This window comes from Shinella sp. G-2 (assembly GCF_050172695.1).
Lineage (GTDB): Bacteria > Pseudomonadota > Alphaproteobacteria > Rhizobiales > Rhizobiaceae > Shinella.
This window is the reverse complement of record NZ_JBBEYH010000020.1, coordinates 1-57671: the sequence shown is the minus strand read 5'-3', so window position 1 is coordinate 57671 and position 57671 is coordinate 1. Positions and strand designations below refer to the sequence as shown.

Annotated in this window: 50 protein-coding genes, 8 pseudogenes and 1 other annotated feature (1 of these 59 running past the window's edge); of the genes and pseudogenes, 43 read left to right on the top strand and 15 right to left on the bottom strand. The window is 56.4% G+C overall.

Going from position 1 to position 57671, the window contains the following annotated elements:
* The 6 genes and pseudogenes from V8U06_RS22360 to V8U06_RS22335 all read left to right on the top strand — a co-directional run.
* Positions 1-997: the 3' portion of a sarcosine oxidase subunit alpha family protein gene (locus tag V8U06_RS22360; protein ID WP_427142561.1), read on the top strand. It extends 1967 nt beyond the left edge of the window; 997 of the gene's 2964 nt are visible here — the last part of the coding sequence; its start codon lies beyond the left edge, outside the window; the stop codon is at positions 995-997.
* A 16-nt stretch (positions 998-1013) separates the two neighbouring features.
* On the top strand, positions 1014-1541 hold the full coding sequence (locus tag V8U06_RS22355; RefSeq protein ID WP_243016894.1) for a sarcosine oxidase subunit gamma family protein: 528 nt from the start codon (positions 1014-1016) through the stop codon (positions 1539-1541).
* Positions 1542-1570: 29 nt separating this feature from the next.
* Positions 1571-2467 (top strand): bifunctional methylenetetrahydrofolate dehydrogenase/methenyltetrahydrofolate cyclohydrolase FolD, encoded by an 897-nt coding sequence (gene folD / locus V8U06_RS22350; protein ID WP_243016893.1) that lies wholly within the window; start codon positions 1571-1573, stop codon positions 2465-2467.
* A gap of 613 nt (positions 2468-3080) precedes the next feature.
* Entirely contained in the window at positions 3081-3539 is a 459-nt protein-coding gene (gene tnpA / locus V8U06_RS22345; RefSeq protein ID WP_243016892.1) for an IS66-like element accessory protein TnpA, read from the top strand.
* The gene (tnpB, locus tag V8U06_RS22340) at positions 3520-3804 is read left to right on the top strand and encodes an IS66 family insertion sequence element accessory protein TnpB (protein ID WP_243016891.1); all 285 of its coding nucleotides are present in this window, start codon (positions 3520-3522) and stop codon (positions 3802-3804) included. The genes tnpA (V8U06_RS22345) and tnpB (V8U06_RS22340) overlap by 20 nt, the downstream gene beginning before the upstream one ends.
* 123 nt (positions 3805-3927) lie before the next feature.
* Positions 3928-4773: pseudogene (locus V8U06_RS22335) on the top strand (transposase); the annotation flags it as partial.
* A 152-nt stretch (positions 4774-4925) separates the two neighbouring features.
* Here V8U06_RS22335 and V8U06_RS22330 read toward each other — a convergent pair.
* Positions 4926-5828, bottom strand: a complete 903-nt coding sequence (locus V8U06_RS22330) for a VOC family protein (protein ID WP_427142560.1) — start codon at positions 5826-5828, stop codon at positions 4926-4928.
* Between the two features lie 217 nt (positions 5829-6045).
* On the opposite strand from V8U06_RS22330, the gene V8U06_RS22325 reads away from it, so the two are divergent.
* Complete coding sequence (locus tag V8U06_RS22325) at positions 6046-6939, top strand: LysR family transcriptional regulator (RefSeq protein WP_427142559.1); 894 nt, start codon at positions 6046-6048, stop codon at positions 6937-6939.
* Between the two features lie 68 nt (positions 6940-7007).
* On the opposite strand, the gene V8U06_RS22320 is transcribed toward V8U06_RS22325, so the two are convergent.
* From V8U06_RS22320 to V8U06_RS22305, 4 genes are all read right to left on the bottom strand, one after another.
* On the bottom strand, positions 7008-7313 hold the full coding sequence (locus V8U06_RS22320) for a helix-turn-helix transcriptional regulator (RefSeq protein WP_427142558.1): 306 nt from the start codon (positions 7311-7313) through the stop codon (positions 7008-7010).
* Between the two features lie 17 nt (positions 7314-7330).
* Positions 7331-8384 (bottom strand): IS630 family transposase gene (locus V8U06_RS22315; RefSeq protein ID WP_427142557.1). Its coding sequence is split into 2 segments (ribosomal slippage): positions 7331-7892 and positions 7891-8384, totalling 1056 coding nucleotides; the frame shifts between segments, so codons are not numbered across the junction.
* A gap of 459 nt (positions 8385-8843) precedes the next feature.
* Positions 8844-9716 carry an XdhC family protein gene (locus tag V8U06_RS22310; RefSeq protein WP_243016886.1) on the bottom strand — a complete coding sequence of 291 codons (873 nt, stop codon included), beginning with the start codon at positions 9714-9716 and terminating at the stop codon, positions 8844-8846.
* A 712-nt stretch (positions 9717-10428) separates the two neighbouring features.
* Positions 10429-11343 carry a LysR family transcriptional regulator gene (locus V8U06_RS22305; protein WP_035209847.1) on the bottom strand — a complete coding sequence of 305 codons (915 nt, stop codon included), beginning with the start codon at positions 11341-11343 and terminating at the stop codon, positions 10429-10431.
* A 158-nt stretch (positions 11344-11501) separates the two neighbouring features.
* On the opposite strand from V8U06_RS22305, the pseudogene V8U06_RS22300 reads away from it, so the two are divergent.
* The 4 genes and pseudogenes from V8U06_RS22300 to V8U06_RS22285 all read left to right on the top strand — a co-directional run bounded on the left by V8U06_RS22300 (position 11502) and on the right by V8U06_RS22285 (position 14145).
* Positions 11502-12349, top strand: a pseudogene (locus V8U06_RS22300) (DODA-type extradiol aromatic ring-opening family dioxygenase).
* Positions 12346-12726, top strand: a complete 381-nt coding sequence (locus tag V8U06_RS22295; protein WP_024900007.1) for a glutathione S-transferase N-terminal domain-containing protein — start codon at positions 12346-12348, stop codon at positions 12724-12726. Before V8U06_RS22300 ends, V8U06_RS22295 begins: the two are co-directional and overlap by 4 nt.
* Positions 12727-12757: 31 nt before the next feature.
* Complete coding sequence (locus V8U06_RS22290; RefSeq protein ID WP_024900006.1) at positions 12758-13156, top strand: DoxX family protein; 399 nt, start codon at positions 12758-12760, stop codon at positions 13154-13156.
* Positions 13157-13242: 86 nt separating this feature from the next.
* Positions 13243-14145: an NADP-dependent oxidoreductase gene (locus V8U06_RS22285; RefSeq protein ID WP_064334260.1), complete on the top strand. Its 903-nt coding sequence runs from the start codon at positions 13243-13245 to the stop codon at positions 14143-14145.
* A 162-nt stretch (positions 14146-14307) separates the two neighbouring features.
* Here V8U06_RS22285 and V8U06_RS22280 read toward each other — a convergent pair whose 3' ends face one another.
* Entirely contained in the window at positions 14308-14976 is a 669-nt protein-coding gene (locus V8U06_RS22280) for a TetR/AcrR family transcriptional regulator (protein ID WP_427142556.1), read from the bottom strand.
* A gap of 283 nt (positions 14977-15259) precedes the next feature.
* Here V8U06_RS22280 and V8U06_RS22275 point away from each other — a divergent pair, with 283 nt between their 5' ends.
* From V8U06_RS22275 to V8U06_RS22265, 3 genes are all read left to right on the top strand, one after another.
* Positions 15260-15727 (top strand): (2Fe-2S)-binding protein, encoded by a 468-nt coding sequence (locus V8U06_RS22275; RefSeq protein WP_024900002.1) that lies wholly within the window; start codon positions 15260-15262, stop codon positions 15725-15727.
* Entirely contained in the window at positions 15724-17973 is a 2250-nt protein-coding gene (gene ndhA, locus V8U06_RS22270; RefSeq protein ID WP_084438676.1) for a nicotine dehydrogenase subunit alpha NdhA, read from the top strand. Before V8U06_RS22275 ends, ndhA begins: the two co-directional genes overlap by 4 nt.
* A gap of 80 nt (positions 17974-18053) precedes the next feature.
* Entirely contained in the window at positions 18054-18485 is a 432-nt protein-coding gene (locus V8U06_RS22265) for a pseudoazurin (RefSeq protein WP_427142584.1), read from the top strand.
* Positions 18486-18591: 106 nt separating this feature from the next.
* Here V8U06_RS22265 and V8U06_RS22260 read toward each other — a convergent pair whose 3' ends face one another.
* The 3 genes from V8U06_RS22260 to V8U06_RS22250 form a co-directional block, all read right to left on the bottom strand.
* The gene (locus V8U06_RS22260) at positions 18592-19905 is read right to left on the bottom strand and encodes a flavin monoamine oxidase family protein (RefSeq protein ID WP_064334256.1); all 1314 of its coding nucleotides are present in this window, start codon (positions 19903-19905) and stop codon (positions 18592-18594) included.
* 29 nt (positions 19906-19934) lie between these two features.
* Positions 19935-21332 carry an aldehyde dehydrogenase family protein gene (locus V8U06_RS22255; protein WP_427142555.1) on the bottom strand — a complete coding sequence of 466 codons (1398 nt, stop codon included), beginning with the start codon at positions 21330-21332 and terminating at the stop codon, positions 19935-19937.
* Between the two features lie 283 nt (positions 21333-21615).
* On the bottom strand, positions 21616-21990 hold the full coding sequence (locus tag V8U06_RS22250) for a Rid family hydrolase (RefSeq protein WP_427142554.1): 375 nt from the start codon (positions 21988-21990) through the stop codon (positions 21616-21618).
* Positions 21991-22609: 619 nt separating this feature from the next.
* On the opposite strand from V8U06_RS22250, the gene V8U06_RS22245 reads away from it, so the two are divergent.
* The 9 genes from V8U06_RS22245 (at position 22610) to V8U06_RS22205 (ending at position 30727) form a co-directional block, all read left to right on the top strand.
* Entirely contained in the window at positions 22610-23311 is a 702-nt protein-coding gene (locus V8U06_RS22245) for a maleate cis-trans isomerase family protein (RefSeq protein WP_145926120.1), read from the top strand.
* A 12-nt stretch (positions 23312-23323) separates the two neighbouring features.
* The gene (locus V8U06_RS22240; RefSeq protein WP_035209863.1) at positions 23324-24106 is read left to right on the top strand and encodes an alpha/beta fold hydrolase; all 783 of its coding nucleotides are present in this window, start codon (positions 23324-23326) and stop codon (positions 24104-24106) included.
* Positions 24107-24131: 25 nt separating this feature from the next.
* Entirely contained in the window at positions 24132-25160 is a 1029-nt protein-coding gene (locus tag V8U06_RS22235) for a leucyl aminopeptidase (protein ID WP_024899993.1), read from the top strand.
* Positions 25161-25221: 61 nt separating this feature from the next.
* The gene (locus V8U06_RS22230) at positions 25222-25854 is read left to right on the top strand and encodes an isochorismatase family protein (RefSeq protein ID WP_427142553.1); all 633 of its coding nucleotides are present in this window, start codon (positions 25222-25224) and stop codon (positions 25852-25854) included.
* 134 nt (positions 25855-25988) lie between these two features.
* Positions 25989-27104: an ABC transporter ATP-binding protein gene (locus V8U06_RS22225; protein WP_243016884.1), complete on the top strand. Its 1116-nt coding sequence runs from the start codon at positions 25989-25991 to the stop codon at positions 27102-27104.
* A 2-nt stretch (positions 27105-27106) separates the two neighbouring features.
* Positions 27107-28012 carry an ABC transporter permease gene (locus V8U06_RS22220; protein WP_024899990.1) on the top strand — a complete coding sequence of 302 codons (906 nt, stop codon included), beginning with the start codon at positions 27107-27109 and terminating at the stop codon, positions 28010-28012.
* Positions 28005-28805, top strand: a complete 801-nt coding sequence (locus V8U06_RS22215; protein ID WP_024899989.1) for an ABC transporter permease — start codon at positions 28005-28007, stop codon at positions 28803-28805. The genes V8U06_RS22220 and V8U06_RS22215 overlap by 8 nt, the downstream gene beginning before the upstream one ends.
* A 31-nt stretch (positions 28806-28836) precedes the next feature.
* Positions 28837-29871 carry an extracellular solute-binding protein gene (locus V8U06_RS22210; protein WP_064334254.1) on the top strand — a complete coding sequence of 345 codons (1035 nt, stop codon included), beginning with the start codon at positions 28837-28839 and terminating at the stop codon, positions 29869-29871.
* 160 nt (positions 29872-30031) lie between these two features.
* A complete protein-coding gene (locus tag V8U06_RS22205; RefSeq protein WP_427142552.1) occupies positions 30032-30727 on the top strand; it encodes a TetR/AcrR family transcriptional regulator in 696 nt (231 codons plus the stop codon).
* Between the two features lie 393 nt (positions 30728-31120).
* Here the strand turns inward: V8U06_RS22205 and V8U06_RS22200 are convergent, their stop codons facing one another.
* Positions 31121-32197, bottom strand: a complete 1077-nt coding sequence (locus tag V8U06_RS22200) for an IS630 family transposase (protein WP_427142551.1) — start codon at positions 32195-32197, stop codon at positions 31121-31123.
* Positions 32198-32489: 292 nt separating this feature from the next.
* Positions 32490-33688 (bottom strand): annotated as a pseudogene (locus tag V8U06_RS22195) (IS3 family transposase).
* Positions 33302-33404 (bottom strand) — a sequence feature (AL1L pseudoknot). It overlaps the preceding pseudogene by 103 nt.
* Positions 33689-34211: 523 nt before the next feature.
* Between V8U06_RS22195 and V8U06_RS22190 the strand changes: the two are divergent.
* From V8U06_RS22190 to V8U06_RS22155, 8 genes and pseudogenes are all read left to right on the top strand, one after another.
* Positions 34212-35246, top strand: a complete 1035-nt coding sequence (locus tag V8U06_RS22190) for an extracellular solute-binding protein (RefSeq protein WP_024899825.1) — start codon at positions 34212-34214, stop codon at positions 35244-35246.
* An 894-nt stretch (positions 35247-36140) separates the two neighbouring features.
* The gene (locus V8U06_RS22185) at positions 36141-38351 is read left to right on the top strand and encodes a methyl-accepting chemotaxis protein (RefSeq protein WP_427142550.1); all 2211 of its coding nucleotides are present in this window, start codon (positions 36141-36143) and stop codon (positions 38349-38351) included.
* A 248-nt stretch (positions 38352-38599) separates the two neighbouring features.
* Positions 38600-39312, top strand: a pseudogene (locus V8U06_RS22180) (transposase); the annotation flags it as partial.
* A gap of 77 nt (positions 39313-39389) precedes the next feature.
* Complete coding sequence (gene tnpA / locus V8U06_RS22175; protein ID WP_427142549.1) at positions 39390-39800, top strand: IS66-like element accessory protein TnpA; 411 nt, start codon at positions 39390-39392, stop codon at positions 39798-39800.
* Positions 39797-40144: an IS66 family insertion sequence element accessory protein TnpB gene (gene tnpB / locus V8U06_RS22170; RefSeq protein ID WP_427142548.1), complete on the top strand. Its 348-nt coding sequence runs from the start codon at positions 39797-39799 to the stop codon at positions 40142-40144. The genes tnpA (V8U06_RS22175) and tnpB (V8U06_RS22170) overlap by 4 nt, the downstream gene beginning before the upstream one ends.
* A 45-nt stretch (positions 40145-40189) precedes the next feature.
* Positions 40190-41845, top strand: coding sequence for an IS66 family transposase (tnpC, locus tag V8U06_RS22165; protein ID WP_427142547.1), 1656 nt, complete (start codon positions 40190-40192; stop codon positions 41843-41845).
* 33 nt (positions 41846-41878) lie between these two features.
* Positions 41879-42102, top strand: a pseudogene (locus tag V8U06_RS22160) (IS3-like element IS426 family transposase); the annotation flags it as partial.
* 317 nt (positions 42103-42419) lie between these two features.
* Positions 42420-43889 carry a purine-cytosine permease family protein gene (locus tag V8U06_RS22155; RefSeq protein WP_427142546.1) on the top strand — a complete coding sequence of 490 codons (1470 nt, stop codon included), beginning with the start codon at positions 42420-42422 and terminating at the stop codon, positions 43887-43889.
* A gap of 175 nt (positions 43890-44064) precedes the next feature.
* Here the strand turns inward: V8U06_RS22155 and V8U06_RS22150 are convergent, their stop codons facing one another.
* Positions 44065-44700: a helix-turn-helix domain-containing protein gene (locus tag V8U06_RS22150; protein WP_427142545.1), complete on the bottom strand. Its 636-nt coding sequence runs from the start codon at positions 44698-44700 to the stop codon at positions 44065-44067.
* Between the two features lie 432 nt (positions 44701-45132).
* On the opposite strand from V8U06_RS22150, the gene V8U06_RS22145 reads away from it, so the two are divergent.
* The 3 genes from V8U06_RS22145 (at position 45133) to V8U06_RS22135 (ending at position 46859) form a co-directional block, all read left to right on the top strand.
* Positions 45133-45444, top strand: a complete 312-nt coding sequence (locus tag V8U06_RS22145) for a hypothetical protein (RefSeq protein ID WP_427142544.1) — start codon at positions 45133-45135, stop codon at positions 45442-45444.
* Positions 45441-45602, top strand: coding sequence for a hypothetical protein (locus V8U06_RS22140; RefSeq protein WP_427142543.1), 162 nt, complete (start codon positions 45441-45443; stop codon positions 45600-45602). Before V8U06_RS22145 ends, V8U06_RS22140 begins: the two co-directional genes overlap by 4 nt.
* A 96-nt stretch (positions 45603-45698) precedes the next feature.
* A complete protein-coding gene (locus V8U06_RS22135) occupies positions 45699-46859 on the top strand; it encodes an alpha-hydroxy acid oxidase (protein ID WP_427142542.1) in 1161 nt (386 codons plus the stop codon).
* A gap of 69 nt (positions 46860-46928) precedes the next feature.
* Here the strand turns inward: V8U06_RS22135 and V8U06_RS22130 are convergent, their stop codons facing one another.
* Both V8U06_RS22130 and V8U06_RS22125 read right to left on the bottom strand, forming a co-directional pair.
* Positions 46929-47273, bottom strand: coding sequence for a hypothetical protein (locus V8U06_RS22130; protein ID WP_427142541.1), 345 nt, complete (start codon positions 47271-47273; stop codon positions 46929-46931).
* Positions 47270-48374, bottom strand: a pseudogene (locus V8U06_RS22125) (IS5 family transposase). Before V8U06_RS22125 ends, V8U06_RS22130 begins: the two are co-directional and overlap by 4 nt.
* A gap of 164 nt (positions 48375-48538) precedes the next feature.
* On the opposite strand from V8U06_RS22125, the pseudogene V8U06_RS22120 reads away from it, so the two are divergent.
* Both V8U06_RS22120 and V8U06_RS22115 read left to right on the top strand, forming a co-directional pair.
* Positions 48539-48703, top strand: a pseudogene (locus tag V8U06_RS22120) (helix-turn-helix domain-containing protein); the annotation flags it as partial.
* 7 nt (positions 48704-48710) lie between these two features.
* Positions 48711-48955, top strand: a pseudogene (locus V8U06_RS22115) (transposase); the annotation flags it as partial.
* Between the two features lie 260 nt (positions 48956-49215).
* On the opposite strand, the gene V8U06_RS22110 reads toward V8U06_RS22115, so the two are convergent.
* The gene (locus V8U06_RS22110) at positions 49216-50733 is read right to left on the bottom strand and encodes an aldehyde dehydrogenase family protein (protein ID WP_427142540.1); all 1518 of its coding nucleotides are present in this window, start codon (positions 50731-50733) and stop codon (positions 49216-49218) included.
* A 580-nt stretch (positions 50734-51313) separates the two neighbouring features.
* On the opposite strand from V8U06_RS22110, the gene V8U06_RS22105 reads away from it, so the two are divergent.
* The 7 genes from V8U06_RS22105 to V8U06_RS22075 form a co-directional block, all read left to right on the top strand.
* Positions 51314-52225, top strand: a complete 912-nt coding sequence (locus tag V8U06_RS22105) for a dihydrodipicolinate synthase family protein (protein ID WP_427142539.1) — start codon at positions 51314-51316, stop codon at positions 52223-52225.
* 80 nt (positions 52226-52305) lie between these two features.
* The gene (locus tag V8U06_RS22100) at positions 52306-53187 is read left to right on the top strand and encodes a transporter substrate-binding domain-containing protein (RefSeq protein WP_427142538.1); all 882 of its coding nucleotides are present in this window, start codon (positions 52306-52308) and stop codon (positions 53185-53187) included.
* Between the two features lie 63 nt (positions 53188-53250).
* The gene (locus tag V8U06_RS22095; RefSeq protein WP_427142537.1) at positions 53251-53976 is read left to right on the top strand and encodes an amino acid ABC transporter permease; all 726 of its coding nucleotides are present in this window, start codon (positions 53251-53253) and stop codon (positions 53974-53976) included.
* Complete coding sequence (locus V8U06_RS22090) at positions 53973-54731, top strand: amino acid ABC transporter ATP-binding protein (protein WP_427142536.1); 759 nt, start codon at positions 53973-53975, stop codon at positions 54729-54731. Before V8U06_RS22095 ends, V8U06_RS22090 begins: the two co-directional genes overlap by 4 nt.
* Positions 54732-54814: 83 nt before the next feature.
* Positions 54815-56185, top strand: coding sequence for an FAD-binding oxidoreductase (locus V8U06_RS22085; protein ID WP_427142535.1), 1371 nt, complete (start codon positions 54815-54817; stop codon positions 56183-56185).
* A 113-nt stretch (positions 56186-56298) separates the two neighbouring features.
* Positions 56299-57000 carry a GntR family transcriptional regulator gene (locus V8U06_RS22080; protein ID WP_427142534.1) on the top strand — a complete coding sequence of 234 codons (702 nt, stop codon included), beginning with the start codon at positions 56299-56301 and terminating at the stop codon, positions 56998-57000.
* 365 nt (positions 57001-57365) lie between these two features.
* On the top strand, positions 57366-57671 hold a 306-nt coding region (locus V8U06_RS22075), incomplete at its 3' end, for an electron transfer flavoprotein subunit beta/FixA family protein (RefSeq protein WP_427142533.1).

Genomic DNA, 57671 nt, shown 5'->3' with positions numbered 1-57671 from the left:
GATCGAGATCACCGGCAAGGATGCCGCTGAATTCCTCAACCGCGTCTATTGCAATGCCTTCCTCAAGCTGCCCGTCGGCAAGGCGCGTTATGGCCTCATGCTGCGCGAAGATGGCATGATCTATGACGACGGCACGACCAGCCGCCTGGAGGAAAACCGATACTTCATGACGACGACGACGGCCTATGCCGCCGGCGTGATGAACCATCTGGAGTTCTGTGCGCAGGCTCTCTGGCCCGATCTCGACGTGCGCCTCGCCTCCGTCACCGACCAGTGGGCGCAGATGGCCGTTGCCGGCCCGAAGTCGCGGCAGATCCTGCAGGCGATCGTCGATACGGATATTTCCAACGAGGCCTTCCCGTTCTTGGGCGCGGCCGAGGTTTCGCTTTTCGGCGGGCAGCTACGCGGACGGCTGTTCCGCATCTCCTTTTCCGGCGAGCTCGCCTATGAGCTGGCGGTGCCGGCGGGCTACGGCGACAGCGTTGCCGACGCCATTATGCAGGCAGGCGCCGCACACGGCATCCAGCCTTACGGCGTCGAGTCGCTCTCGGTGCTGCGCATCGAGAAGGGTCATGTCACCCACAACGAGATCAACGGCACGGTGGTGCCGAAGGACCTCGGCTTCGCGCGCATGGTCTCGGCCGCCAAGGCCGACTTCATCGGCAAGCGGATGCTGGAGCGGGAGGGCCTGCATGCGCCGGACCGGCCGCAGCTCGTCGGTATCGTGCCGCTCGATCCCGCGGCGGGCTTCCGCACTGGTTCCCACATCCTTGCCAAGAATGCCGCGCCCACGCTGGAAAACGACCAAGGCTATGTCACCTCGACCTGCTATTCACCGCATGTCGGTTCTACCATCGGCCTTGCGCTGGTGCGCCGCGGGCCGGAACGGCATGGCGAGGAAATTATGATCTGGAACGGCCTGCGCGGCGAGTTCACGCCCGGCCGGATCTGCGATCCGGTGTCCTTCGATGCCGCCAATGAAAAGCTTCACGCCTGATTGAGGGAGGATTTGGATGTCAGCCTATCGTGTCACGCAGCGCGCCGCCCTGGCCGATTGCAAGCCCGTTCTGCGCACCGGTGTCAGTCTGGAAGCCCTTCCCGAGGGCACGGTCCTGCATCTCCTCGCGCGTCCCGATACCGGCTCGCCGGAGATTATCGGCGATGCTTCACTCTCCGGCCTGTCGCTTCGCTCCGTCTCGGTCGGCCAATGGTTCGCCGTGGGTGCGACGGCTCTGCCTTATGCGGATCTCGATGCAATCGCGGAAAAGCTGAGGCCGGTGGCGGATGTCATCGACCAGAGCCATGGGCGCGTGCGCATCCTCGTGCGCGGGCCCCAGGCCGCCCATGTCCTCGCCAAGGGTACGGCCATCGATCTGTCGAACGCCGCGTTCCCCGTCGGGCAGTCGGCCACGGCGCTCATTGGCCATATCGCTGCCCATGTCACGCGAATGGAGGATGATGGTTTCGAGCTTCTCGTTCTGCGTGGTTTTGCAGAAAGTCTATGGGACGATCTCGTGCGCATGAGCCTCGAATTCAGCTAAGCGAGATGTCAGCGAAGGATATACATCGGATGCCAGTTATCGATGGGAAGCAGGTTGCCGCTTCCGTGATTGACGCTGTGAAGGCCGCGACGGTGACCCTGGAGAACGAGGCCGGCGTCAAGCCCGGTCTCGCCGTCGTCATCGTCGGCGATGATCCGGCAAGCCACGCCTATGTCGGCGCCAAGAGCCGCATGTCGAAGGAATGCGGTTTCAACTCCATCCAGCATACGCTGCCGGAACATACGACGCAGGAAGAGTTGGCCGCGCTCGTGGAGACGCTGAACACCGACGAGACCATCCACGGCATCCTCGTCCAGCTGCCGCTGCCCAGGCATTTGAATTCGGATCCGATCATTCAGTCGATCAAGCCGGAAAAGGATGTCGACGGCCTGCATGTCGTCAATGCCGGCAAGGTCGCGACCGGCGATCTCGATGGCGGTCTCGTCTCCTGCACGCCGGCCGGCGCGATGATCCTCGTGCGCCGCACCCATGGCGAGGACCTGTCCGGTCTCAATGCGGTGGTGATCGGCCGCTCCAACCTGTTCGGCAAGCCGATGTCGGCTCTGCTGCTTGCCGCCAATGCGACTGTCACGACCGCTCATTCGCGCACCAAGGACCTTGCCGGCGTCTGCCGCAATGCCGATATCCTGGTTGCCGCCGTCGGTCGCCCGGAAATGGTCAAGGCGGATTGGGTAAAGCCAGCAGCCACCGTCATCGATGTCGGCATCAACCGCATCCCGGCTTCGGAAAAGGGCGAGGGGAAGTCGCGCCTCGTCGGCGACGTCGCCTATGACGAGGTTGCCAAAGTTGCCGGCGTCATCACGCCGGTTCCGGGCGGCGTCGGACCGATGACCATTGCCATGCTGATGGCCAATACGGTCATCGCGGCCTGTCGCAAAGCCGGCCAGACGCCGCCGAAGTTCTGATTGCGTCTCACAGTGGACATGTCTCGTCGCGCAGCGACGATTGTCCTCGGTTCGGGTACGGGAACTGTCGGCAGCGGCAGCGTTTTCCCGGATTAGTCAAGGAGGCCACAGAAAAATCATGGAACGAGTGCTCGCAGCCGAATCGACTTGTGATTGCGGCGTTGCGTGGACTTTTCTCTGACGGCTCCGGGTTTGCGATCAATACCCTCCGGCATCCGTCAAACTTTGCGCGAAGCTTCTCCTGAACGAATGTCGATCGTCTCCTGTTTAGCTTGCAGCTCGACGATGCGGAGGCCCCGAGGTTCTGATCGAGCTTGGAAGGCGTGAGCTCGATCCGCGTTCCTTCGCTTAACAGCGTCGGCATCCGAATTGATCATTTCGCGGCTCAATGGCCGGCCTGCCGGTTTCCACTGTCAACGCTTCGACGCACACCTCGCGATGTGCCCCGCATGACTCGGGGTCAGAGTGATTCGCCACTTCTTCTCCGTATTGAACCTTCATCAACTATCTTTCATCGGCTTTGCAGCCGCACTAAGCGCTCATTTCCATGCGCCTTTTCTCGTTGATGCCTCTGCCGCATGAAGTGTCCATTAAAAATAGGTGGACACCAAATATGAGTGACGAAGAGCAGAAACTGCGTGTGCGGCATGTGGGGCGCGATGGTCGACGCCGCTACGATCCAGGATCAAAGGCGCGGCTTGTTGCGGCCTGCCTTGAACCTGGTGTGTCGATATCCGGCCTTGCGCTTACGCATGGGATCAATGCCAACCTACTGCGCAAGTGTGTCAAGGAGGCCAGGGAGTCTGGCTCCCTGGCTGTATCTCCACGCTCGGCGTTTATCCCGGTCGTGGCAGTAGACGGCAGCCTGCCTGTCGGGACCTGCTCGCTGGATATGTCGGTCACGTGTGATGAAGAACAACGAGCATCACTGGAGAAGACGGGCCATCCGTCAGGTTTATCCGAAATCAGCGCATTGCTGCCAAACGGCGTGAAGCTTTCGCTGGAATGCAGAGATGTGGATGGGTTGACGGCTGTCATTGGAGCATTGGGCCATGTTCAGACTGGACGCTGATCTCAAGGTCTACCTGCACCGCGAACCGATCGACTTCCGCGCCGGCATCAACAGCCTTGCGGTCCTAGTGCAGGAGACGATGGAGCTCGACCCGTTTGCGCCTGCGGTCTTTGCCTTTTGCAATCGCCGCCGTGACCGGCTGAAGCTCCTGTTCTTCGATCGGTCCGGTTTTGTGATGGTCCTGAAGCGATTGACCGAAGATCGGTTCAGATGGCCATGCCGGGAGACGGCGGTGGTGACGCTTTCGACTGAGCAGCTTCACTGAATTCTCGACGGCATCGATATCGACGCCATGGTGCGCAACCCTGTGCGGCAATATCAGATCGCCGGCTGACGACTCTGAACTTCTGCGGTTGACGCGGTGGTGCGGTTCAGATTCAAGAATCCGATGAATCGAACCGGCGAACCAAGCGTTGCAGAACTGATGGCGCAGTTGGCGGCAAATGCTGCCGAAATCGCCGCGCTGAAAGCTGAGGAAGAAGCGCTCAGCGCCCGCGTGGTCAAGCTCGAGGAAGAGTTGGAGCTGGCGCGGCTGCATCGTTTTGCGCCGAAGAGCGAAAAGCATGTTCTTCGATGAAGCCGAGCAGGTTGCCGATGAAGACGACGCCAGCGGAGAAGATGGCGAGGTCTCGACCTGCCGGAAACCGGTTTTGCGACGATCGAGAAACCGGAGGGCAAGAAGCGTGGCCGCAAGCCCCTGCCGGAACACCTGCCGCGCGAGCGTGTCGAGTATGACCTTGCCGACGACCAGAAGGCCTGCCCTTGCTGCCGTCATCAGATGCATCGCATGGGTGAGGCCGTCACCGAGCAGCTCCATATCGAGGTGAAGGCCAAGGTCCTGCAAAATGTGCGGTTCAAGTACGCCTGCCGCCATTGCGACCGGACCGGCATCAACACGCCTGTCGTTCTCGCGCCAATGCCCGCGCAGCCCTTGCCGGGCAGCATCGCCACGGCCTCGACGCTGGCATTTGCACTGGTCCACAAATATGTCGATGGCACACCGCCCTACCGTCTGGCGCAGGCCTTCGAGCGCGCCGGCGTTCCTGTCAGCCGTGGTGCTCTGGGTCACTGGGTGATCGGCTCGAGCGAGAGGCATCACTCTCGCATCTATGACGCGCTGAAACGGCGGCTCAGATCGCAACCGCTGATCCATGGTGACGAGACGACGGTCCAGGTGCTGAAGGAAAAGGACAGGGGGGCCACCAGCACATCCTTCATGTGTTGGGGTGGACGGCCCCGAACGGCATCGAAATGTGCCAGAGTGAGGTTGTTAAGATCTCAAACGAAGGGAGCCGCCCATGGACAAGACTAAACGCAACTATTTTAGAAGTTGTAGCGGTTCGGCTCGGCGGCCAATCCCCTCTATCCGTCGGCACCTTCGCGTTTTCAGCCTTCGACCACTTGGCATTGAGGCGCATCTGCTCCTTCCTTACTCTTCAGAACGATCGTAGTGTCCCAGGGATCGCGCAGCGAAAGAGTGCTCTCGTTCCATTCGACGTAGATTCCTGAGGCTTCTGCCCGCTCGGCGATCCGTGGGAGTTCTTGTTTGTGCCGCACAATGATCTCGAAGGTTTCCAGACCTGTCATTTTCTGACGATGCCCTGCAAAGGATTGCCCGCCCCAGTTGTTGCAGGCAACTTGATGGTGGTAGCCACCCCGCGCGAAGAAGGATGCTCCCTGGAGTTGCAATGACACTTCAAAGCCAAGAACCTTGCCGAAAAAATGCTCGGCTTTGCCTGTTTGATCCACCCGAAGATGGACATGGCCGATAACGCTGCCCGAAGGCAGCCCCTGCCAGGAAGTCAGATTGGCTGCAGCCAATAGATCATTGATGTCGAGAGGAGTACTGGTCGTCAGGATCGTGCCATCCTGCGCCTGCCAATGCGCCATCGGGCGGTCAGCATAAATTTCAATGCCATTGCCCTCCGGGTCGGCAAGATAGATCGCCTCGTGCGTGTGGTGGTCCGAGGTGCCCTGCAGCGGCACCCGCTTTTCAATCGCATGAAGAAGCCATCGTGCAAGATCCCTGCTGCTCGGCAGAGCGAAAGCGACATGGTAAAGACGGGCGTTTCGTTGATCATGGGGAGCAAGGCTAGGGTCACCGGAAAGCCTGAGGAGTGCGAAGCCGTCCACGCCTAGGAGGGCTTGGCCCGGTCCGGTCGACAACACTTCAAGCCCGAGTGCCTCCTGATAGAAGGTTGAGACGAGTGGTAGATTTCGCACTTTAAGTGTAACCAGACCTATTTGAATGGGAGCAGTGTTGTGATCGAAGTAGTCGGTGCTGGCCATAGTTGCTACTGTCTCCTTTTTCCCGGGGCCGCCTGCATGGCCCCGCGCTTACGATCGTATTGGCGAGACTTCTGGCGCGGCGCGTGCAGCTTTGGGAAACGACATATAACTGTGAATACCCTTCAAAAAAATGAGTTAAATTTCGAGCATCTAGTTCAAAAAATTGGAATGACATGCACAAAAATAGCTTCACCACTCGGCGAGAGGGATAGTCACCATGGACGCCCTGACGATCGATCAATTCACGGTCTTCGTGACAGTTGTCGAGAAAGGCAGTTTCGCCGCCGCCGCACGACAGTTGTCCCGGGCGCAATCGGCGATCACCTACGCTATACAGAAGCTTGAGGAGCAAAGCGGGCTTGCACTCTTTGACCGGTCAACATACCGCCCAACGTTGACTGAGGCCGGAATTGCTTTGCTCCCCAGAGCTAGGCGCATCCTGCACGACATTGCGGACTGGCGCCAGCATGCCCACGGTATCGCTCAGGGGTTGGAGGCAGAAATCTCGCTCGTCATGGTACCTTACGCGACGGAGGTTCCTGTCGGCCGGATCCTTGGTGCGTTCAACACGCGCTTCCCGCGCGTTTGCGTCCATCTATCGACGGTCTCCTTTTCCGTTGCCATCGAAGCTCTATGCCAAGGTAGCGCCGATATCGGACTACTGACTGAGCATGAACCACTATCGAAGGAGTTGCAGCGGCATCAATGCGGATGGGTCGACCTTATTGCGGTTGCAGCACCCGGCCATCCACTAGGCAAGATCAGAGGAAAGTTGAATGCGGCGATGTTGCTTGACTGCACACAACTGGTATTGGGCACCGCGCTTGGAACGGATAAGGGGCGCGACTACGGGGTTCACGCGGTCAATCACTGGCGCGTTAGCGATGTTCAAACGAAGCACAGACTGATCTTGGAAGGGGTCGGATGGGGATCTATGCCGAAGTCTGTTGTCGTAGACGATATTGCCGCAGGTCGACTAGTGGAATTGGAACTTGACCGTTGGGAGGGATCCGCCAGAATGCCTGGCTTTCCCCTCGTCATTGCACATCAGAATGGCCGTGCACTCGGACCGGCGGGTCGGTGGCTCATTGAGCAGTTCTCCGCCCAATAGTGCAGCAAACCACTGTTGCGGCCCTGCGCGTTGCCGCGTTTGCACACTTCTCGCTAAGATGAAGCGGTTCAGTGATTCATTCCGTGAGCTCGTTTATAGGTTTCTGAGGGTAGTTCGCCATATCGGCTGCGATATTCGGCTGCCATGCGTCCCATGTGGAGGAACCCCCACCTTAAGCCAACCTCCTTCAGTTCCATGCCGGGTTGACCACCTTTGAGATCCTGATGCATGGCCTCAAGCCTCAGATATCGCAGATAGGCCATCGGCGTCGTCATTTTAAATTGCCGAAAGCCCATCTGAAGGGCCCTCTCACTCACTCCGCTTACGGCGGCAATTTTATCAAGCGTCAAAGGCTCCGCAATGTTGGCGATCATGAACTCGATCGCTCTCTTCACGTGCCGTGGCATGGCCGGTGTGATACGTCCAAGCCACGGTGAAAAGCGATGCGGCAGCGCCAGGCATCGCAGCAGTGATCGACGATGTCGTCGTATGATTTGAACACGCGGTTTGATAGCCAGTTGTCGCGCATGAAATGCCAGAGGTTTTCGACCGGGTTCAGCTCCGGCGATTTCGGCGGCAAAGGCAGAATGGTGATGTTTTCGGGCACGACGAGATTGTTGGACATGTGCCAGCCTGCCTGATCCATGATGAGGATCGCGTGCGCGTCGTCATCGACGTGACGGGCGATTTCGGCCAGATGCTGGGTCATTGCGTAGGTGTCGCACCATGGCATGACCAGCGCCGCCGCCTTGCCGAGCTTCGGGCAGATTGCGCCGAAGATGTAGGCCGACCTTGTGCGCTGATCGTGCGGTGCTGAAGGCCGTGTTCCACGCTTGGCCCAACGGCGCTCGATCTTGTTCTTCTGCCCGATACGGGCCTCATCCTCGAACCAAATCTCTATGCGTTTTCCTCGGGCCGCTCCAGCGGCAATCTCTGCCACTGCGGCAGGGAACTTTTTTAAAATCCTCAATGGCTTGAGGGTTTTGAGCGTGATGCTTGGGCCGGACAGCCAGCTTGCGATAGCCCATGGTCAGGACTTCACGGCTCAGCGTTTGCTCGCTCACCGAAACACGAAACTCTTCCCAAAGCCATTGCGCCAGATCGCACAGACGCCAGCGAACAACGCCGTCGAGATAGGGTGTTGGCCCACGCTCGATGGCCTGCGCCAAGGCCGCACGCTGCTGATCGTTCAACCGCGACTGCTGACCAGGAGCTTTGCCATTGATCAGGCCTTGGGGGCCGCGCTCGTTGAAGCGCATGACCCAGTCCCGGACAATCTGGAGCGTCACATTGCCGAGGCGGGCGGCATCGGAACGCGAGCCTCCATCGTAGATCAAGGCCAGTGCCAACAAACGTCGTGCCTGAGCTGCGTCCTTCGTCTGCCGCGCCAGTCGCTGCAGGTCGGCCCCAGCAAAATCCGCCCGTAACGAAATCCCTGATCGCATCGCAGACCTCCGGTTTGCACCAGAGATTCAGATTCACCGCGCTTTGGGAAGGCCAAAGAGTCGAGGTCAGCGAGGCGGCGTATTACTTCCTGATTGCAGGTCCTTTACTGCAACCGCCGCCGATAATGTAGGCGGTGCATACGAAGTTCCAGGGCATGAGGGCTTCGTTTTCGGATGCTGGCCAGACTTGAGCAATACAGGTCAGGGTCTGGGAGAGACGTCTACAAACCTGTTCTGCCGCCAAACCGGGCGGGGTGAGAATGGAAAGGCGAAACCGAGCGCGTATGGCACTGATCCCCCTTTGAAAACCAAAGCCACCTGAATCTTCAAAATCAACCAATTCGAGTCAGAACCAAATTTGCACGCCGGAGCACATTAAGGCAGGCGGTCCGATGCACTGACATAATCGGGCCACCTCAGAACAACGGGATATCTCGACGTCGAAACAGCGAAAGGTAGCTATTTATCCGCAATTATTTGTCTAGCCGCTATGTCTGCAAGGATGGAAAGAGCCAGTGAGTTTGCCTCTCTTGCTGGCCCAAACATTCCAATCGGTGCCCTGATGCGCTCGAGCTCGGAGTCTTCCACCCCGTCATCTCGCAGTCGTTCCAGACGTTTCTGGTGTGTACGGGCACTCCCTAGAGCACCGATATAAAATGCGCTAGATCTTAAAGCAACGCGGAGGATTGGACGTTCACGCTCGAGATCATGGTGAAGCAAGACAACGGCGGTGAAGTTGTCAAGCAAGCCTTCTAAGTCGCGGCCGGCATCAACAATGGAAACGACATCATAAGAGCATGCTGCTGCAATCCGAGAAAGTGTTTCAGCTTCGATCCCGTTTCCAGACAGGGCGATCCGGCGCGACGGGACGTACTTAACTAGAAAACTTTCTCCGTCCCACCCAGATATGGCCGGCGGATCGGCAACCGTGAGGGTCTGGGAGCCCGGAGAGTAACTGAGTGCTGTCGGAACCCTTTTTGTGAGGCGCTCCAGAGTGCATTGTATCTCGCCCATTCCTCGCAGGAGGTGAATCGCAACTTTGATGCCGCCACCGCACGGTAGTACGATGTCAAAGTAGGGCGAACCTTCGCCAAGCGTTATCATACGGTCCCGACCTTGTGATATAGCCAGCATTGCTTCAAAAGCGACCGCTGCTTCCACACAACCGCCCGATATGTAGCCGCAAAAGCGGCCGTCTGAGGCAACGGCGATCTGGGACCCTAGCGACCGGGCGGAACCACCGCGGATTTCGATAAGCGTTGCTAGAGCAACGTCTCCTTCTCGCAGCCAAGAAGCCGCCAATGAGAGGATTTCGGCTGGATCGTCGGTCATGACTGCTCTAGTCGGTGACGTTAAGGGCAATTCATTCGAAGTCGTGAGCATAATGGTCCCTTACAAAACCAAACAATTTAGGTTCGCGAATCGAGTGTGTGCGACCTGGCGCAGCGTCGAGGAAGTGGCAGCCGCTCCCCTTATCGCTACCGTCTTGCGAGCGAGCGGACGGCGTACTTCTGTTAGCGCCGCAAGTGCTTATCGTGGCAATCTACCGGCGGGAACCGAGAAGCCTGATGAATGACGGGCGCTCTTCTGCATTTATGACTGTTAGTTTCGGTAGTTGCATCCGCGTCAGGCCTGGCAATCGATTGCGCAGTCGGACATGCAGTCTACCACACGCCTATATTCTCGTTCGCTTGATGTCTCGCACGCTCAATGAGGGGACAATACACGTCCCAGCGTCCCGTTGAAACAAAATTAATCACAATAGGAATTGTTAATTCGATAGGACGCGCCGCAGCTTCGTGATGTGGAATTTTCAAGCAGAAAGGTGGGTGATCTACCAAAACGGTGATAACGAGCCACACAAATCGATCTTGACGCATCGATATTCGATGCCAGTCGTAGGTGTAGGTGCGCACTCGCGCTTGTGGCGTCGGTAGCAACCGAGGGAGAATCTAAGTGGCGATTAAGGATCGTCGGAAACTGCGTTAAGCGATTATGGGGGGCAAAATTCGGCGATTTCTGTATTTCTGTGAATTCGGATAGGCTAACTGCGTAAGGGTGTTTTTTCTAGTCCCTGCAAGTTCGCCGTCATAAAGTCGATGAAGGTGCGGACCTTTGCTGAAAGGTATTTTCGGCTTGGGTAGACGGCGTGAAGCGTGCTGCTGAAGCCAAGCGCAAATGGAAGCACCGTCTCCAGCCGGCCGGCGACAATATCCTCGTCCACCATCCATTTCGGCAGGAACACCAGACCCATTCCCCGAAGGGCCGCGAGGTACAGGACGGTCTCGTTGTCGCTCAGCATCACATTGCGGAACGTGACGTTCTGCCGGCCTTCGGGCCCTTCCAGCGACATGCTCTCGCCCAGGTTGACGCCGCTGTAGCGAAGCATCGCGTGGCCATTGAGTTCGGCGATACTTCGCGGCCGTCCCGTTCGCTTCAGGTAATCAGGCGAGGCCAGCAGGATGAACTCGACATCGGCCAGCGGGCGGGCGACGAGGCCGGGATCCAGCCGATCGCGCGTGGTTGCCCGCAAGGCTAGGTCGAAGCCTTCGTCCACCAGATTGACGATCCGGCCGCTTAGATCCACGTCCAGGCAGACGTCGGGATAACGCCGTTTATATTCTGCCAGCATATCGGCAAAGTAGGCGCTTGCCGTCCATACCGGCGCGCTCAGCTTGAGTGTGCCCCGGGGCGCCACCATGACATTGCCGATGGCCGCCTCCACCTCGTCCAACCCTTCGAGCATCTGCCTGGTCTGATTGAAGTAGAGCCGTCCAGTTTCCGTCAGGCTGACACGGCGGCTAGTTCGGTTGAGCAGGCGCGTCCCCAGCCGGCTTTCGAGCTGTATCACATGTTTGCTCGCCATAGCCGGCGAGATGCCGAGGCGAGTGGCGGAAGAAGTAAAGCTTTTCAGTTCCGCAACGGTGCAGAACACCCGCAGGCTCGTCAACGTATCCATCGATCATCAACATCCAGGAAATAGTTCTTCAATAAATGTCACATTGATCAACGACTGAGAAAAAATCAAACTCTTCCTCAACAGGCGTCGTCGGAGGCTCGCTTTTCCAACGGCGCCACGAGCCGCGGCATTCACGGTATGTTGTGAAGGATAATCCGGTGACCGATTCTCGACTCCCGACTTATTTCATCAGCCATGGCGGCGGTCCCTGGCCATACATGACAGGCGAGTTCCGCCGTATGTTCGACGTGCTGGAGAAGTCGCTAATCGACATGCGCGCCGAACTCGGCGACAAGCCGAAGGCGATCCTGGTAGTTTCGGGCCACTGGGAGCAAAAGGGCTTTGCCATTCCTCGGGCGTGGAGCCCGGCATGGTCTACGACTACCACGGCTTTCCGGAGCACCTCTATCACATCACCTACAAAGCCCCGGGCTCGCCGGACCTCGCCAATCGCGTACAGCGGTTGCTGCGCGCAAGGGCTATCGAAGCGGCGCTTGATCCGACGCGCGGCTACGATCACGGCACCTTCAGCATCATGAAGCCACTCTATCCGGACGAGGATGTTCCGGTGGTCCAGCTTTCGCTGGATGCGGGCTACGATCCGGCACTGCACATCAATGTCGGCCGGGCGCTCGCTCCCCTTCGTGATGAAGGCGTCCTGATTATCGGTAGCGGTCTCAGCTATCACAACCTGTCGGCCATGCGCGGCACCTGGGGATACGAACCGTCCCGCCGTTTCGACGCCTGGCTCCAGGAGACGCTGGTCAATTCGCCATCCGACAAGCGCACCGAGCGGCTGATCGAATGGGAGTTGGCGCCCGCTGCCCGCGCGGCTCATCCGCGCGAGGACCACCTCATCCCGCTGATGGTGGTGGTCGGCGCCGCCGAGGACGAACCGGGCGCCACCACCTATCACCAGAAAGACTTCGGAGGCGGGCTCACCGCATCGAGCTTCCGCTTCGGACACGCCCCCTCAGCCCCGCAATCAAATGGAGACGCGCAATGACCAGCGAAACCTTCAAACCGGTCATCTACCTCAAGGAAAACTGCCCCTTCTGCCTCAAGGTCCGCCTGTTCCTTCTGGAAACGGGACTGGCCTCGGAAGTCGAAAGCCGCAATTTCGTGCCCGGCACGGAGCAGGAGGAAACGATCCGGGCGGAGCTTCAATCGCATCTCGACAAGGTGAGCTTTCCCGCCGCCCAGCTTGAGCCCGGCCGCTACATCGCAGAATCCGACGACATCATTGAATTTTTTGCCGCCAAGACGGGCCGCGATCCGGCCGGCATGACGGTCTACCGGAACTACGTCGATGGCGTGTTCGCAATTTCGATGAGGCTCTGGAAGGAAAACATGGAGCTCAAGAAGGCGGCTTCCGCCGCCTAATCGCTGACAAAAACTTCTTTGGAGAACCTCAATGACCAATATCAGCAAATGGGCGCCTTACGCCCTCACGGCCCTGCGCATCATGGCGGCCCTTCTGTTCCTCGAGCACGCAACGATGAAGTTGCTTCAGTTTCCGGGTCCTGTACAGGGCGTATCCTATCCGCTTCCGACCATCATGATCATCGCCGGTGTCATCGAGGTGATCACCTCGATCCTGATGATCGTCGGCTATCAGACCCGCATCGCGGCATTCATTGCTTCGGGCACAATGGCCATCGCCTACTTCATGGTCCACACGCCCTATGGCTTCTGGCCGTCCCTGAATATGGGCGAGCCGGCGATCCTGTACTGTTTTATCTTCCTCTTCATCGCCGCGAATGGCGGTGGCGCGTGGACGCTCGACAGCGCTCGTCGTTCCGCCATGGCCTGAGACGGCCGCCATCCGGAAACGCAGGGGCTTGGCTGCCGTCGGGCGGCGGGTCCCTCGCGCACACGAAACGATAGATGGAGCCACAAATGAAAGCCGCACTTCTCAAATCCTACGGTGATGTCGATCAGTTCGAAATCGGGGATATTCCGACACCGGCCCCCGGACCCGGCGAAGTCCTGATCAAGATCGAGGCATCCGCCGTCAATCCGTTCGACCTTATTCTCCGCCAGGGCTACATGGCCCAATTCATTCCGCTTCAACTGCCGGCAGTGCTCGGCGGCGACGCCGCCGGCACCATCGCCGAACTTGGCGAAGGCGTGACCGGCTTCGTGGTCGGAGAGCGGGTTGTCGCCGACTTCGCGGCAAACGGCAAAGGGGCGCATGCAGAATTCGGAGTGGTTCCGGCCACATCCGTGGCGAAACTGCCGGCAGGCCTGAGTTTCGAGCAGGGTGCCTCGTTGGTGAAGGCAGGCCTTACCGGCCGGCAGACCGTCGAGGCGATCGACGTTAAGGCTGGAGACCGGGTCCTCGTTTCAGGCGGCCTTGGCACGGTCGGACGTTCCGCCATCCAATATCTCCAGGAGATCGGCGCAATGCCGGTTGCCGGCGTCAGGCCAGAACGGCTGCACGAAGGTCAGGAACTGGCTGGCGAGGTGCTCGATATCACGGTTCCCACCGCACGCCCGAGCTTCGACTATGCGATCAGCACCGCTGGCCCGGTGGCCGACCACCTCATCGGCAATGTTCGCGACGGCGGCAAGGTTGCGAGCATCGTTCCAGTACCCGAAGGCGCCAATGCCGGCAACAGGGTTACGATCTTTGAAATTTACCACCGCACCGACGCGGCCATGCTCGACACAGTGCTGGTCGCCGCCGTCAGCGGATCGCTGGTGATCCCGATTTCCAAGACCCTGACCTTGGATCAGATCGGTGCGGCCCATAACGCGGTGGCGGCAGGGGCTCGCGGAAAAGTCGTTCTCAGACACTGAGAAAGACCGACGCGGCTCCGCCTTGAATGCTCCCTCGATCCGCCAATTCTGGGCGGGTCGTTGGCGGGGGTGCCAGATCAACCTCTCGAAATGGGCCAGCCAGCCTATGCGGAGTGGCTAAGCACCCGCGTCAGTCCTCGATTGTAGCCTACGCCAATCAACTTAGCTGGCCGGCGCCCGTAACCCCGCAGAGAGGAAGGCGACGAGGTTCTCGAGCATAGCCTCCTTACTGAGCGATGAGACCTTTCCTTCTGTCAGGTCGCCGATACGGCCTAGGTCGTTCAGCATGAACATGTAGGTGCCTACTAGGAACGCCATGCGTACGCTCAAAAGATCACGCGGTATGCCAGGCATCGCGGTTTGGAGAGCGTCAATGTATCGTCGAACAGAGGCGTCATAAACCTCACGGCGTAGGCGGAGAGCGTGCTCCTCTTGCTCGGCATGCAGACGGGCTTGCAGGCGTACAAAAGAAGCGCCGTTCTCGTTGCTGTACTTCATGTCCCACTGGGGCTGCAGATAGGCCTTTACGATTGCCTCGACAGCTGGGCGCTCAGCCTCTTCCAGCAATTTGTCGAGCAGAACATGTCGGGTACCTGACAATATACCCCCGCGCCGCCGGAAAACTTCATCGAAAAGCGATTCCTTGTCTCCAAAATAATAGCGGATAAGCGCTTGATTTACCCCAGCATTCGCCGCTATTTCGCGCGTCTTCGCCCCAGAGTATCCCCGCTCCGCAAAAGCAATCTCGGCGTGGTCCAGGATAGTCTCTTTAAGGTCACCATCATGCGAGGGGCGGCCAGGCCGGCGGCGCTGGTGGGGTTGTTTGCGCATGCACATTCCGTGTTTTTAAAAGCCTGATTCCGTTTCATGGAAACACACATGACCACAGGCTTACGCACTTAATTTAGGCGAGTGTGGAATTATCCGGAATCGTTAATCCCGTCAATGTAGGGCCAAATGTCGAATTTTCGATGCCTATCTTCTTCACCATTCTATTCGTATCCGTCGCGCGTTTAGAGAGGAACCAAATGTATTTACTATTGTGAATAATTTTGGCAAACTGCCACAAAAGACGATCTGCGACAAACGGGACCACACTCCGGAGGTGAAAAAAATGAAAGTCGATTTTACTGTTAATGGCAGCGCGCGTTCGGTCGATGTCGATCCGGCTACGCCACTGCTTTGGGTCGTTCGCGACTACCTCAAGCTTAAGGGCACGAAGTTCGGCTGCGGCGTCGGCGAGTGCGGTGCATGCACCGTTCATCTCAACGGCGAGGCCGTAAGAAGCTGCATAACTACCGTCGAAAGTGTTGCGGGGGGATCGGTGACTTCGATCGAAGGATTGAGCGCTGATCATTCCCATCCGGTTCAACAGGCATGGATCAAGCATGCCGTGCCGCAATGCGGCTATTGCCAGTCCGGCATGATCATGGCCGTATCCGATATTTTGGCCAAGAACCCCTCGCCGACAGACGAGGACATCGATAGGGAGCTCACCAATATCTGTCGGTGTGGCACTTATCCTCGCATCCGCGCGGCCATTCATGCCGCTGCAGCTATGCTGAAAGGAGCAGCTCAATGAGCGTCTCTGTCAATCGTCGCGCATTTCTACTTGGCACGGGAGCACTTGCAGGGGCGGTGCTCTTCCCGATTACCCGCTCAGGCGCGCAGTCAAGTACCGCGCCAGCAACCGAAGGGGTGGAAATACTATCCTGGATCGTCATCAACCCGGACAACACAGTGACCTACACGGTTCCGCAAACCGAAGTAGGGCAAGGCGTAACGACGACAATTCCGCAGATGCTTGCCGAAGAGTTGGATGCAGACTGGGAAAAGATGTCTGTGGCATTTTACGATCCCGCCATTAGCAAGGCTCGCGGCACGCCCTACGTCTGGACCACGACACTTGGAAGTTTGTCCGCACATTATCTCTTTGCACCCTCGCGGCTCGCGGCAGCGCAAGTGCGGGCCATGCTCCTTGAAGCGGCCGCAGAACGCCTTTCGGTCCCGACGGAAGAGCTGACGACTGGTGGGAATCAAGTGCACCATGGCAAGAGCGGCCGCAGCGTAAATTATGCCGACGTTGCCGCAGCAGCGGTTAAGCTGACCCCTCCGTTAGCTGAGAAGGTCGTATACAAATCGGTTGCCGATCGACGCTTCATTGGCAAGCCGATATCCCCCTTAAGTACTGTGCCTGCAACACGCGGAGAGATTGTTTACGGCATTGATATTGATTTGCCAGGTATGCGCTACGCCGCCGTGCAGCAATCCCCTGTCTTTGGCGGTAAGTTGGTGCGGGTCGACGACGAGGCACTGAAGGACTTGCCTGGTAATCCTCAGATCGTCCAAATTAAAGGCGGATTTGTCGGCTACAATTCGCCTGTACCGGATGGAGAGGACCCCGATCTCTGGGCGGCGGCGGTAAATATTGATGATACGGTCGCCGTTGTCGCTGATAGCTGGTGGGAAGCCAAATCCGCGCTGGAGTCATTGGAGATTGAGTGGGATGGCGGATCCCATGCTGGTTTGACGTCAGATAAGTTGAAGACAGCGCTTTCCACGCAGGCAAGTGGTGAGTTGCCTGTCTTGGTTGAGACGGGTGACGTCGGCAAAAGGATCAAAGAAGCTAAGCTATCACTGAAAGCTGAATATGTTTTTCCTTTCATGGATCCCGCGCCCTTAGAGCCGCTTAACTGCACAGTACTAATTGAGAAATCCAAAGCGACCGTGTGGGCCGGGAGCCAATATGCCGACGATGCGCATCGAATTGCGACTGAACTGACGGGCTTGGCGCCGGAGAACGTAAAGTTCAACCTGATGCAGTGCGGCGGCGGTTTTGGCCGACGTGTCCAGAACGACTTCGTTTATCAGGCAGTTCAGATCGGCAAAGCAATGTCAGGAACGCCGGTGAAAGTGCTTTGGAGTCGAGAGGAATGCATCAAGCACAGCACTTATACACCGCTTACAGTCGTGAAATTCGCAGGTGCGCTCGACGAAGATGGAAACATCGACACCTGGTCGTGCCGGATCGCTAGCGCACAGGCGGCGTTACAGTCCTATGGTGGAACGCATTTTCCGTTCTTCTTCCCTAACATGCATATTGCCTACCAACGCGACAAGACTACACCCATTCCGTTCGGATGGATGAGGGGGGTGGGGTTGACGCAGCACTTGTGGATGAACTTCGGCTTTCTCAACGAACTGGCGGTATTGGCACATAAGGACTCCGTTGATTTGTATAGGGCGTTGCTCGACCCATCCCTCATCCCGAAGGACCTTGAGCAGTACGACATCGCAGTCGCACGCTCAAAGACTCTGCGTCGGGTCCTCGATGCGGCTGCCGAGAAAGCTGGCTGGGGTGGGCGCGCAAAGAATGGCTCGGGCCGAGGCATAGCGGTGAGCGACACCGCTTATTACCTTGGCTACGAGTCGTCCTCGAAGGCGGCGGTGGTGGACGTAACGATCAAGGACGCCTCCGTCCGTGTAGATAAGGTCGCGATTACCATCGACGCTGGCACTATCATCAATCCGGATATTGTAAGGCAGCAGCTTGAAGGATGCATCTCGTACGCCTTGACGAACGCCTTCTATAGCGAGATCACCTTGGAGAACGGCCAGGTGCAGCAGAACAATTTTTATGATTACCCGATCCTTCGCATCGCTCAGGTGCCGGAGATCGAAATAAATCTGCTGCCAAGCGAGGGCTCGCCGCAGAGCGTTGGGGAGGATGCCGTTCCAATCACGATTGCCGCCTTGGTTAACGCCATCGCTGACGCTGGCGGACCGAGGATTAGGTCCCTACCGATCAAGGAACTGTCGTTAGTATAGAAACTCGGCGCGCCGACAGTTAAGAGCCGTTGCCCAGCGGCTCTTACAATCATAAGGAAGAACTCTTGAATTTTCACACCATAGTATTTTCTGCAGCGTCTGCACTCCTGCTTCCTACTGTATTGTGGGCTGCAGATCACCAAGTGGAAATGACAAACAAAGCGGCCGACGGAACAGTCATGGCGTTTGAACCAAGGGTTCTACACGTCCAGCCCGGCGACACAGTCACATTTATCCTGAAAGATAAGGGGCACAACAGCGCCTCTATCAAGAATGCCATTCCTGATGGGGCAATGCCATGGAATGGCAAGATCAACAATCAGATTTCAGTTAAGATTGATGTCCCTGGCGTGTACGTCTACCAGTGCACCCCGCACTTTGCGATGGGCATGATCGGCGCGATCGTTGCCGGAGAGCCAGCAAATTTGGAAGAAGTTAAGTCGCTAAAGTTCAATGGTAAGGCAAAGAAAATCGTGGAGCAAATTATTGCCTCGATCGAGGCAGACAAATAAAGTTGCTTTGCAGAATGTGACACGTTAACGCAAGATGAAATAGGGACCTTCTAGAGTGGGGCCCTTATGCCTGGGCTCCGTCAAGCACGGAGCCCAGGCATAAATATTAAGCGGTCGCCTTCATAAAGTGCCGAATTTCCCGGCCGACTCGGATTCCGCTCTCTATCGCACCGTCAATATACTCATGCCATCCGTCCGCAGTGGCAGAGCCAGCAAAGAATAGACGGTTCTCCGGTTTTGCCATGTCCTTGTATCTAGAGAACCAACCTTTCCTCATGGCGGGGTAGCTCGTGCGGGCGTACTCATCCATTGCCCAATTATATGGTAGCGCTTCAAGTACCTCGACGTCGCCGTGGATTTTGCGTATTTCGGCAGCAATCGCGTCAAAATTCTCGAGGTTAATCAACGATTGCCGGCCAATCGTGATCTTGAGGATCGTCCCAAGTTCATCATCATATGCGTAAGTTTGCACAGCGTTGAATGGGTTAGGGTCATCACAGAAAGTGAATGTGTTACCAAGGTTCTGGCGTACATGGACGTAAAGCTCCGCACCGTCAGCCATCTCGGCGTGTTCGATAAATGCGCGCTTTTCGGGTGGTAGTGGTGGTTCGAAACGAACATCTGCGTAAACTTTGGTCGGTAAGGTAAGCACGCATGTGAGCGCGCGAAACACCCTCTTATCCGCAAGAGTCACCGTGACACCGTTGTCCGTCTGCGCGACAGCTTCCACAGGCACACCAAACTCAGAGTCTGCGCGGCAGTCATCGAAAATCGCTTGGCAAAGTGCATTTGTGCCGCCTTGCACGTGGTATCGCTTTTCTGAGTCAGTGAAGGTTATCGTGTCCCAAGAGGCAAGCGCGTGGAACTTAACAAAACTCGGGTAACTAAGTTCAGTGGTTGGGGCGCCGCCATAAAGCGTTAACTCCGCATTCATGGAGGCTAGCTGCAACTCGTTCAACCCAAGGGATTCGAGATGATCACGGGCAGACACGCCGTCAAGATTGGAGACCTCGTGATTGTCCAAAGGCGAATACGGCCGCGGGAACAACTCTCGTGAGCGGCTGCAGAACTTCTCGAACGCGGTGGTATACTCCTCGTCAAAAGTTGCAGGCGGCACATCGATTTTTTGGCCGTCCGCGAATACCATGTAAGCCTTATCCAGGTCCGCTAAGGGAGCTTCTTTAAATCCGAAGCCGTAGCGCTGCATCTCAGCGAAAACGTGCGGTTGGCACCAATGCACGCCGGCACCGCCTATCTCGACGGGACGACCCAGGAAATTTACGACGTGCGTTCTGCCGCCAAGTCTGTGACGGGCTTCGATAATCAGCACCGACCTGCCCTGTGCCGACAGTTCCCGTGCCGCAACTAGACCGGAAAACCCGGCACCTACGACGATTGCATCATATATCTTTTCTGTCATGTGCTTTCTCCTGCGTCGACTTTTATGAGTTAAGCTGCGTTGAGGATTTGTACGCGTGTGAATTCGTGAAAACCCTCCGGCCCGGCTTCCAGTCCAATTCCGGACTCCTTAGCTCCGGGAAAGGGAATATCCGGAGCGAGTGCCTGGTGTTGGTTGATCCAAACATTTCCCGATTCTAATCTCATGGCGAGTGCGCGCGCGCGCGTAAGATTGCTGGTCCAAATCGACGCACCGAGACCAAATGGACTCGCGTTGGCGCGGCTGATGGCGTCGTCATCATCGGTGAAGGAAATCAGCGGCGCCACTGGTCCGAATTGCTCCTCGTCCACCAGCCGCGAGCCGTCCGTAATGTCGCGAACGACCGTCGGCTCAATGAAGTATCCTGGTCTGTTGGCTACCCGTCCGCCAGCGATGATGATGCCATCTTTTTCCGCAATGGTGAGATACTCTTTGACTTTCTCGAACTGCTCGAGGTTCTGGAGAGGGCCAAGGTTGACGTCCTCGTCCAGGCCGCAGCCAAGTTTCAGCTTTTGCACAGCGATTGCGTACTTCGCGGCAAATTCATCATAAATCGAGCCTGCAACATATATGCGCTTGGCCGCGACGCAGACTTGGCCGGCATTAAGAAATGCCGCGGAGACCAACCCGGGGATGACTTGATCAATGTCTACATCGTCCAGGACAATTGCTGCATCGTTCCCACCGAGTTCGAGTGTTACCCGTTTTAGCGTGCCGGCAGCGCTAGCCATCACCTTTTTGCCCGTTGCTGTAGAGCCTGTGAACGAGATCTTTGCAACATCCGGGTGGTCGGTGAGTCTTGCGCCGAGATCGTTTCGATCGGAGATTACGTTGAAGACGCCGGGCGGAAAAATACCTTCGGCAAGTCGCCCCAGCTCTAGCGAGGTTAGCGGCGTCGTCGGCGCAGGTTTCAAAATCACGGTGTTTCCGGTGATCAGGGCGGCACCGAACTTATTGCTGGCGAGAAGCATCGGAAAATTCCACGGCGTAACGCAAGCGATCACACCCAACGGAACGCGGTGCAGTTCATATTTGCCCCGCGTATGGCTGCGTATTTCCGGTGAGGTCTCGTACGTTGCGAAATAGCGGATGCCGCGGATCGTCGCGCCGACCTCATACGTCGCCTCCGCCAGAGGTTTACCTTGCTCACGCGTAAGAAGCCGCGCAAAGTAGTCGACCTCCTGCTCTAGCCTGTCCGCCAGTAGAAGTAAGCAGGCGCGGCGGGTCTCTAACGATGTTGCGGCCCAATCAGGAAAGGCGTTCCTTGCTGATCTCACAGCCTCTTCGAGTTGTGTGGTGCTGGCGTAGGGTGCTGTCGCAAACATTTCGGCAGTGGACGGGTCGATGACCGGCATTTCTCCGGTACCCGGCACTAGACGGCCGTTTATTAGCATGTTGAAGTTTGTCACCTTTCTTTCCTCCTATTGGACTTTTTGGCGGGCTTATAGATGGGCAGGCGTACCGATCAGCTGGAGCAAGCCCGTTTTGACGAGACTGCATCTCGAAAGACTTTGATCTATTGGCAGCCCTTTGCAGGTACGCACCAAAATGGAGCTGAATTAGTCGCCGCTAACTTGGACGACACTGGCGGCTCGTGATCTTGTTTCTAGCGGACTGCGGCCAGAGCATTGACAAAACTGATCGCTGGCGTCCGATGGGCCGGGCGCTCCTCGGGGCTAACGCGCTGCTAGTTCATGGCTCGCGCGACCGTGGCAGGTATGCGACGGCTGTGGTCTCCACACGAATTGCTGGGCTTATAAAACCGACCACCTGCATGCCAACAACCGAGGGGCCTTGTTGCCCATAGAATGCTTGCCGATGGGGAAAGAGCTGTTCAGTATATTCTTTCGCGCCAACATTGTAAAATATTACTTCACTTACGATATCCTGAGGCGTCCCACCAAATTCTCGCAGCACTTCTCCGAGTATCTCATATATACGTTTCATCTGAGAACCGGCGTCCTCGGCAAATAGTTCATTCCCTGCGTTATCGGTGGCTGTCAAACCGCCGATGAATACATAGTCGCCCGCCCTTACGGCAAGGGACATGCTATAACCGTTCTCCATCTCGGGTATTCTGTGGAAAATTGCGGCTTCATATTTCTGACCTCCTCTTGGCTCTCACGCACAACGCGCGTATTTCACGCTCTTCGCCGACATGAAAGACAGCGCCCCCTCCAAATCTCGGCTCCGAACTGTGCGCCTAACACTTCCTCCAGTGCAAAAAAGGATCACCGTCCATGCAAATGGGCGTTCGGATTGGAGAATAGCCTCTCGGATGCCGCTTAAGCAGCCACTCTCGCGCCGCCACTCCCCAACAAGGTGGGTTCGAACGTAATTATTCAAGGGTATATTAAGTTGAAATGCGTGGCAAGTGTCATCAAGGTACCGCGGCTTTCTGTGGCCCGAGTGGCGACTCCATGCCGCGGCTCTATCACCCGCGGCGAAATCACATATCCAGACAAAAATTAGGTGAAAACAATACGTTACGTGAGAAGAGCGGTAAACTAGAGCTTAAGGCGCAGGCAGTGGGTTTGGTAAGCGTCGAGTCCCTCATGGGCCCAAACCACTTTTGACTTGTAATTCTTTCTTTGAATAATTAATGTGGTGAAACCTACTCGAAACAAGGGGCCTGCAAATGAAGCGCTTTCGTATTGGTCAGATCGTTCCAAGCTCCAACATTACGATGGAAACCGAGATACCCGCGTTGTTGCGAGCCAGAGAGCTCGTATCGCCAGAGCGTTTCACGTTCCACTCGTCTCGCATGCGGATGAAGCATGTAACCGCCGAGGAATTGAAGGCCATGGACAGGGACAGCGACCGGTGTGCGCTCGAACTGTCGGATGCGCGCGTCGACGTGATGGGTTATGCCTGTCTGGTAGCAATCATGGCAATGGGGCATGGCTATCATCGCCAGTCGCAGGAGCGCCTGCACAAGGCAACGGTCGACAACGGCAATCCGGCGCCGGTGGTGACGTCGGCCGGAGCGCTGGTCGAGGGCATCAAGGCGATTGGCGCGAAGAAGATCGCGCTCGTCGCGCCTTACATGAAGCCGCTCACTGAGCTCGTTGTGGACTACATCCGCAACGAAGGCATCGAGGTCAGCGTATGGCGCGCGCTCGAAATTTCCGACAACCTCGCGGTGGCCGCACACGATCCGATGAAGCTGCCCGGCATTGTCCGTTCGATGGACACGAGCGATGTCGATGCCATCGTGCTGTCCGCCTGCGTTCAGATGCCCTCGCTTGCGGCTGTTTCCGAAGCGGAAGCGGTGACTCGTAAACCGGTCTTGACGGCGGCGATCGCCACCACGTGGTCGCTGTTGAAGGCGCTCGACCTCGAGACGCGCATTCCGGGTGGCGGCACGCTGCTTTCCGGTGCCTATTAAGGGGAGGGCGCATTGGCTCGGGGATACAACGTTAATGCAAACGGCATTCGCCAGCACTTGCTCCACTATGAGGGGCCGGGACCGCAGGTGCTGCTCATTCCTGGCATCACGTCGCCGGCCATCACTTGGGGCTTTGTGGCCGAACGGCTGGCCGCAAGGTTCGACGTGCATGTGCTTGACGTGCGTGGGCGTGGCTTGTCACAAGGCGGTGCGCTCGACTTCTCGCTCGATGCCATGGCAGAGGACGCCGTTCGGGTCGCTGAAGCGGCGAGCCTCGACCGACCGATCCTGCTCGGGCATTCGATGGGCGCGCGAACCGGGATACGTGCCGCTCGCATGTGTCCGTCGGGCTTCTCGGGGCTGGTTCTGGTCGATCCACCCGTCAGTGGGCCAGGCCGACGGGGTTATCCGGCATCATGGAGCTGGTACGAGGACTCGATCCTGCTCGCCCAGCGCGGCTGCTCGCCGGAGGAGATGAAACATTTCTGTCCGAGCTGGAGCGAAGAACAGCTCGCCCTTCGTGCCGAGTGGCTGCACACCTGCCAACTGGACGCGATCCGCACCGCCTTCGACGGGTTTCACTCCGATGACATCCACGCCGATCTGCCTGCGCTCCGCCTACCGATGCGCCTGGTGGTAGCAGGCGGTGCAGCGGTTATAGAGCCGGCCGATGTCGAGGAGATCAAGCGCCTCGTACCGGCAGTCGAGGTGCGAACGGTCGAGCGCGCGGGGCACATGATCCCGTGGGACGACCTGGAGGGCTTTCTCGCCGCAGTCATGGACTTTGCAGCATAGTTTTCAAAAAAAGGGATTCTGAGCAATGGACCACACGAGTTTCACCGAAATCTGCCTCCACCAGTTGAAGATGTCCGGCGTGCGCGACGGCGAGCGCCTTGTCGTGCTCACGCAGGGCAATGAACGACTGGACTATGCAAATGCGTTTCTTGCCGCTGGCCAACGTCTTGGCGCGAACATGTACCACATGCGCCTGCCGGCGCCCTTGCCGACGGGTGGCTGGAATGTTGGCGTCACCGGTCTTGCCGCGATGCCAGATGCCGTTGAGGCCCTCAAGAACTGCGACATGTTGATCGACTGCATCTTCCTGCTGTTCTCACCGGAGCAGATGGCGATCCAGGCCGCCGGTACGCGCGTGTTGACAGCGGTTGAGCCGCCTGAACTTCTGGCTCGCATGCTTCCTTACAAGGAACTGCGGGAGAAGGTGGAAATTGGTGGCGAGATCCTCTCGAGAGCCAAGGTTATGCGGATCACGTCGCAGCACGGGACCGACGTTACATACAAGCTGAACACCTATCCCACGATCACGGAGTACGCGTGCACGGACCAACCAGGCCGGTGGGACCACTGGCCGTCTGGCTTTGTCTTCACCGGCGGCGACGACGATGGCGTCGACGGCCAGATCGTAGTCGCGCCGGGCGATATCTTATTGCCGCAAAACACCTATGTGCGTGAGCCCATCATTTACACAATCGAGAAGGGCTGGATCACCGACATCCGTGGCGGCCTCGATGCCGAAATCGTCAAGTCTTACATGCAGTCTTTCGCGGATCCGAAAGGTTACGGCATGAGCCATGTCGGCTGGGGCATGAACCCCCAGGCAAAATGGCATAACTTCGTGCCGGGCGCCTTTCCAGGCGGCATGGGCATGGAGCCGCGTTCGTTCTACGGAAACGTTATGTTCTCGACCGGCCCTAATAACGAGCTTGGCGGTCCAAACGACACACACTGCCACCTCGACATCCCGATGCGCAACTGCTCGCTCTTCCTTGATGACGCACCGATCGTCATCGATGGGGATATCGTCGTGCCGGACATGAAAATGGAACGATAAAGATCAAGTCCGAGATGCACCTCAAAATGCGGTGCATCTCGGACACAGTAGGAGACGCGCGATGTCGCAGGAAGAAGTATACGAAGCGGCTGGTTTCGGCCGACCAGTGGAGCGGGGTTCGCGTCCCGCGATTGTGATTGTCGATTTCACGTACGGGTTCACCGATAAACAGTACCCAACTGCGGCTGATATGAGCACCGAGATCGCGATGACGCGCCGTATAGCGGATGTTGCGCGCGACGCTGGATATCTCGTGATTTTTACTACAATCTCATATCATCCAAGTGAGGTGGGTAACGTTGCCTGGCTCAGGAAGGCGTCGGGTATGTCGGCGTTGCTTGAGGGCAGCCGTCTGGTCGAGATCGATGAAACTACCGGGGTTCGACCGGAAGATCTGATCTTAACTAAGAAAGGTGCCTCGGCATTTCACGGCACTTCACTTGCCTCGCTACTGACGGCTGCATGTGTCGATACCGTCGTAGTAACGGGGGCAACGACGTCAGGATGCGTGCGGGCAACGGTCGTTGACGCTGTACAATCCGGCTTCAACGTTCTGGTGCCGCGCGACTGTTGCGCCGATCGGGCGCAGTCACCGCATGATGCAAGTCTGTACGATATTCAGCAAAAATACGCCGATGTGACCGATGCTGTCGACGTCATGAATTGGCTGGGCTCTCTACGAGCGCATCGCTAGATCGCCGCACCCGCTATGCAATGAATGTGCGCCGTACAAAACACCTATTAGGGCTGAAATGATCTGAAATGGCGCGATAGGGTGTATGCTTAAACGCTAAAATGAGAGGTGTTACACGCACTGTGGACGCCTTGATGACAAAAAACGTTCCGGGAACGCAGCAAATTGGGTGGAATATGATCGAAATCAAAGATGTGAGCAAGGTCTACGGGGTGGGGGCAGGCGCCTACACAGCGTTGGATAGTGTATCCCTGACGATCCGAAAAAACGAATTTTTCACACTTCTTGGACCGTCTGGCTGTGGGAAAACGACGCTACTTCGTATGATCGCCGGCTTTGACTTCGCTACGAGCGGTACATTGACGCTCGACGGGGAGAATCTGATCAACAAACCCCCGTATCTACGACCTGTAAACACTGTATTCCAATCCTATGCCCTCTTCCCGCACATGACCTGCGCGCAGAACATTGCTTTCGGACTGCGAATGCTGCGTAAGCCAAAGGATGAGATTGCTAGAACTGTCGCGGAAATGTTGGAACTTGTGCAGATGACCCGCATGGCCGACAGGTTGACTAACCAGTTATCTGGCGGGCAGCAGCAGCGCATCGCTCTGGCCCGTGCCCTGGCTCCCCACCCGAAGGTTCTGCTTTTGGACGAGCCCTTATCCGCGCTGGACTTCAAGCTACGCAAGGAAATGCAGATCGAACTCAAGCGCCTGCAAACGCAAACCGGCATTACGTTCGTTTTCGTCACCCATGACCAGGAAGAGGCGCTGACGATGTCGGACCGTATTGCGGTTATGAGTGCCGGTAAGGTCCGGCAGATCGGCCTGCCACGAGAAATATATGATCAACCGGCAGATCGCTTCGTTGCCGATTTCATAGGCGAAACCAACTTCCTTCCAGTCAATTTATCTTCTGTTGACGGTAGGGACGCCTGTATCGAATTCGAACCAGGTATACGATTGCGAGCGCGAGCACCGAAGGATGGGTCGCGCGCTGGCCCGGTAACGCTGGCGGTGCGGCCAGAACATGCTGAGATCGTCCCGGCTGGGGCTGGTCATCTCGACGGCGAGTTGATGAACATTGTCTATTTTGGCACTGGTACCGCATATCACGTCCGCGTGCGCGAAGGCGGAGTTTTTGTCACGCGAACGCAAAATGCAGACTCGTCGACCGAAGCTATTTCTGTTGGCGATCGCGTCGGCATCCGCTTGCGTGACGGCGCGGCCCAGATTCTGGGAGACTAACCATGCATCCCTCCGTGAAACGACCGACCATATCAAAGGCGCAAGCGCTTCTGATTACACCTGCATTGTTGATTCTTCTCCTAGCCGCAATCATCCCCGTCGTATTGATAACTATCTATTCCTTCCTCACTCCCGGGGAATACGGAGGGATCGACTGGACGTTCTCAACCGAGAGCTGGGTGAATGTCGTCCTAAAGCGAGATTTCTTCACTAACGAAGTCAATTGGGCGACGGAACACCTGGTGGTATTTTGGCGGTCAATAAAACTTTCGATTATGACTGCGCTCCTAACTTTTCTGTTTGGTTTTCCTGCCGCCTACTTCATCGCGACTCGCCCACCGCATCGCCGCGATTTCTGGTTGACGTTGATAATGTTGCCGTTCTGGACAAACATGCTCATTCGGACCTTCGCAATGATGCAACTGATCCGGAACGAGGGCGTATTCAATAACGTGCTCGTCGGCTTGGGAATAATCAGTTCGCCAGTCCAAATACTCTATACCGAGACCGCGATCATGCTCGGTATGACATATGTTTACCTGCCGCTTATGGTGCTTCCTATCTACTCATCAATGGAGCGATTCGACTTTCGTTTAGTGGAGGCAGGATACGATTTGTATGCCCGGCCATTTCAGATTATGCGCGAAATAATCTTGCCTGTTGTTAAGCCTGGTGTCGTCGCCGGCGTGGTTCTGGTTCTCATCCCTTGTCTCGGCGACTATGTCATAACGACAGTTCTTGGCGGAGGAAAACAACTGTTGTTGGGCAACCTCATTGGGATGCAGTTCAGTGCACTCCGCAACTGGCCGCTCGGCTCGGCACTTTCGCTGACCCTCTTAATAATCGTCGGAATTGCGATGATCGTCTTCGTGCGTGCCACGGAAAAGGAGGAGGGCGTCAATGGCTAAAACGTTCAACGTTCGTCATATGCCGGGCATTAACCTAGTCGCGATGCTATGCTTCCTGATACTATATATGCCCATCGTGCTATTGATCATGTACTCTTTTAATGCGGGCGAGGCTCTTTCCATCTGGGAGGGATTCTCGTTCCGCTGGTACGCATCGGCATGGCAGAACGCGGCAGTAAAGGAGGCGGCTGCTCGTTCTCTGACACTCGCAGCTGTCGCCGCAACCGTCGCTACGGCAAGTGGGGTTCTTTTCGCCCTAGCGACTACGCGAACGCGTCCGTGGAAAGGACAAGGATTGGCACTTGCTGTGGTCAATCAGCCGCTAATGGTCCCGGAAATAGTGACCGCGGTCGGGCTGCTGAGCTTCTTTTCGGTGCTAAAAGTGACCACTGGTTACACGGGCATGCTCTATCTTGTCGTCGCACATTCAGCATTCTGCATTCCGTTCGCCTACATGCCGGTTAGAGCGCGGCTTAAGGGGATGGACTTGAGTTTGGAGCAGGCCGGTGCAGATCTCTACGCCCGGCCAGTGGAAGTCTTTCGACACATCACACTGCCACAGCTTTGGCCGGGCCTCCTTTCTGGCTGGATGCTCGCCTTCGTCATTTCGCTCGACAACGTAGTCATTACAGAGTTCGTGAAATCCGCCGGGCAAGAAACTCTACCCACATATATGCTCGGCCAGCTCCGGCGAAGAGTAACACCTGAAATCAACGCAATCTCCACGGCGCTAATACTTGTATCTATATTATTCGTCGTGGCGACTTATTTACTTGGGCGACAGCGCAAGTAATAAAATGAACATAAACAGAAAGGGAACAGACATGAATAGAATGGCAGTCTCAATCGCCGCAGGTGTGGTGCTACTCACATCAATTCCGGCTTCCGCAGAAGGTATCTTGAACATCTACAGCTGGGGAGATCTTTGGAGCCCTGAGATGATCAAGAAATTCGAGGAACAATACGACGTCAAGGTGACATTTTCGGAGTACGATAGTAGCGATACGGCGCTGGCAAAGCTGAAGGCCGGTGGAAACGACTTCGACATGATCGTCGCAGCATCCACATATATCCCAATCTTCATCCAAGAGGGCTTGTTGTTGAAGTCCGAACCTAACAAGCTCGAGAATTTCAAGAACGTTAATAAGCGCTGGATTGATGTCAGTTTCGATCGCGGCCGCGAGTATAGTATCCCTTGGGAGTGGGCAACGGTCGGCCTTAGCGTAAATACCTCAATTTATAAGGGCGACATCAACACGGCGGCGCTGCTATTTGATCCTCCCGCCGAACTACAGGGCAAGATCAACATTATTCCCGAGATGATGGACGTTATGGGCCTGGCGATCCACTACCTTGGAGGCGACAAGATTTGCACCGACGACAAAGCCCTTCTGCAAAAGGTCCGTGATAAACTGCTGGAAGCAAAAAAGCATTGGATTTCCATGGATTACAATACTATCGATCCGATGGTAAAGGGTGACTTTGCGGTGACGAGTGACTGGGGTGGGCCGGCCTTTATCAAAAGGCAGCGCAATCCCGACATTGCATATGGCTATCCCCAAACCGGCTATGGATTGGCCATGGATAACCTTGCTATTCTCGCTGATGCGAAAAATATCGACAACGCCAAGCTATTTATGAATTTCATGATGGATCCACAAAACGCGGCGATGTTGTCAAACTATATCAAGTACCCCAATGGCATCGACGGCTCAGAGCAGTACATGGATAAGGAAATGACCACGTCACCTGAATTCGTGGTGCCGGAGAATTTGGCTGGTCTTTCATACTGGAATGAGACCTGTTCTCCCGAAATTCAACAAATCTATGGCAGGATTTGGACAGAGTTGAAAATGTAGCCCGCGGAAACTTGAGTCGGCAGGCCGCTTCGTGCGGTCTGCCGATAAATCAGTTGCTCGTTGGGTAACAGCTGATCTGCCAACTACCCATTGTCTTAGGCGAGTTCCCCCGTTAATTAATTATCCGCATCCTTAATTCACTAATATTTTGGTGCATCGAATGGGCGGAGAAGTGATGCTACAACAAGCGAAAGCCTCCAAGGGAAGGCGCAAACCTGGGCGGCCGAAGCCTGGGATTGATTATAGAGATCTAATTTTAGATGCTGCCGAACTGATCTTCGCAGACGATGGGTTCGCTGGCTCGAAAATGCGCGATATTGCCAACAGAGCTGGTGTCAACCAAGCTCTTATCCGGTACTACTTTGGCAGCAAAGAGGACCTGTTCGACGAGGTTTATCGTCGGCGCGGGGCATTGCTATCGGGGAGGCGACATGTACTGCTTGACGAGGTGCTCGCCCGTCCGACGAGCTTGCGCGTCGAGGACATCGTGCTCGCTTATCTCGCTCCTCAATGGGAGATGAAACACAGCGGCCCTGCGGGTGCCGCGTTCGTCAGATTGCAGGCGCGTCTTCACGCTGAACCGGCTGAGCATTCCTTTCGCCTCCGCCGCGAAGTCTACGACTCATCCGTTAAGCGATTTGTCAACGAGATAGCTCTCCTCACCCCTGATATACCGAAGGACATTATCAGCCTACGCATGGCGTTCTTGGTTGGCACTTATCTGTTCATGTTGAATGATCTTGGTCGGTTGAACGATCTAACTGACGGTCAACTAGGTGTAGTCGGCAAAGACGAGATGCTTAAGCACCTAACGGCGTTCTTGACCGCCGGCCTCAGAGCGCCTGTGCCGGATTAAACTGGCGTTGGAAGTGATCTTGGCCCCAAGCTTTGTCCAGTTTTGGGTTCTCAATGCGCTCCTAAGTCCACTCTTAAGAGCGCAGACTCACGGGAGACGCGGAACCTCGCAAGGCGGTTCACGCCGGAGGGATACCATCTTGCAGAATTCTTATTATCTCCGGGCAAGGCCGAGATCACCTCGAAAGCTTAATGCCGATCATCGGTGCCGGAACATACTCGCTATGCTTTGAACAGCTTGATCAGTCAATGGGTAACCTGATCAAGCAGATTGATAAAAATTAGACGAAGCTGGCGAAGGTTGGTCGTTCAGCTCCGGTCCCAAGTCGGCTGTTCTAGGTTCCAGGTGTCGGCCCAATCACATCTTCGGTCGTCGCCGTGACTATTCCGGACGCTAGTGGATTGATTCCAACACTTGGTGCCCCCGTTTGACGGCGGCAATGATTTCCTCGGGATCTGCCTTCCATTCGAAAGGGCGCGGTTCTTGGTTGTGCTCTTTGATGAACCGGTTGATGGCCGCCTGCAGGTCGACGACGGAGTGGAAGACGCCGTGCGTCAACCGTCGGCGTGTCAGTTTTGCGAAGAAGCCCTCGACGGCGTTCAGCCATGAACATGATGTTGGAACGAAGTGGAAGGTCCATCGCGGATGCCTTGCCAGCCAGGCGCGGACCTTCGGCTGTTTGTGGGTCGCGTAGTTGTCGAGAATGACGTGGACGGCCTTATCCTTCGGCAGTTCCGCCTCAATCGCGTTGAGGAAACGGATGAACTCCTGATGCCGGTGACGCTGCATGTTGCGGCCGATCACCGAGCCGTCGAGAACATTGAGGGCAGCAAACAAGGTGGTGGTGCCATGGCTCTTGTAATCATGGGTCATCGTGCCGCCCCGACCCTTCTTCAATGGAAGGCCCGGCTGCGTCCGGTCGAGCGCCTGGATCTGACTTTTTTCATCAACGGAAAGGACAATGGCATGGGCCGGCGGCGAGACGTAGAGCCCGACGACATCGTGCAGTTTCTCGGCAAAAGCCTTGTCATTTGACAGTTTGAAGCGGCGCCAGCGGTGCGGCGCAAGACCATGCTCGTGCCAGATCTTGACGACGGAAGAGGCCGCGATCCCAACGGCCTTTGCCATCGCGCGATTCCAGTGCGTGGCCTCCTGCCTGGGCGGTTCCAACGTCAGCGCGACCACCTGCTCGACCAGTGCCGGATCGAGTGGAGCGATGCCGGGCGGGCGGCTCTTGTCGCGCAAAAGGCCATCCACACCTTCGGCCATGAACCGCTCCTGCCATCGCCAGACGCAGGTCTTCGATTTGCCGGTCGCCGCCATAATGGCCACCGTTCCCAAGCCGTCGTCGCTCATCAGGATGATCTTCGCTCGCCACGCATGCTTCTGCGGCGAACCGCGGTTGGCAACGATGGCTTCGAGCCGGGCCCTGTCGGCGGCGGTGACGTCAAATGCAATACCGGAGCGCATGCTGGACCGTCGCACATTCGACAACCGATGGGAATCCAAAATCGGACTCTTTTGTCGCGATCAATCCACTAGGATGTTTCGCTCGGACCCAGAATTCGCTGCATGACCTAGCCTGACCCTGCGTTAAAACTCCAGCGGTGGTACCACTCGATTGAGAGGGATTAAGAGACAGGGAGACGCAAAGCGGGTGGACACCTAGGGGCGGGCAGTTCGATGAGAGTGCGATTGTAGACGATGCCTTCTCTCTGGCCTTTGAACCGCGCCGGCTTTGCCGGAGACCGTTTGGTTTAAGTTATGCGGCCATAGCCGGTGCGTCCAGCATGGCATAGTATCGTTCTTCCGCCTCGGCCGGCGGAATGTTTCCGATTGGCTCGAGAAGGCGGCGGTTATTGAATCAATCGACCCATTCGAGCGTGGCGAACTCCACGGCTTCGAAGTTGCGCCACGGTCCCCGTCAATGGATGACCTCGGCCTTGTAAAGGCCGTTGATCGTTTCGGCGAGAGCGTTGTCATAACTGTCGCCAACACTTCCGACGGAAGGCTCGATGCCCGCTAACCGCTCGGAATAGCGAATGGACACGTATTGCGAGCCGCGATCGGAATGGTGAACCAGTCCGCCGCGATGGACGGGCCGCCGATCATGAAGTGCCTGGTCGAGGGCATCGAGGACAAAGGCCGCATGGACCGTTCGGCTTGCCCGCCACCCGACGATGCGGCGGGCGAAGGCATCAATGACGAAGGCCACGTAAACGAAGCCCTGCCAGGTCGCGACATAAGTGAAATCGGATAACCACAGCATGTTCGGCGCTGGAGCGAAGAACTGTCGGTTCACCCGGTCGAGTGGGCATGGAGCGGACTTGTCCGACACGGTGGTTTTGACTGGCTTGCCGCGAATGATGCCTTGAAGTCCCATCATTCTCATGAGCCGTGCGACGGTGCAGCGAGCGACATCGAAGCCTTCTCGCTGCAACTGTCGCCAGACTTTCCGCACGCCATAGACCTGGAAGACCTCGTTGAACACCCGGCGTATCTCGATCTTCATGGCCATGTCGCTCCGGGCGCCCCGGAAGACCGGCGGCAACGCTAAACTGGGGAAGATTCAAACGGCACTTCTGGGGAGTATTGATCCGGTATCGACACGGTGTTCGTCGATGAAGGAAATCATCGCTTCAGTGGGCGGTCGAGCTCCGCCTGGGCAAAATACGCCGAGGCTTTGCGTAAAATCTCATTCGCCTGACGAAGCTCGCGGTTCTCCCGCTCCAGAGCCTTCATCTTCTCGGCAACGTCACTCGGCAAACCTGCACGCTTGCCGCTGTCTACCTCGGCCTTCTTCACCCATTCATTGAGCGTATGTGCCGAGCAGCCGATCTTGGCGGCAATGGAAGACACAGTCGCCCATCGCGAAGGATGCTCCGCTTCATGCTCGACCACCATTCGAACAGCGCGGGCGCGGACTTCAGGAGAAAATTTGTTCGTCGTCTTGCTTGTCATAGACCCTACTTCTCACGAGTTGGGGTCTCCAGCAAAGCCGGGGCGCTTCACTTCGCCGATAGCGGCGTCTTCATCCGGTCGGAAAGCACTTCCACCAACGGCCTCTCTAAAGCCGCGATGTGGCAGTGCAACACAGTCGAAAGGTTCTTTTGCAAGACGAAGCACCCACCTTATCATCCACCTTGAGGAATGACGTGGCAGTAGATCGTTAAACTGAGGTTCGGCGCAAACACGGCTCTGGTTGCGGGCCATCCGGCAGAGGTCTGCGCTTCGGTCTACCAAGTGCGTCATCCCACTGCGGGTAGCAGGCATCGGCTTCCGCGCAAGAGGCTCGTTATCCTCCGACGCGAGTTCAAACTGCTTGATCTTCAGATTAAGATGCCGCGCCGGCTGGCATCAGACTTTCGGCAGACGCGTCCAATGCGAGACCCGGGCCGACCAAAAAATTCCTATTTGGATTAATTAATTTTTCTTAGCCCTGTGATCGGTGTAAGGTGACATCCGCCAATAGGGAGGAAATATCATGATAACCAAAACCGCCTTGATCGCTGCCTTGACGACAGTCCTCGCAAGTGAAGTTGCCTACGCGGATGGAGAACTCAACATTTATACGTATGGTGGCTACACAAGCGCAGAAATGATCAAAAAATTCGAGAGTGAATACAACGTAAAGGTTACAATCTCGGAGTACGATACAAACGATACCGCCTTGGCAAAATTAAAGGCTGGTGGACATGGGTTCGATCTTTTTGTTGGAGCATCTACATACACCCCGATTTTCATTAGGGAGGGGTTACTTTTTAGGTCAAATCCAAATGAAATGGCAAACTTTCGAAACGTGAATAAGCAATGGGTGGATGTGCCTTTTGATCCGGGTCGGGCATATACAGCACCATGGCTCATAAATGTCGTCGGAGTCAGTGTGAACACGTCAGTATATCAAGGCGATATAAATACAGCGGCGATTATATTTGATCCGCCAAACGAACTTAAGGGGAAAATCAACGTACAGCCCGAAATGCTGGATATAATGGGGCTCGCGATCCATTATCTGGGCGGGAAAGAGCTTTGCACCGATGACAAAGTCCTTCTGATGAAGGTGAGGGATAAGCTTCTCGAGGCGAAGAAGCATTGGATCTCTATGGACTATATGACACGTGAACCCATGATCAAAGGCGATTACGCTGCATCGGCTGATTGGAATGGAGTTGCTCTACAGGAGCGCTTGCAGAACAAAGATATCGCGTTTGGTTACCCGCAAACAGGCTTCCCGTATTGGATGGATAACATTGGCGTTGTAGCCGGCGCCCCAAACTTGGAAAACGCGAAGCTTTTCATCAATTTCATTATGGATCCGCAGAACATCGCTCTTGAGTCGGATTTCACCAACTTTGCAAATGGAATTGACGGCTCGGATCAATTCATGAAGAGCGGAATTGCTTCAGCGCCGGAGTTTCTAATTCCGGACAATTTGAAAGGCGCGGGATACTGGGCTACGACCTGCCCACCCGCGATCCAAAAGCTGTATGGCGCGATTTGGTCAGAGGTTAGAATGTAGACATCGAGTCTTCGCAGCACGCCGGTACAGCAACCCGGCGTGCAATTTGCTCGCCAAATGCATACAATCAACAGCGCCCGGTTTCTCTCTTCCTCTCTTCCTGCGGGTTCGACTATATTTCAATGTATCGCTTGGCTAATTGATTAGGTCTCTTAGACCTTAGGGTGGCCGTCACTGCCCAATGAATCTTAACTGAACTTTATCCCGGAGTCATTCGCTGGGGTTTGTCTTTGTCAGAGAGCGTATTTCGGCTCGTAATCTTCATTTCTTCCGAAGCGGAGCGGACAAGTCCTGCGTTGTTCGCCAATACATCATCTGGAAGTAGGGATGTCATCAACGATGCGGTTTCCTGCCATTAGCAACCGCCCCGCTGGGCGCTAGGCGCTCGTTGCGCATGATTTGAAACGCGGTCGTCAAAAGCCTGTGCGCAATAACGCCACGCGCATTAATCGTCCTTCGAAGACCGGCGGACGGCCATCAGTCGCTATCCACAGCGTCGGACCGGTTTTGCGTCTGTTAATCTCGGAACAGGTTCACCCGGTACCTTCATAAATACGTCGGGGCGCTGCGGCTTTTGCCAGGATTGAGCGAACTAATGAGTCTCGTCTTAACTCGACGATAATTATTCCATGTTATAAAAAGAGCGTGGACGCCGGAAGCGAATACGACAGGTCGTGCACCTGGAAACGGACGCGCCTTGTTCCATGCAACGGCCTTGTATTGATCCGTGACTATCGATGTCACAAGTAGATGCGCAATTTTATTCCTTCGGTGCACGCAACGGCTGTCCTCCGCACGATTGGCAAACAAGACGTGCTGGTCGACCGGTGTGCGGAGAATGCTAGACTTGGTTTGACTGAAACTCTCGCTCATTAGATTGGGGTGGTTACAAAAATGCGCACGAAACGGTCTCTTGCTTTGAAGCTAATCGCTGTTACTGCTGCCGCGATAGCCCTAGTCTTAGTATTATCAAATGCTATCCTTGTTTTGGTTACGAAGAGCCGGATAGAGCATCTGACCGTCCAGCAGGCTAAACTCGAAGCTGCAAAATTGGCAAATGACATTTCAGCGGAAATGACAGCGTTATCGGCTCCGACATCCACGATGGCAGCTTTGATCGGCCAAGGCAGAGAAAAAGACTATCTTGATCGTGCTGCGGTGATCGACATGCTACGTGCTACAGCGCAAGCCACTATCGTTTTCAGCAGCTGGTTCATGGAAGAGCCCAACGCTTTTGACGGAAAGGCGGCAGAGTTCAAGGGAAACACGACGCTTGGATCAGCAAGTAATGGCGCGTTTTCGCCTACGTGGACAAAGCCCGGCGGGACTCTATCGATGGCACCAGTCGCCCTCGATTATAGCGCTGAATACTACCACGTAGCTTCCAAGTCCCGGCAGGGCCACCTAACGGAGCCCTACGTTTGGGTCGACGCGCAAGGATCTTTCCTCTTATCCACGATCTCGTATCCAGTCGTCAGTGCAGATCGCCTTATTGGTGTGACTGGTATGGACGTAGACCTAACGGCGCTATCCGCCAAGCTTGGCGCACAAAGGCCATTCGGGTCAGGGCGAGTATATGTTATTTCCCAGGCAAAACGGTGGATCGTAGCGCCCAGTGCGGACCAAACAACAAAGAATTATGATGGATTAGGCCAAAAGGAACTGTCCGAGGCGATCACCGAGCAGAAAACTGGAATTGTAGAAGACGTTGAGGTCGATGGGGTCAATTACACCCGCGTCCTACTTCCTTTCGAAGTGCCGCATTTGAATGTCCGGTGGGTTGTCTGCGTCGACGTTCCGACTTCGGTAATTGCCTCTGCGGTGAACGAACAAATTACCTTAATGGTCTCGGCAGGCTTTTTTGTAGTATTTATAATAGCGCTCGTCTTATTTGTTACGACAAGAATAATGCTTGCCCGTCCAATTGGGCGTTTGGTCAAAGTTGTAGAAGCGTTGGCCGTTGGGAACTATAGTGAATCAACCAAAGATACACGTCGATCGGATGAGATGGGAGCGGTCGCAACCGCGTTGGAAAAGCTACGCCATGCCCTCATCCAAGGAGAGCGTGCGGAAACAGAGGCGACTAATGTGAGAGAGGCAAACGCGCGTGAGCGCGCTACCGCCGAGGCCGCTCGCGCGGACGCGCTTGAAGAACAGCGCCTCGTAGTGCGTGTGGTCGGGGAAGCGTTGAAGGACCTTGCGCAGGGTAACCTTACCTGCCGAATTCGGGAAGAGTTCCGAGGTGAATATGCCGAGCTCAGGGTCAACTTCAACTCGGCTTTGTCCAGCTTAGAAGAGACAATCCGCGTGGTTGGCAGGGGCGTAAGTCATATCAACGCAGGGATAGAGGAGATTAGCTCAAGTGCGACCGACTTGGCGCGACGGACTGAAATGCAAGCGGCAGGCTTAGAAGAATCCGCCGCCGCGATGGCAGAACTTACGGAACAGGTCCAAGCAAGCGCGACGAGAGCTTCCGCTGCTGCGTCAAGCGTCAGCGCTGCCACCAAGGATGCAGTTACGACTGGCGATATTGTCGAGTGCGCGGTCCAGTCGATGGAGAGCATTAGCCAATCGTCGCTGGAGATTACCCGTATCACAGGCGTCATTGATGAGATCGCATTCCAAACAAATCTCCTTGCCCTGAATGCTGGCGTAGAGGCGGCACGTGCGGGTGAGGCTGGGAAAGGCTTTGCCGTCGTCGCTCAGGAAGTACGTGAACTAGCCCAACGGTCAGCTGCAGCAGCGAAGGACATCAAAGTGCTGATTAATTCGTCTGCGATGCAGGTACAAGAGGGGGTCGGACTTGTCGGAGAAGCCGGCCGCGCTTTGAGCAGGATCACAGCGCAGATCACAGCAATAAATGAGAATGTAAGGCAAATCTCTGTGGTAGCGGACGAGCAATCCGTTGGCCTGAAAAGTATCAGTAGCTCGATAAACCAGATGGATCAGGTTACACAGCAAAATGCAGCCATGGTTGAGGAAACGACTGCGGCAAGTGTATCGCTTCGAGATGAAGCGCGCCTCTTGAGTGAAGCGGTAAATCGTTTCAATTTCTCTGAAAATCGCGGCAAGGAAGAACAAATCCCGCAGCGTCGTGTGGCTTGAGTTCTCGCCGGTTCGCATGGTTTCAGATACAAGTCCGGTCGCGCTCCGGTGCAAGTTTTTCACGGGGCGAGGGTCACCAGCTTGACATCTGGAATTGCCCCTTGAAACTGAAGTGCCTCAATTAGACCGGACAGTCGGCATAAGCAGTAAGCACAGGCTTGAGGACAAGCTTATGTCTACCGACTGTCGACGCATGGAGTGATCACTGTCAATCGGCGCGGAATGTTGACCCCTTATCGGCGTCCAATATTCCACGCCGAAACACAGTGATCACTGGCGACGTCCTGGTACGGGGGTGGACAACCGAGCAGAAGCTGCAGATTATCATGGGGAGTTTGGAGTTGAGCGATACGGTTTCGTCGGCCGCCCGGCGTCATGGAGTTGCGCCACGCCTTCTGTATCGATGGGGCAGACTTCTCAGTGATTGAGGAACGGCTGTCTTAGATTACGATGAGCCGGTCGTCGGCAATTCTGCGGTCAGGAAGTTCGAGGAGCGCGTTCCCGAGTTGGAGCACATGCTGGGCCGCAAGGATGGAGGTCGAGGTTCTCCGCGACGCTTTTTCACAGGTTCAAAAAATAGCGGCAGCTCTCGTTGCCGAAGCATGGTGCCGATGAAGACCGTCGCGGACGTTCTCAAGGTATCCCGCTCCAATGTTACTGAGCTTCTGAAGGCAGATCAAAGCCGCGCCGGCCGTATAAGGCTGAGGATGTCGAGCTTCTGTCAGCCCTCCGCAGGCTCGTCGACGCCAGGCCCACCTATCGCTAACGGCGGAGAGCCGCGCTGCTCAATCGCGAAAGGCGAGTCGCCGATCAGCCGGTCGTCAACCCCAAGCGAGTCCACCGGATCAGGAGCAATAACGCCATGCTGCTGGAGAAGCACACCACCGTTCGCAATGGCCGCGTCCACGATGGCTTTGCCATGGTGATACGCTCGAACTTTCGCTGGTGCTCGGACTCGCTGTAAGCCCACGGTGAGGGCCGCCTTGTGAGGTGACGCTCAACATCGGAAGTCCTAGTGCAAACACTAGGGATAGTCCTATGACGAAGCATCCGATTGAAGTGATCACGTCTGTTGAGCGTCGTCGGCGCTGGTCTCGCAAGGAGAAGGAGCAGTTGGTCGCCGCCTGCCTTGAGCCTGATGCGGTTATCTCCGAGATTGCCCGCGCGGCCGGCATCCATGTCAGCCAGCTCTTCCGCTGGCGCAAGGAGCTTTGCCAGGTCGATGGACCGTCGGCAGGAGCGGCAAGCATGTTGGTGCCGGTAATCGTGTCTGAGACCGCTTCGGCAGGCTCGCCCGCTATACCGGAGCCATCCGCACCATCCCATCCCCGACGCAAACGCTGTGATGTAACGATCGAACTTGGTCGTGGCCGACGCGTCCGCGTGGATAGCGACATCGATACCGAAGCGCTTGGCCGTATTCTCGACTGTGTGCTGGGACTGCGATGATCCTGGTCCCTACAGGTGTAAAGGTCTGGCTGGCGACAGGCTATACCGACATGCGCAAAGGCTTTCCGGGTCTGTCGTTGATGGTACAGGAGGCGCTGAAGCGTGATCCGATGTGTGGGCACCTGTTCGTATTCCGCGGCCGAGGCGGCGGTTTGATCAAGGTGATCTGGCATGACGGCCAGGGAGCTTGCCTGTTCACGAAGAAGCTTGAGCGGGGACGCTTCATCTGGCCATCGGCAGCCGATGGCACGGTGGTAATCACGCCTGCGCAGCTCGGTTATCTGCTGGAAGGCATCGACTGGCGAATGCCGCAAAAGACCTGGCGGCCGACGTCCGCCGGGTGAACGAAAGCACTGGAATGGCGGGGTCGAATATGATTCCATCCTGTCATGAGCAATGTGACCGAAGAGCTTCCGGACGACCTTGCCAGTGCGGTTGCACTGCTGGCCCAGGAACGCGCTCGACGTGTTGCAGCCGAAGCAGAAGCGGCGACCGCCAAGGCTGAAGCCGCTAGCGCAAAGGCACTCGTATCGCATTCCGAGGCGCTGATCGCGAGGCTGAAGCTGGAGATCGACAAGGTTCGTCGTGAACTTTACGGCAGCCGATCCGAGCGCAAGGCGCGGCTCCTGGAGCAGATGGAACTTCAGCTCGAAGAGCTCGAAGCGGACGCCGGTGAAGATGAACTGGTGGCAGAGATCGCAGCCAAAGCTTCAGCTGTCAAAGCCTTCGAGCGCAAGCGCCCATCACGCAAACCGTTTCCCGAACATCTGCCGCGCGAGCGCGTCGTCATCGCCGCTCCCACGAATTGCGCCTGCTGCGGATCGGCAAAACTGTCGAAGCTTGGTGAGGACATCACCGAGACCCTGGAGGTCGTTCCGCGTCAGTGGAAGGTCATCCAGACGGTGCGGGAGAAGTTCACCTGCCGCGAGTGCGAGAAGATTGCGCAGCCGCCAGCACCATTCCACGTAACGCCCCGCGGTTTTGCCGGGCCGAACCTGCTGGCGATGATCCTCTTCGAGAAGTTCGCCCAGCACCAGCCGCTCAACCGTCAGAGCGAACGTTATGCCCGCGAAGGTGTCGACCTCAGCTTGTCGACATTGGCTGATCAGGTTGGAGCATGTGCCGCAGCGTTGAAGCCCATTCACTCTCTGATCGAGGCGCATGTCCTTGCCGCCGAGCGTCTGCATGGTGACGACACGACCGTGCCGATCCTGGCAAAGGGAAAGACCGATACGGGCCGCATCTGGACTTATGTCCGGGACGATCGGCCATTCGGCGGGCTCTCACCGCCGGCCGCGCTGTATTATGCCTCACGGGACCGGCGGCAGGAGCATCCGGAGCGCCACCTCAAATCCTTCACCGGCATTCTGCAGGCGGACGCCTATGGCGGCTACAATCCGCTGTTCAAGGTAGACCGCGATCCCGGTTCTCTGACGAAGGCACTTTGCTGGGCTCACTCGCGGCGCAAATTCTTCGTGCTCGCGGACATTGCCGCAAGCGCCAAGCGTGGAAAGAACGCTGCGCCGGTCTCGCCCATGGCGCTGGAAGCCGTCAAACGGATCGATGCCCTGTTTGATATCGAGCGGGAGATCAACGGGCTTATGGCGGATCAACGTCTGGAGCGTCGCCACAAGGAAAGCCTGCCGCTCGTCGACGATCTGCAGACCTGGCTTCAAACCGAGCGGTTAAAGCTGTCACGCAGCTCTCCGGTCGCAGAGGCGATCGACTACATGCTCAAGCGCTGGGATGGCTTCATGTCCTTCCTGGAGGACGGCCGGATTTGCCTGACGAACAATGCGGCCGAGCGAGCGCTCAGAGGCTTTGCACTCGGCAGAAAGTCCTGGCTCTTCGCCGGATCGGATCGTGGCGCTGACCGTGCTGCGTTCATGGCGACACTGCTCATGACCGCCAAGCTCAACGACATTGATCCACAGGCATGGCTTGCCGACGTTCTCGCCCGCATCGCCGACACGCCGATCACCAAGCTGCAGCAATTGCTTCCGTGGAACTGGCAGCCAGACGCGCTGAACGCTCAGGCGGCGTAACCTGCGGTCTCCACCGGAGGCTTACGACTCGCTAAGCTCACCTGCTGGAACGGCGACGTCATCAGCTTGGCGTTCATTATCGACGCCCTCGGCCGCGAGATCATAGCCTGGACGACTGTCGTCAATGCCCGGATATCCGTCTCCGATGCGCGGGACGTGATGCTGGAGACCGTCGAGAAGCGCTTCGGCGCAACGCGACACCACAAGCCATCGGACATCTGCCCGACAACGACAGAGCGTACACTGCAAAGGAGACAAGCTTACTGCTCAAGCTGTGAACCCGATGCCAACGAAATCCATCCTCATTCCGCGCTCAAAATATCATCCCTCGGCAGTTATCAGGGCAGCTGACTATCCGGGGAGACGAGGCGTACTCCAGCAGTGTAAAAAAAAACGCATTGAATGTTTAAAAAATTGGACATAGATTGCGTCCATTGCCCTTTGAGCAAGATTCAATAGAGGGTACAGGGCAGCCTAGTGTCTAATCGTCAGGAACGTCTGTCGACGGAAAAGACGTGGCTTTTCCCAACGCGGAGTTGTGCGCTGCTTAGCGCGGGAAATGGGAGCAACTCAATTGGAAACACAAGCAGGAATCGCTTCGGGGCCGGCGATCGCGCGAAATGCGCTCGCGATCGAGCATAGGTCAATCGACTATGTTCCCCTGTCGGAAAGACATGGGCGGCTTTCGGACCAAGCAACGATTTGGTTTGCCGGGAGTGCACAACTTTTGAGCCTCGCGACAGGTGCGATCGGCATCACTTTGGGCCTCAATCTTACCTGGACGTTGATCGGCTTACTCCTTGGCACCATCCTTGGGACGATCCCGGTTGCAGCACATGCAAGCCAAGGCCCACATCTCGGGCTCCCGCAAATGGTGCAGACGCGTCCCCAGTTTGGCCGTTACGGAGCCATCTTCATCTGGCTGGTAGCCGTCATGGTCTACTGGGGCTACGTTGTGCTAAACGTTAATCTCATGGGGGCTACATCGGAACAACTCGGTCTCGGTTCCGCGAGCACTTCGGGAATCTTGCTTGGGATTATATCTGTCGTCTTCGCTATATTCGGTTACCATTGGCTTCATGTCGGTCAGCGCTACACGACAGTCGTGCTCTTGGTTGCTCTGGCGACCTTCACATTCGGCATCGTGTTTGGAGTCGGTTTCCCCCCAGAGCAAACGAGACTTTCCGGTACGTTCCAGTTCACGCCATTCTTGATGGTGGTTTCGGCATCGCTCGCATACCAGCTTTCATGGGCCTTCTTCGTCTCCGACTACTCTCGGTACATGCCGCCCACCACAAGCCATCGGTCCATCATATTCTACACAGCGTTCGGTGCGGGTGCTGGTGTCTTCGCAATGGAGGCGGTTGGGGCCGTTGGGGCGGCTCTCTACCCGAATGACAGCTTAACTCTTGCCCTTCAGGAATCCGGCAACCAGATCATGCCTGGTTTTGGCGCAGTGCTTCTCGTCGTGGGTGGAACAGCTCTTTTGATATTTAACGGAATGTGCGTCTACGGCGGGGCGCTCACCTTAATCACCGCGATGGACAGCGTCGTTGAGACATCACCGACGCGTAGCCTGCGAATTAAAACCATTGCCGTGATCGGCGTGACGGCAACCATCGTCGGCGTTCTGCTCCCGACGGATTTCATCAATACGACCTTCTATACAATTCTTGCGGTGTTGGCATACCTGATGGCACCATGGACCGCAGTAAATCTTGTCGACTATTTTATCGTGCGGAAGGGACGCTACTCGATCACTGAAATCTTCAATCCGAACGGAATTTACGGCAACTGGAACTGGCGTGGAATTGCTGCGTATACGCTTGCGTTTATCTCAATGATTCCGTTCATGTACCTGTCGTTCTACCAGGGACCAGTCGCGACATATCTCGGTGGCGTCGATTTCGCCTTCTTCGTCGGTATCCCGGTGGGTGGGGTGCTTTACTGGCTCTTCTGCTTGAATCTCGACTTGAAGCAGGAACTTGCTACTGTTGCAGTTGCCGACAAGCATCTCGATGCCTATGCGAAACCGATAGTTTGATGGCAACCCCTTGACTACCGAAAAGAACCGCGAGGATGGCAGGCGGGGCCTGTTCTCGCGGTTCAATCTTTAGCCCGGCGCGTAAAAATACGCATACGGTTACTGCTACTTTCTCGGCTTGCTAGTTTCAACAATCATTTATGCCACACGCATTTGATGGTTCAAAGCGGGTTTGTTAGATCATTGGTGGGGTGACAGCGCATGCGACGACGGCGACAGTCTTGCCTACGTTCTTTAGTCTGTACGGTTGGGCCCCAAAAATATGAAAGCCGCCGCCAGCTTCAATGCGTCGAGTGCCTACCTCGGTCTCCAGCTCGACCGTTCCCTTCAAGATGCAGGCCGCGGTCTCACCGTCGTGTTTGATTGCTACTTTTCCCGTGTCCGTACCCGGCGAGTAATGTTCGACGAACATTTGCAGCTTCTTGTCACGCCGTTCGCCTCCCAGCACCCGCATATCGACCTTACCTCGCGATACCACCGCAAGGTCCTGCGCATCGTAAACCAATACATTCTGTTTTGAGATTGGGAGCGCAAAGAAGTCCGCCATCGATATCGGAATCGCGTTCAATATTCGGTGCAGGGAAGCCAGCGAAGGGGCGTGAGAGTCAGCTTCGATCAGCGACACCGTGGAATTAGTCACACCCGCACGCTTCGCCAGTTCCCGCTGAGAAAGGCCGGCCTCTTCACGAATGGCCTTAAGGCGTGCCCCCACAGCAAGCTCCGCTGCGTCATTTTTCGGTCGTTGTTTTCCGACGATGGACTCCTCCTCGTCCGGGCCCGAAGCTTCTTTTAATCTCACAACTATCTCCATCACATCATGTCATGGCATCTATATAAGGTGATGCCAAACATTGAAAGTTGAGCGTTCAAAAAATTAAACGCGTGACGAGATGCTCAGTCGGCTCAACTTGCCGTTTGCGAACATCAGTGGCTCCATCAGCCTCCCGAGGTCGCTGTGAAAAATGTTGAAGTGTTAAAAAAATCATATTGCTTGTGCAAAAAAATTCAACTACGCATTCGTATCAAGTCATAAAATAGGAACTCCATGTGAACCCTCTCAATCAGGGACGGCTTTCTGGTGGATCGGCAGTCGTTTTGGACGTTTACCACCGTGCAGCGATCAGCAAACCAGCGCCGTTCTGAGCGCTCCTGCGATCCGATAGCGTACTCTCAACCTGCAGTTTCTCTACCTTTAGGAGGTGAGTTAGGTCGTTTCACCAAGTTCCTGGAAGGAGCCGTCCTGATGAGAATGACGAGAAGCCAATTCCTGAAGCTGATTGCGGCGGCAACAATCGCCGCGGCCGTCCCTACATTAGGGTTCGCACGAGACGCGAAAAGGCAAATCTTCGTGACCTGGGGTGATTTGGCGCCCTTTGGAATGACGAAGCCGGACGGACGTTCTACGGGGTCGAGAGCGATCTTATCCAGGAGTTGGCTAAGCGGAAAGTTCGACTACGAAATCCGCCATATGGCTTGGGATGGTATGATGCAGCGGCGGATAGACGGCAAGTTCGATGCTAACATCTACTGGTTCCCATCACGGATAAACGATTGAAAATCTCTGATTTTTCGTTTCCGTCCACCTCGGAAGCCTCCTCCTTTGCCGTTCTGAAGGACCTGCATCCTCTTCTTCCCGCGCGCACGACCGTGGAGGCCAAGCTAGTCGATGATGTCGTCGTCGAAATCTCGGTTCTTGCCTCCGAGATAGTGTGACGCGGCGGCGCGTTGATAGTCTTCCAGCTTACACTGAGCTGGCGGGAGGGGTGACTGGGGCGAACACTCTTCAATTTACACAATAGGACTTCGAGTTTGGCTCATTCATTGGATTTTCAGAACTTCTCTGAGGCGCGCGCGATAGCTAAGCGCCAGCTTCCGAAAGGGATATTCGAATACATCGACAGGGGCGCGGAAGACGAGACGGCGTTGGCCTCGAACCGTACCGCTTTCGATGAGGTCAAAATCCGACCGCATGTGCTGAAGGGGAACGCAACACCGCGCTCTACCAATATCACGCTTTTCGGCACCGAATACTCGTCACCACTCGTCGTCACTCCGACCGCCTTTGCGGGCTTGGTACGATACCAGGGCGAATTGGAACTCGCCAAAGCGGCTGCGAGATTTGGCATTCCCTATTGTGCTGCAACGGAGGCGATCTCATCCGTGGAGGAGATCGCAGACGCTACTCCCGCGCCCGTTTGGTTTCAGCTCTACTTATGGAATAAAGCACAGGCGTCGTACGACCTTATGGACAGAGCTTGGGCTAAGGGAGCGCGCACCCTCGTCCTGACTGCTGACACAGCAGTGATGCCCAAGCGTGAATTTAACCGCCGAAACGGATTTGATATCCCGTTCCGGTTCTCGTCTAGGAATGTATGGGATGTGGCAAACCATCCAGGTTGGGCCGTTCGCGTATTGATTCGATATCTGTTGACTAGTGGGATGCCCAACTTCGCGAATTATCCTGTTGAATACCGAAAAAGTCTTCTTAAGCGAGGGGGAGGGCCGTCTCTCGATTTGATGCCAGACATGAGCTGGGAGCACGTACGAGAGGTGCGGGCTCGTTGGAAGGGCAACTTGGTCGTGAAGGGCGTCCTTCGCACCGAAGATGCGCTGCAGGCAAAGGACGCTGGCGCGGACGGCATCGTTGTCTCCAACCACGGTGGTCGTATGTTCGACAGCGCAGTGTCACCAATTGCCGTGCTCCGCGAAATTGCCGACGAGGTGGGTCACGAAGTTACGGTACTCGCAGACAGCTCGGTTCGACGAGGAAGTGATGTTTTCAAGCTCATCGCCTCTGGCGCGAAGGCGGTCCTTGTTGGTCGAAGCATGCTCTACGGCACCGCCGCCGCGGGAGAGGAGGGCGCCGTGCAGATGATGAAAATTCTATCAGACGAACTTGCCATGACGATGGACCTCAGTGGCTGCCGATCGCTGGCTGAGATAGGCGAGCACCTGTTGCATCGTTCCTGATTGAGCATGCCCAAACCCATCCGCGTTGTTACGGAGAAAAATTTTAACAGCAATAGCCGTGCGATCGCCCTAGCAGGCTATTGAAGAAGTCTCCCGTTTGGTCTTTAGGATAGCCTCGTCGCCATTGTGATAGGCGAAAGTGATCTCGATCGTACTCTCGTCGAGCAATTCGGCAGGTCCGTCACCCGAGACTTCGTCCATTTCGTCGCATCCTGCCCATGTGAAGGAGACCATGGACGTGCTGTAGCCGAGTTCGAGGCCCGCTTGCATCGCACCGAAGGCGATTTCGCCATGACCGTTGGCCCTGATGGTGATTGTGGCGGGCTCGACCAGGTCGAGATAATCCCGACCCCACAGATCGGCCTCGACGATCCGCCAGCGGCCGATCAGGCGGCAGTTTCTGGCCGCGCTCATGACAGCATCGCTATCAGCTTCGGTAGCCGTACCAGATTGTAAGCGGCGGCCGCGAAGGTGAAGGCCCATCCGACGCGGTCGCGGCCACGGAACTTCGTCTTGTCCTGCCCCGCGACGGTCTCGATCCAGCCGAACGCCTCCTCGATGCGCTTACGGATGCGCAAGCTGACCCCATAGCCGGAATGGCGCGTCGTGCGACCGTCGATGGCCGAGCGGCGACCATTAATATTCTGCGCCACATGGGGCGTCACCTTCATCGACCGCAAATCTTGGACGAAGTCCTTTGTGTCATAGGCCTTGTCGGCACCCAGCGTGATCGCTTGTGTCCGATCAGCGAAAGGTTCGATCATGTGCAGCGCCGCTGCCCGTTCAGCATATCCGCTGGCCTCAGTCAGATAGGCATCGACCAGCAGCCCTTGGCGATTTTCCATCAGCCCATGCCCCATGAAGCACAGCTTGGCCTCCTTGCCTTTGCCCTTCTTATAAAGTCTTGCGTCTGGGTCGGTCGTTGAAGCATGCATCTCGTTGGAACGCTTTTCGCCATGAAAGTCTGCTTCGACATTCCGACCACCTGCATTCGAAGGTGGTTCGCCATGATCGCCCCTTTGGGCCGTCCTTCGGCTTGAAGCTCTTGATCGACGCCCAGGCTTCGATCAGCGTGCCATCGACAGAGAAGTGGTCTGTAGACAGCAACCGCTTTACCTTGGGCTGCGAAAGGATCGCACTGAGGAACTTCGCGGCGATGTCGCCTTCCAGCAACCGGTCGCGGTTCTTCGAAAACACCGAATGGTCCCAAGCTGGATCGTCAATGCCAATGCCGACGAACCAGCGGAACAGAAGGTCGTATTCCAGCCGCTCCATCAAAAGCCGCTCCGAGCGGATCGAATAGAAGGCTTGCAAAAGCATGGCGCGCAGAAGCTTCTCAGGCGCAATCGATGGCCGCCCGATCGGCGAATAGAGCGCTGCAAACTCCCGTTCCAAGAAAACCAGAGCGTCGTTCACGATCTGCCGGATTGCCCGCAGCGGATGATCACGACGAACTCGATCCTCCAGATCGACATAGCTGAAGAGTTCACCCGTCCTCACATCGCCGCCGCGCATGCATCACTCCAAAACTCGACGAAGCGAGTGAATCACGGCGAAAGCCTCCAGGCCAGCTTCTTTTTCAACAGCCTGCTAGAGCGCGTCCGGGTATCGATGAATCGATTGTGATGTGACGTGCCGGCTGGTTTCTGATTCAACATCCGCTTTGACGGATGTTGGTGATGGCCAGAGCGCTGAGCAGGGGTGTACGGTTACGTGTCTTGAAACCTGCGGATGACGGGGCATCGGCCCGGCAGGCGGCGGCCCGTTTCGGCGTCGGGGTATCAAGCGCGATCCGCTGGATCGCACGGGCGAAGATCAGCGAACTGACACCGCGGCCCCAAGGGTGACGGCGCGGCTAAGGCCGCCGGTGTGCGCGACGCCACGGAAGCGACAGGCGCAGGCTGCTCTACCTGCCGCCTTACAGTCCCAACTTTAACCCCATCGAAAACGCATGCGCAAAGCTCAAGGCATTGATGCGGTCAAGGGCCGAACAAACCATCCCCGCTCTCTGGAAAGCCGCCAGTTCCATCATCGAACTCTTTACGCCGGCCGAATGCGTAAACTGCTTCAGGACAGCCGGATATGAACCGGATTAAACCCGACGTGCTCCAGTCATATGCTCGACGACGCTGCATACGAACGGGCCGTCATGCTTCATGCAAGCTTAGTCGAAGTTGGCAAGCCGCTCTCGTTTATCAAAAGCGCACATACTGTGACAAACGTCGCCCGGACCTCGTCGCGTCTGGCTTCGCGACAATCGTGATTTGACCCTATCAGTGGGGCCTTCTCCGCGAGTTTTGAAGGCGTTTCGGGCATTCCTGTGGTCGGCCGCAGTGATGCGGCCGACCTTTCGATTTCACTCGGATTTCGCCCGTTCGAAACTCTCCGCATCTGGGTAGGGGAACCACCAGAAGTCCTGCGGGGCGGCCTCTGGATCCATCACCACGTACTTCGAGGACTGGAACTGCGCTAGGCCTTCTGGGCCGAGCTGCCGGCCGATACCTGACAGCTTACGTCCGCCAAAGGGGAGCGCGTCGTTGTCAAGGATCGGCGCATTGATCCAGACCATACCTGCTTCAATCTCGTTGACCGCTCGCATCATCTCGCCCATATCGCGGGAGTAGAGGTTAGACCCAAGGCCGAACTCGGAACGGTTCGCGAGTTCAAGTGCTTCATCGAAATCTTTCACGCGACAGATGGGCGCGACGGGACCGAAAGATTCTCCGTTGAGGATTTCTGACTTTGGATCCACATTCGTCAGGACTGCAGGCTCGATGAACCAGCCGTGATTGAGTCCATTGGGGCGTCCGCCACCGGTGGCGAAAATTGCGCCTTCATGACGCGCGCGCGCGAGAAGCGACTCGAAGCGGTCTCGCTGGCGGTGCGTCGCCATTGGGCCGATGTCAACATTTTCGAGGCCGTTGCCAATGCGAAGCTTTTTCGTTTCAGCGACCAGTCGTTCGACGAACTCGTCGTGAATGCTGTCATGAACGTAGAATCGTTCTGCCGATGTACAAACTTGGCCGCAGTTGAGGTAAGCAGCGAAGGCAGCCGCCCGCACAGCGATATCTAAAGGAGCGGAAGGCATGACGATGAAGGGGTCGTTGCCGGATGCCTCAATCAGAGCGGGTTTGAAGGTTTCGGCGCAAACCCTCAGAATTTCCTGCGCGATCGGCACAGAGCCAGTGTACGCGATGCAATGGGTCTTTTTGCTTCGGACGAGGTGTTGAGCGACACGCGGGCCGCCGGTAACGACTTGCACCAGACCCTTGGGCAGTTCGCTGAACACTTCCATGAATTTTAGAGTAGTAATGCTTGTCTGCTCATGCGGCTTGATGATGACGGAATTGCCTGCAGCGAGTGCGGCCGCCAGTTCCCAGCAAAGGAGGACAAGCGGGAAGTTGAAGGGAAGAATGATAACGACAGTTCCCAACGGTTCCTTGATCGAGAAGTGGAACTGGCCCGGAACAGTCGATCCAGCGATTCTGCCGCTCTCGTTGCGCCCAAGTTCGGCATAGTAGTCGATCGCGGTAGCGCACCACGATGTTTCGTCGACGGCTTCCTTGAACGGCTTACCTTCCTCACGGGTCATGAAATAGCCATATACAGCCTTATCGCGACGGATCTTTGCCGCGACTTCGTGAAGGGCCGTAGAGCGAGTGCGTGAATCTATGGCCAACCACGCCTTCCTCGCGGAGTTTGCGATGTCGATCACATTCTCGAGTTCGTCGTCCGTGGCATCCGCGATTTCAGCAATGCGATCTTCAGTGGCCGGGTCGATGACCGAGATTCTATTGGTTGCGGCGCTCTTCAAATAGCGTCCGTCGACAAACAACGTGCCTGAAAGGCGGTCGAACTCTTGGTGGATTGGCATGTCTTCTCCTTGTCGGCGCACACCCGGTACTCGGGCAGCTAGAAAGTCTGGTTGCTGGTTCCAAATCTTGTGGTCGGATCCAGAGATCGGGGCGATGCTGGAGCGCTCGAGGTGTGTAGGCCGGTGGCTCGTGGTGATAGGATCTTTCAGCCGGAGAGCAAGGCATCGCGAAATGCTTTCGATCCCATTTGCCGCGCGCCTTTTCGCAACCGGGGAAAGGGCACGACTTAGCCCTCCGACGCTCATCCTTCGAAGTACGTCGATCCCACCGTCCTCAATGAAATTGTTCGCTGCCGCGTCCCCGATTGTTGTGTGAAGCGGCCACCCAACGAACGCAACGCTATGTCAAAAATATTCAACATTCAATACGTTTTTTCAAACGGTGCGCGTGGACGGTTTTTTTCGCGAAATCAAAGAGCTCGCTCGATAAACTATGTGACCAAACTAAAAAGCGCGATCGCAGATCGTAGATCGCACGATTGACATTCTCTGAAAATTGCCGTCACAAATCACCCCATCGCGACGGAACGCCCGATTGCGAGGAGGAGAAATCAGATCTTTTAGGATGGAGACGAGTCACATGGCGCTGACCAAGCTCACGACGTACGGCCTATACACGGCCACCACAACGCCCCTGACCCCCGACGGAAGATTGAACACACGCGCCATTTCGGAGCAGATCGAAACTCAGTTGCAAGCCGGTATCGCTGGGATCGTTGCAATTGGCGGGACAGGCGAAGGAGCTGCCTTGTCCTTTGCTGAACGTGTTGAAGTTGTTGGAGTGACAGTTGAGGCTGTCGGCGGAAGGGTGCCGGTGCTTGCGGGCGTTATCACTCCTGGATTGCCCGACACTCTGGCACTCGGTCGCGCTTGCTTGGAGGCGGGGGCAAACGGACTGATGGTCATCACCCCCTTCGGTACGGCCCCCAGCCAAGCTGGCATTCGGGACTACTACAAGGCAGTTGCCGACGGCGTTGGCCAAGCTGTGATGCTTTACGAGATCCCTTATCTTACTCTCGTTTCACTCGAACCGGAGACCGTATGCGACATCGTGGCGGACGGTTCTGTCTTCGCAATGAAGGCATCGAACCCAGACCAGACCACCTTCACCAGGGTCGTCGAGTTGGTCGGGGAGCACATCGCGGTAATGTCCGGGGATGAGCACTTATTCGCAGCCCAGATCGCGCTTGGTGCCGTTGGAGGCGTACTGGCCTCTACGAACGTTCTACCGCGTACGTGGGTTCAGATCTTCGACACCGCACGGGCAGGCGATCTTAAGACTGCGCAGGGGCAGATCGGACGTATCCGGAACTTCCTTCTCAGCGTTTACGCGGAGCCCAATCCGGGCCCGATGAAGGCTGCTCAGACCCTTGCGGGCTTTGAGGCTGGCCCCGTCCGCCTGCCAAATAGGGCGCCTAGCACGGCGCTCGTTGAAGAGATGCGCACGCAGTTGGCAGATCTGCTCGCATACGAACGGGGACTGACTGCTTAGTCCGGCAGATCCTCGCAATAAAGCGTTCGCCACCGGTGAAGGAGGCGCACGGGGAACCGAAACCAACTGGAGAGAATGAAATGAACCGAACTGCAAGTTATTTGAGTGCGACCTGCGCCGCAATCATCATGAGTGTCGGCATAGGATTTCACGCTGTGGCAGCGGAACCGTACTATGAAGTACCAGCAGACTACCCAGCTTGTACTGACGAGTCTTATGAAAACGCGATCGAGAACGGTGTGAAGCTTGGCGTGGCTGCGGCTATGCCCTGGTCCGGTATCGACCCGGCGTCGGGCAAGGCCGTAGGAATCGACGTGGAGCTACACGCAGAAGTCCTCAAGCACATGGGTATCACAAAGATCACCTATGAGGCGGGCGCGTTCAACTCGCTCATTCCGTCGATGCTTTCTAACCGTATCGATATGGTCGTAACCGACCTACACGTAACCCCCGAACGTTCGAAGACTATCGCTTTCAGTGGTCCGGTTTGGTGGTATGGCCCCGCTGTCGTTGTCCAAGCGGGGAACCCAAAGAAGGTGAAGAGCTTCGAAGATCTTGCGACCGTTCGCGTCGGGGTTCTTCTTGGTACCGGTACTGACGAATACCTGAAAAAGGTCGGTATCGAAGCCACGCGCTTCCAAAGCTATGCGGAAGAGTTCGCTGCCATCCAGCAGGACAAGGTCGACGTAGTCGTTGAGTACGATCTCCTGGCCGCCGAGTTTAAGAAGGCCAATCCCGACGCGAACGTCGAATCCCTCGCGAGCTTCCCGATCCCGGACGATCTTTTGAAGAACGGCTACGGTTATGCCCGCTTTGGTTTCCGCAAGGAGGATTGCAGCTTCCGTGCCGCCTTCAATCAGGCTTTGGCGGAAGCCAGAGCTTCGGGCGCCATGTCAGAGGTCCTTCGCAGGAATGGGCTTTCGGATCGCAATCTCTTCTACTTCCCGCTGCAAGTGAACTGATTAAGGAGCGACTGCGTCACTGGTCGATCCTAAATCGGCCGGTGACCATCGGCGAAGAACACGATGGAACTCTTGAACTTAGACGTGATCCGGTCATACGGATATGTACTGTTGCAAGGGCTAGGAAATACGATTTTGCTCACGCTGATCGTTATAGTCCTGGCCGGCGTTCTGGCCATTCCGCTGGCGCTCGTTCGGACCTCGCGCCTCTGGCTCGTCCGCCTGCCCTTCGAAGCGTTGGTGGAGATTATTCGCGGCACACCTCTGATTTTGCAGTTGTTCTACGTGTACTACGTTCTTCCGGCTGCCGGCGTTCAGCTTGATCCGTTCGCCGCAGCGGTTGTAGCATTGACGGTGAACTACACGGCATATCTCAGCGAGGTCTACCGCGGTGGCATAAAATCCATTCCTGACGGACAGCGTAATGCGGCGGCCGCCCTGGGCATGACCCCGGCCAAGGCGTTCATCAGAATTATTCTGCCTCAAGCTTTCAAGGTTGTGACTCCCACGCTAGGCAATTACTTCATCGCGCTCTTCAAGGACACGGCCCTTGCGTCCGTCGTGACCGTCAATGAGTTGCTCTATACCGGCAACCTCGTGTCGTCCTCCACGTATCAATATTTCACGGTCTATACGGTAACCGGGATCCTCTATTTCGTGGCTGGTTTCCCTGCTGCCTTGTTCGTCCGATATCTGGAGCGACGCATGCATACAAAGCGCCGTGTGAGATCGGCCCCGTCGAAGCCAAATCTGGTCGATTCAATAGAAGCTAGGGGTTCCAGCCGATGATCCTGTTAAACAATATCCACAAATCCTATGGATCCTTGGCCGTCGTCAACGGAGTGTCGCTTGCGATACGCAAGGGGGAAGTCGTCTGCCTGGTCGGCCCCTCCGGTAGCGGCAAGTCGACCTTGCTTCGCTGTGTCAACAATCTCGAAGCACTGACTGCCGGTGAGATCCGTCTCGACGGCGAGAGGGTTTATTACGATGAGATTCCCGAAGGGCTGAAGCCTCACAGCCAGACCCGCATCGCCAGGGTCCGCGCCCGTCTGGGAATGGTGTTCCAAGACTTCAATCTGTTTCCTCACATGACGGCGTTGCAGAACGTCATGGAGGGACCCGTCCAAGTGCTCGGGATCTCGAAGGCTGACGCCCGACAGCGGGCGATGGATCTTCTCACGCGGGTGGGGCTGGCCGAGAGGCATGACTATTACCCGGACGAACTTTCGGGTGGTCAGAAACAGCGGGTCGCAATCGCGCGGTCGCTCGCCATGAAACCTGAAGCCATGCTTTTCGACGAGCCGACCTCGGCGCTCGACCCCGAGCTCGTACACGAAGTTCTCTCGGTAATGCGCGAACTCCGCAACGAGGGAATGACGATGATCATCGCGACACACGAGATGAACTTCGCGCGCGAAGTGGCTGACCGCATTGTGTTTCTGGAAGGCGGCGTCATCATCGAGGATTCTCCTCCCGAGAAATTCTTCGACGTGTCCACTAGTGCCCGCAAGGAAAGCTTCCTGCGCAGCCTTACCCGCAGGTAGGGCGCGCTACCCTTGAACAAGTGGCCGTCGCTTTTGCCCATATCGCAGCGTTGGATGCCATCACTCCCTTGAAAGCCAATGACATGAAACTCGCCGAAAACATCAAAGAGAGGCTTGCCGCGATTCTTGGCGACCGGATCAGTGTTAATCCTTCCATAATCGAGCAGCACTCCCGCGGGGAGGGCCACTTGCCGTCGGCTCCTCCGGAAGCGGTGTGCTTCCCGGTTTCGACGAAGGAGGTGAGCGCAGTCCTGAGGATCTGCAACGAAGCCGGCGTTCCCGTTGTGCCCTGGGGAGCGGGCACATCCCTGGAGGGCAACGTCAATGCGCTGCGGGGCGGGGTATGCATCGACCTCAGCCGAATGAATGCTGTGCTTGCTGTCAACGCCGAGGATCTCGACGCGACGGTCGAACCCGGCGTGACACGTAAACAATTGAATTCCTATCTCCGGGATACGGGCCTTTTTTTCCCGGTCGATCCCGGCGCGGATGCGACGATCGGTGGGATGGCGGCTACGCGGGCATCCGGCACCAATGCCGTCAGATACGGCAACATGAAGGCGAATGTGCTGGCCCTAGAGGTGGTGCTTCCGAGTGGGGAGATCATTCGAACCGGCTCTCGTGCGCGGAAATCCGCCGCAGGCTACGACCTTACGAGCCTCTTCGTTGGCAGCGAAGGCACGCTCGGATTGATCACGGAAGTCACCATCAAGCTATATGGCCTTCCCGAAGTTATTGCATCTGGTGTGTCGAGCTTCCCAACCGTCGAAGACGCGGTCACCTTGGTCACGGAAGCAGTACAGCTCGGCATTCCGCTTGCCCGAGTGGAGTTCCTTGATGAGCAGACCATTGTCGCGGTCAATCGCTTTTCCAAGCTCGAGCTCAATGTCGCGCCAACGCTGTTCTTCGAATTTCACGGCTCAACCGCGTCGGTCGATGATCAGATTGCTCAGATCTCCGAACTGGTCGCGTCACACGGTGGATCAAAATTGGAGTCCTCGACCGACATCGAGGAGCGCAATAAGCTATGGCACGCAAGGCACGAGGCGCATTATGCTCTCCTCGCGATGCGCCCCAACGCACGCGTGTACGGTACCGATTCCTGCGTTCCGATCTCTAAACTCTCTGAAATCATTCGGCTGACACGCGAAGACCTGGAACGCGTGCCGTTCTTTGTGAGCGTTATCGGCCACGTCGGTGATGGAAACTTCCACCTTGGCATGGTCATCGACCCGGAGGTTCACTCTGAATTTGAATTAGCCGAGGAGATTCATGATCGGCTTATCGAACGAACGCTCGCTCTCGGTGGCACATGCAGCGGCGAGCATGGGATCGGATATGGCAAGACCAGGTATATGGAATGGGAGCACAAAAATGCTATCGGAACCATGTGGACCTTGAAGAGGGCACTCGACCCAAACAACATTATGAATCCGGGGAAAGTACTTCCTTAGGCACGGCCGCGATCACCGAGTCGGCCGGGCGGGTAGTTTCACCCGGCTTGACCTACCCAGCATTCAGTGTTGGTGCTTTTATACGAATATGGATGCCTGAATTGAGAACCACTATGAAGTCAGGACTTGCACTAGAACCGATCGATTTTCAGTCGATGCAAGACCAAGTGTACGAGCAACTCCGAACCGTGCTGATGCGGGGCGGGTTCGAGCCTGGTCAGAAGCTCAGCGGAAGAATGGTCGGTAAAGCACTCGGAACCAGCGAGATGCCTGCGCGTGCTGCCTTGGGTCGGTTACTAGCCGAGCGAGCATTGGTTCAGAAGTCTAACGGCACGTATGCTATTCCGATAGCCACCAGGACGCGGTTTAAGGAAGTCATGGAGCTACGGGCTCTTCTTGAGAGTCACGCGACGCTCCAAGCCTGCGAGCGTATCGATAGTGATGGTCTTCGGGAGCTTCGCCGTTCAAGCGACGGTCTTATTAAGGCGCTGAATGACAACAATCTCGAGCAATACTTGGATTTCAATCAGAAGCTAAAATTCGGAATTTACAAATACTGCAGCTCGGAGACTTTGAGATCACATATCGAACTCCTTTGGCTCCAGTGCGGTCCATTCCTCAGACATCTTAGCGTCGCACCCGGCGACGCTCGGGCGACTTCCTATTGCGAGGAAGCGGTCGACGCGCTCGTGGCACGCGACGCGGCCAAGGCAGGTGCGGCCATATCGAAAGACATCCGGTCCGGCCTCGATTTTCTGCTTGTGCATGGTCAGTTTGCAGACGACGACGGGAATGACGGAGCCAGCATGCTTTAAACAAGGAAGCCTCATTTCACGGAGCCTTGCGAGCGTTTGCGCTGACATTACTTGAGGTGGCCCCCTTGCCAAGGAGGCGTAGCGCGGGCCGAAAGGTCCTTTCGATTTTCCCCTCAACGTGTTCTCATGAACCATCACACCTCGACTAGCCGGCTGCGATAGCGAGAGTGACAATATCAAGCTGCGCTCGATAGAGACTCTTTCGCGCGGTTTTCCAGCGGGCGAGTGCGGCGGGCTCTCCGCGTTATGCAGAGCATCATCCCAGATTCTTCGTATCTTTAAAACGAATTCGCGAGAAAACGCTTGACGCCAACTTTGCAGAATATATTGAAGGTTCATCAAAAATTGCGCCGGAAAGTCCAGTCATGAAAATTCTTGTTTCAGTGAAACGCGTCATCGATGCGAACGTGAAAGTCCGAGTTATGCCGGATGGTTCTGGCGTCGACCTGAACGGCGTGAAGATGTCGATGAACCCGTTTGACGAGATATCCGTTGAAGAGGCTCTGCGGCTCAGGGAGGCCGGCAAGGCCTCGGAAGTTGTGGTCGTCTCCGTCGGTCCGGCCAAGGCGGAAGAAACCTTGCGCACGGCGCTCGCCATGGGCGCGGATCGCGCCGTGCTGGTCGAGACGGACGATGCCGTCGAGCCGCTGGCGGTCGCCAAGATCCTCAAG

Bases quoted from the DNA above. Each gene is read 5' to 3' on its own strand.
- V8U06_RS22355 (WP_243016894.1), top strand. From the start codon at position 1,014: ATGTCAGCCTATCGTGTCACGCAGCGCGCCGCCCTGGCCGATTGCAAG.
- folD (WP_243016893.1), top strand. From the start codon at position 1,571: ATGCCAGTTATCGATGGGAAGCAGGTTGCCGCTTCCGTGATTGACGCT.
- tnpA (WP_243016892.1), top strand. From the start codon at position 3,081: ATGAGTGACGAAGAGCAGAAACTGCGTGTGCGGCATGTGGGGCGCGAT.
- tnpB (WP_243016891.1), top strand. From the start codon at position 3,520: ATGTTCAGACTGGACGCTGATCTCAAGGTCTACCTGCACCGCGAACCG.
- V8U06_RS22330 (WP_427142560.1), bottom strand. From the start codon at position 5,828: ATGGCCAGCACCGACTACTTCGATCACAACACTGCTCCCATTCAAATA.
- V8U06_RS22325 (WP_427142559.1), top strand. From the start codon at position 6,046: ATGGACGCCCTGACGATCGATCAATTCACGGTCTTCGTGACAGTTGTC.
- V8U06_RS22320 (WP_427142558.1), bottom strand. From the start codon at position 7,313: ATGATCGCCAACATTGCGGAGCCTTTGACGCTTGATAAAATTGCCGCC.
- V8U06_RS22310 (WP_243016886.1), bottom strand. From the start codon at position 9,716: ATGACCGACGATCCAGCCGAAATCCTCTCATTGGCGGCTTCTTGGCTG.
- V8U06_RS22305 (WP_035209847.1), bottom strand. From the start codon at position 11,343: ATGGATACGTTGACGAGCCTGCGGGTGTTCTGCACCGTTGCGGAACTG.
- V8U06_RS22295 (WP_024900007.1), top strand. From the start codon at position 12,346: ATGACCAGCGAAACCTTCAAACCGGTCATCTACCTCAAGGAAAACTGC.
- V8U06_RS22290 (WP_024900006.1), top strand. From the start codon at position 12,758: ATGACCAATATCAGCAAATGGGCGCCTTACGCCCTCACGGCCCTGCGC.
- V8U06_RS22285 (WP_064334260.1), top strand. From the start codon at position 13,243: ATGAAAGCCGCACTTCTCAAATCCTACGGTGATGTCGATCAGTTCGAA.
- V8U06_RS22280 (WP_427142556.1), bottom strand. From the start codon at position 14,976: ATGCGCAAACAACCCCACCAGCGCCGCCGGCCTGGCCGCCCCTCGCAT.
- V8U06_RS22275 (WP_024900002.1), top strand. From the start codon at position 15,260: ATGAAAGTCGATTTTACTGTTAATGGCAGCGCGCGTTCGGTCGATGTC.
- ndhA (WP_084438676.1), top strand. From the start codon at position 15,724: ATGAGCGTCTCTGTCAATCGTCGCGCATTTCTACTTGGCACGGGAGCA.
- V8U06_RS22260 (WP_064334256.1), bottom strand. From the start codon at position 19,905: ATGACAGAAAAGATATATGATGCAATCGTCGTAGGTGCCGGGTTTTCC.
- V8U06_RS22250 (WP_427142554.1), bottom strand. From the start codon at position 21,990: ATGGAGAACGGTTATAGCATGTCCCTTGCCGTAAGGGCGGGCGACTAT.
- V8U06_RS22245 (WP_145926120.1), top strand. From the start codon at position 22,610: ATGGAAACCGAGATACCCGCGTTGTTGCGAGCCAGAGAGCTCGTATCG.
- V8U06_RS22235 (WP_024899993.1), top strand. From the start codon at position 24,132: ATGGACCACACGAGTTTCACCGAAATCTGCCTCCACCAGTTGAAGATG.
- V8U06_RS22230 (WP_427142553.1), top strand. From the start codon at position 25,222: ATGTCGCAGGAAGAAGTATACGAAGCGGCTGGTTTCGGCCGACCAGTG.
- V8U06_RS22225 (WP_243016884.1), top strand. From the start codon at position 25,989: ATGACAAAAAACGTTCCGGGAACGCAGCAAATTGGGTGGAATATGATC.
- V8U06_RS22220 (WP_024899990.1), top strand. From the start codon at position 27,107: ATGCATCCCTCCGTGAAACGACCGACCATATCAAAGGCGCAAGCGCTT.
- V8U06_RS22215 (WP_024899989.1), top strand. From the start codon at position 28,005: ATGGCTAAAACGTTCAACGTTCGTCATATGCCGGGCATTAACCTAGTC.
- V8U06_RS22210 (WP_064334254.1), top strand. From the start codon at position 28,837: ATGAATAGAATGGCAGTCTCAATCGCCGCAGGTGTGGTGCTACTCACA.
- V8U06_RS22205 (WP_427142552.1), top strand. From the start codon at position 30,032: ATGGGCGGAGAAGTGATGCTACAACAAGCGAAAGCCTCCAAGGGAAGG.
- V8U06_RS22200 (WP_427142551.1), bottom strand. From the start codon at position 32,197: ATGCGCTCCGGTATTGCATTTGACGTCACCGCCGCCGACAGGGCCCGG.
- V8U06_RS22190 (WP_024899825.1), top strand. From the start codon at position 34,212: ATGATAACCAAAACCGCCTTGATCGCTGCCTTGACGACAGTCCTCGCA.
- V8U06_RS22185 (WP_427142550.1), top strand. From the start codon at position 36,141: ATGCGCACGAAACGGTCTCTTGCTTTGAAGCTAATCGCTGTTACTGCT.
- tnpA (WP_427142549.1), top strand. From the start codon at position 39,390: ATGACGAAGCATCCGATTGAAGTGATCACGTCTGTTGAGCGTCGTCGG.
- tnpB (WP_427142548.1), top strand. From the start codon at position 39,797: ATGATCCTGGTCCCTACAGGTGTAAAGGTCTGGCTGGCGACAGGCTAT.
- tnpC (WP_427142547.1), top strand. From the start codon at position 40,190: ATGAGCAATGTGACCGAAGAGCTTCCGGACGACCTTGCCAGTGCGGTT.
- V8U06_RS22150 (WP_427142545.1), bottom strand. From the start codon at position 44,700: ATGGAGATAGTTGTGAGATTAAAAGAAGCTTCGGGCCCGGACGAGGAG.
- V8U06_RS22145 (WP_427142544.1), top strand. From the start codon at position 45,133: ATGAGAATGACGAGAAGCCAATTCCTGAAGCTGATTGCGGCGGCAACA.
- V8U06_RS22130 (WP_427142541.1), bottom strand. From the start codon at position 47,273: ATGAGCGCGGCCAGAAACTGCCGCCTGATCGGCCGCTGGCGGATCGTC.
- V8U06_RS22110 (WP_427142540.1), bottom strand. From the start codon at position 50,733: ATGCCAATCCACCAAGAGTTCGACCGCCTTTCAGGCACGTTGTTTGTC.
- V8U06_RS22105 (WP_427142539.1), top strand. From the start codon at position 51,314: ATGGCGCTGACCAAGCTCACGACGTACGGCCTATACACGGCCACCACA.
- V8U06_RS22100 (WP_427142538.1), top strand. From the start codon at position 52,306: ATGAACCGAACTGCAAGTTATTTGAGTGCGACCTGCGCCGCAATCATC.
- V8U06_RS22095 (WP_427142537.1), top strand. From the start codon at position 53,251: ATGGAACTCTTGAACTTAGACGTGATCCGGTCATACGGATATGTACTG.
- V8U06_RS22090 (WP_427142536.1), top strand. From the start codon at position 53,973: ATGATCCTGTTAAACAATATCCACAAATCCTATGGATCCTTGGCCGTC.
- V8U06_RS22085 (WP_427142535.1), top strand. From the start codon at position 54,815: ATGAAACTCGCCGAAAACATCAAAGAGAGGCTTGCCGCGATTCTTGGC.
- V8U06_RS22080 (WP_427142534.1), top strand. From the start codon at position 56,299: ATGAAGTCAGGACTTGCACTAGAACCGATCGATTTTCAGTCGATGCAA.